49 protein-coding genes and 1 tRNA gene (2 of these 50 running past the window's edge) are annotated in these 57,671 nt (G+C 68.8%); 22 read left to right on the forward strand and 28 right to left on the reverse strand.

Annotated features, from left to right (window positions below; translation table 11 throughout):
* Both ABZ642_RS11240 and ABZ642_RS11245 read right to left on the reverse strand, forming a co-directional pair.
* Positions 1 to 455: the 5' portion of a hypothetical protein gene (locus tag ABZ642_RS11240; RefSeq protein WP_360480734.1), read on the reverse strand. The gene continues 880 nt to the left of window position 1, outside the view; only the first 455 of its 1,335 coding nucleotides appear in the window; it begins with the start codon at positions 453 to 455; its stop codon lies off the left edge, out of view.
* 190 nt (positions 456 to 645) lie between these two features.
* A complete protein-coding gene (locus tag ABZ642_RS11245) occupies positions 646 to 774 on the reverse strand; it encodes a DLW-39 family protein (protein WP_003999697.1) in 129 nt (42 codons plus the stop codon).
* 362 nt (positions 775 to 1,136) lie between these two features.
* Here ABZ642_RS11245 and ABZ642_RS11250 point away from each other — a divergent pair, with 362 nt between their 5' ends.
* The 3 genes from ABZ642_RS11250 (at position 1,137) to ABZ642_RS11260 (ending at position 3,242) form a co-directional block, all read left to right on the forward strand.
* Positions 1,137 to 1,484, forward strand: a complete 348-nt coding sequence (locus tag ABZ642_RS11250; RefSeq protein ID WP_360480736.1) for a DUF6344 domain-containing protein — start codon at positions 1,137 to 1,139, stop codon at positions 1,482 to 1,484.
* Positions 1,485 to 1,677: 193 nt separating this feature from the next.
* Complete coding sequence (locus ABZ642_RS11255) at positions 1,678 to 2,466, forward strand: GntR family transcriptional regulator (protein WP_360480739.1); 789 nt, start codon at positions 1,678 to 1,680, stop codon at positions 2,464 to 2,466.
* A gap of 8 nt (positions 2,467 to 2,474) precedes the next feature.
* Positions 2,475 to 3,242, forward strand: coding sequence for a glycosyltransferase family 2 protein (locus tag ABZ642_RS11260; protein WP_360480742.1), 768 nt, complete (start codon positions 2,475 to 2,477; stop codon positions 3,240 to 3,242).
* Between the two features lie 136 nt (positions 3,243 to 3,378).
* Here ABZ642_RS11260 and ABZ642_RS11265 read toward each other — a convergent pair whose 3' ends face one another.
* From ABZ642_RS11265 to ABZ642_RS11275, 3 genes are read right to left on the reverse strand one after another with little or no spacing between them, the layout of a single operon-like run.
* Complete coding sequence (locus ABZ642_RS11265; protein ID WP_360480745.1) at positions 3,379 to 4,395, reverse strand: FkbM family methyltransferase; 1,017 nt, start codon at positions 4,393 to 4,395, stop codon at positions 3,379 to 3,381.
* 3 nt (positions 4,396 to 4,398) lie between these two features.
* Complete coding sequence (locus tag ABZ642_RS11270) at positions 4,399 to 4,602, reverse strand: ferredoxin (protein ID WP_360480748.1); 204 nt, start codon at positions 4,600 to 4,602, stop codon at positions 4,399 to 4,401.
* Positions 4,603 to 4,641: 39 nt separating this feature from the next.
* Complete coding sequence (locus ABZ642_RS11275) at positions 4,642 to 5,853, reverse strand: amidohydrolase family protein (RefSeq protein WP_360480751.1); 1,212 nt, start codon at positions 5,851 to 5,853, stop codon at positions 4,642 to 4,644.
* Between the two features lie 183 nt (positions 5,854 to 6,036).
* On the opposite strand from ABZ642_RS11275, the gene ABZ642_RS11280 reads away from it, so the two are divergent.
* The 3 genes from ABZ642_RS11280 to ABZ642_RS11290 all read left to right on the forward strand — a co-directional run bounded on the left by ABZ642_RS11280 (position 6,037) and on the right by ABZ642_RS11290 (position 11,614).
* The gene (locus ABZ642_RS11280) at positions 6,037 to 6,486 is read left to right on the forward strand and encodes a DoxX family protein (RefSeq protein WP_360480754.1); all 450 of its coding nucleotides are present in this window, start codon (positions 6,037 to 6,039) and stop codon (positions 6,484 to 6,486) included.
* A gap of 170 nt (positions 6,487 to 6,656) precedes the next feature.
* Positions 6,657 to 7,133, forward strand: a complete 477-nt coding sequence (locus tag ABZ642_RS11285) for a hypothetical protein (protein WP_360480757.1) — start codon at positions 6,657 to 6,659, stop codon at positions 7,131 to 7,133.
* 443 nt (positions 7,134 to 7,576) lie between these two features.
* The gene (locus ABZ642_RS11290; RefSeq protein WP_360481308.1) at positions 7,577 to 11,614 is read left to right on the forward strand and encodes a hypothetical protein; all 4,038 of its coding nucleotides are present in this window, start codon (positions 7,577 to 7,579) and stop codon (positions 11,612 to 11,614) included.
* Between the two features lie 247 nt (positions 11,615 to 11,861).
* Here ABZ642_RS11290 and ABZ642_RS11295 read toward each other — a convergent pair.
* The 9 genes from ABZ642_RS11295 to dnaA all read right to left on the reverse strand — a co-directional run bounded on the left by ABZ642_RS11295 (position 11,862) and on the right by dnaA (position 24,721).
* Positions 11,862 to 11,938 (reverse strand) — tRNA-Ile (locus ABZ642_RS11295).
* A gap of 111 nt (positions 11,939 to 12,049) precedes the next feature.
* Positions 12,050 to 12,832 carry a DUF3566 domain-containing protein gene (locus ABZ642_RS11300; protein WP_360480760.1) on the reverse strand — a complete coding sequence of 261 codons (783 nt, stop codon included), beginning with the start codon at positions 12,830 to 12,832 and terminating at the stop codon, positions 12,050 to 12,052.
* 18 nt (positions 12,833 to 12,850) lie between these two features.
* The gene (gene gyrA, locus ABZ642_RS11305) at positions 12,851 to 15,454 is read right to left on the reverse strand and encodes a DNA gyrase subunit A (RefSeq protein ID WP_360480762.1); all 2,604 of its coding nucleotides are present in this window, start codon (positions 15,452 to 15,454) and stop codon (positions 12,851 to 12,853) included.
* Positions 15,455 to 15,496: 42 nt separating this feature from the next.
* Complete coding sequence (gene gyrB / locus ABZ642_RS11310) at positions 15,497 to 17,560, reverse strand: DNA topoisomerase (ATP-hydrolyzing) subunit B (RefSeq protein WP_360480765.1); 2,064 nt, start codon at positions 17,558 to 17,560, stop codon at positions 15,497 to 15,499.
* A gap of 374 nt (positions 17,561 to 17,934) precedes the next feature.
* A complete protein-coding gene (locus tag ABZ642_RS11315; RefSeq protein ID WP_360480768.1) occupies positions 17,935 to 18,462 on the reverse strand; it encodes a DciA family protein in 528 nt (175 codons plus the stop codon).
* Complete coding sequence (gene recF, locus ABZ642_RS11320) at positions 18,459 to 19,580, reverse strand: DNA replication/repair protein RecF (RefSeq protein ID WP_360480771.1); 1,122 nt, start codon at positions 19,578 to 19,580, stop codon at positions 18,459 to 18,461. Before recF ends, ABZ642_RS11315 begins: the two co-directional genes overlap by 4 nt.
* Positions 19,581 to 19,620: 40 nt before the next feature.
* Positions 19,621 to 20,496 (reverse strand): phosphogluconate dehydrogenase (NAD(+)-dependent, decarboxylating), encoded by an 876-nt coding sequence (gene gnd, locus ABZ642_RS11325; protein ID WP_360480774.1) that lies wholly within the window; start codon positions 20,494 to 20,496, stop codon positions 19,621 to 19,623.
* Positions 20,497 to 20,673: 177 nt separating this feature from the next.
* A complete protein-coding gene (dnaN, locus tag ABZ642_RS11330; protein WP_351695869.1) occupies positions 20,674 to 21,804 on the reverse strand; it encodes a DNA polymerase III subunit beta in 1,131 nt (376 codons plus the stop codon).
* A 976-nt stretch (positions 21,805 to 22,780) separates the two neighbouring features.
* The gene (gene dnaA, locus ABZ642_RS11335) at positions 22,781 to 24,721 is read right to left on the reverse strand and encodes a chromosomal replication initiator protein DnaA (protein ID WP_360480777.1); all 1,941 of its coding nucleotides are present in this window, start codon (positions 24,719 to 24,721) and stop codon (positions 22,781 to 22,783) included.
* Positions 24,722 to 25,094: 373 nt separating this feature from the next.
* Between dnaA and rpmH the strand changes: the two genes are divergently transcribed.
* The 9 genes from rpmH (at position 25,095) to ABZ642_RS11380 (ending at position 32,054) form a co-directional block, all read left to right on the forward strand.
* A complete protein-coding gene (gene rpmH / locus ABZ642_RS11340; RefSeq protein WP_360480780.1) occupies positions 25,095 to 25,232 on the forward strand; it encodes a 50S ribosomal protein L34 in 138 nt (45 codons plus the stop codon).
* A gap of 21 nt (positions 25,233 to 25,253) precedes the next feature.
* Positions 25,254 to 25,625 (forward strand): ribonuclease P protein component, encoded by a 372-nt coding sequence (gene rnpA, locus ABZ642_RS11345; RefSeq protein WP_360480783.1) that lies wholly within the window; start codon positions 25,254 to 25,256, stop codon positions 25,623 to 25,625.
* The gene (gene yidD / locus ABZ642_RS11350) at positions 25,622 to 25,987 is read left to right on the forward strand and encodes a membrane protein insertion efficiency factor YidD (protein WP_351316546.1); all 366 of its coding nucleotides are present in this window, start codon (positions 25,622 to 25,624) and stop codon (positions 25,985 to 25,987) included. The genes rnpA and yidD overlap by 4 nt, the downstream gene beginning before the upstream one ends.
* Positions 25,988 to 25,990: 3 nt before the next feature.
* Positions 25,991 to 27,289 (forward strand): membrane protein insertase YidC, encoded by a 1,299-nt coding sequence (gene yidC, locus ABZ642_RS11355; RefSeq protein ID WP_360480786.1) that lies wholly within the window; start codon positions 25,991 to 25,993, stop codon positions 27,287 to 27,289.
* A gap of 15 nt (positions 27,290 to 27,304) precedes the next feature.
* On the forward strand, positions 27,305 to 27,814 hold the full coding sequence (locus ABZ642_RS11360; RefSeq protein ID WP_360480789.1) for a R3H domain-containing nucleic acid-binding protein: 510 nt from the start codon (positions 27,305 to 27,307) through the stop codon (positions 27,812 to 27,814).
* Between the two features lie 118 nt (positions 27,815 to 27,932).
* Positions 27,933 to 28,649 (forward strand): 16S rRNA (guanine(527)-N(7))-methyltransferase RsmG, encoded by a 717-nt coding sequence (gene rsmG, locus ABZ642_RS11365; RefSeq protein ID WP_360480792.1) that lies wholly within the window; start codon positions 27,933 to 27,935, stop codon positions 28,647 to 28,649.
* A gap of 298 nt (positions 28,650 to 28,947) precedes the next feature.
* Positions 28,948 to 30,021 carry a ParA family protein gene (locus ABZ642_RS11370; protein WP_360481311.1) on the forward strand — a complete coding sequence of 358 codons (1,074 nt, stop codon included), beginning with the start codon at positions 28,948 to 28,950 and terminating at the stop codon, positions 30,019 to 30,021.
* Entirely contained in the window at positions 30,018 to 31,130 is a 1,113-nt protein-coding gene (locus tag ABZ642_RS11375; RefSeq protein WP_360480794.1) for a ParB/RepB/Spo0J family partition protein, read from the forward strand. Before ABZ642_RS11370 ends, ABZ642_RS11375 begins: the two co-directional genes overlap by 4 nt.
* 306 nt (positions 31,131 to 31,436) lie before the next feature.
* Positions 31,437 to 32,054, forward strand: coding sequence for a GNAT family N-acetyltransferase (locus ABZ642_RS11380; protein ID WP_360480797.1), 618 nt, complete (start codon positions 31,437 to 31,439; stop codon positions 32,052 to 32,054).
* Between the two features lie 86 nt (positions 32,055 to 32,140).
* On the opposite strand, the gene trxA is transcribed toward ABZ642_RS11380, so the two are convergent.
* The 7 genes from trxA to ABZ642_RS11415 form a co-directional block, all read right to left on the reverse strand.
* Positions 32,141 to 32,473 carry a thioredoxin gene (trxA, locus tag ABZ642_RS11385; protein ID WP_351695853.1) on the reverse strand — a complete coding sequence of 111 codons (333 nt, stop codon included), beginning with the start codon at positions 32,471 to 32,473 and terminating at the stop codon, positions 32,141 to 32,143.
* 46 nt (positions 32,474 to 32,519) lie between these two features.
* Positions 32,520 to 33,488, reverse strand: coding sequence for a thioredoxin-disulfide reductase (trxB, locus tag ABZ642_RS11390; protein ID WP_360480801.1), 969 nt, complete (start codon positions 33,486 to 33,488; stop codon positions 32,520 to 32,522).
* A 205-nt stretch (positions 33,489 to 33,693) separates the two neighbouring features.
* Complete coding sequence (locus ABZ642_RS11395) at positions 33,694 to 34,596, reverse strand: hypothetical protein (RefSeq protein WP_360480804.1); 903 nt, start codon at positions 34,594 to 34,596, stop codon at positions 33,694 to 33,696.
* Positions 34,593 to 35,318: an RNA polymerase sigma factor SigM gene (gene sigM / locus ABZ642_RS11400; RefSeq protein ID WP_360480807.1), complete on the reverse strand. Its 726-nt coding sequence runs from the start codon at positions 35,316 to 35,318 to the stop codon at positions 34,593 to 34,595. The genes ABZ642_RS11395 and sigM overlap by 4 nt, the downstream gene beginning before the upstream one ends.
* Positions 35,319 to 35,337: 19 nt before the next feature.
* Positions 35,338 to 37,029, reverse strand: coding sequence for a serine/threonine protein kinase (locus tag ABZ642_RS11405; protein ID WP_360480809.1), 1,692 nt, complete (start codon positions 37,027 to 37,029; stop codon positions 35,338 to 35,340).
* A 119-nt stretch (positions 37,030 to 37,148) separates the two neighbouring features.
* Positions 37,149 to 39,491: a murein biosynthesis integral membrane protein MurJ gene (gene murJ / locus ABZ642_RS11410; RefSeq protein WP_360480812.1), complete on the reverse strand. Its 2,343-nt coding sequence runs from the start codon at positions 39,489 to 39,491 to the stop codon at positions 37,149 to 37,151.
* A gap of 46 nt (positions 39,492 to 39,537) precedes the next feature.
* Positions 39,538 to 41,964, reverse strand: coding sequence for a DUF6049 family protein (locus ABZ642_RS11415; RefSeq protein WP_360480815.1), 2,427 nt, complete (start codon positions 41,962 to 41,964; stop codon positions 39,538 to 39,540).
* A 288-nt stretch (positions 41,965 to 42,252) separates the two neighbouring features.
* Between ABZ642_RS11415 and ABZ642_RS11420 the strand changes: the two genes are divergently transcribed.
* Positions 42,253 to 43,698 (forward strand): CCA tRNA nucleotidyltransferase, encoded by a 1,446-nt coding sequence (locus ABZ642_RS11420; RefSeq protein ID WP_360480818.1) that lies wholly within the window; start codon positions 42,253 to 42,255, stop codon positions 43,696 to 43,698.
* Positions 43,699 to 43,840: 142 nt separating this feature from the next.
* Here ABZ642_RS11420 and ABZ642_RS11425 read toward each other — a convergent pair whose 3' ends face one another.
* From ABZ642_RS11425 to ABZ642_RS11435, 3 genes are all read right to left on the reverse strand, one after another.
* On the reverse strand, positions 43,841 to 45,103 hold the full coding sequence (locus ABZ642_RS11425; RefSeq protein ID WP_360480821.1) for an MFS transporter: 1,263 nt from the start codon (positions 45,101 to 45,103) through the stop codon (positions 43,841 to 43,843).
* A 95-nt stretch (positions 45,104 to 45,198) separates the two neighbouring features.
* Positions 45,199 to 46,281: an inositol-3-phosphate synthase gene (locus ABZ642_RS11430; RefSeq protein ID WP_360480823.1), complete on the reverse strand. Its 1,083-nt coding sequence runs from the start codon at positions 46,279 to 46,281 to the stop codon at positions 45,199 to 45,201.
* Between the two features lie 43 nt (positions 46,282 to 46,324).
* Positions 46,325 to 47,008, reverse strand: coding sequence for a helix-turn-helix transcriptional regulator (locus ABZ642_RS11435; protein ID WP_360480826.1), 684 nt, complete (start codon positions 47,006 to 47,008; stop codon positions 46,325 to 46,327).
* A gap of 363 nt (positions 47,009 to 47,371) precedes the next feature.
* On the opposite strand from ABZ642_RS11435, the gene ABZ642_RS11440 reads away from it, so the two are divergent.
* Together ABZ642_RS11440 and ABZ642_RS11445 are read left to right on the forward strand one after the other, a co-directional pair.
* A complete protein-coding gene (locus ABZ642_RS11440; RefSeq protein WP_360480829.1) occupies positions 47,372 to 50,011 on the forward strand; it encodes a transglycosylase domain-containing protein in 2,640 nt (879 codons plus the stop codon).
* 131 nt (positions 50,012 to 50,142) lie between these two features.
* Positions 50,143 to 51,642 (forward strand): glycosyltransferase 87 family protein, encoded by a 1,500-nt coding sequence (locus ABZ642_RS11445; RefSeq protein WP_360480832.1) that lies wholly within the window; start codon positions 50,143 to 50,145, stop codon positions 51,640 to 51,642.
* Positions 51,643 to 51,717: 75 nt separating this feature from the next.
* Here ABZ642_RS11445 and ABZ642_RS11450 read toward each other — a convergent pair whose 3' ends face one another.
* From ABZ642_RS11450 to ABZ642_RS11460, 3 genes are all read right to left on the reverse strand, one after another.
* On the reverse strand, positions 51,718 to 52,749 hold the full coding sequence (locus ABZ642_RS11450; protein ID WP_360480834.1) for an alanine racemase: 1,032 nt from the start codon (positions 52,747 to 52,749) through the stop codon (positions 51,718 to 51,720).
* Between the two features lie 66 nt (positions 52,750 to 52,815).
* Entirely contained in the window at positions 52,816 to 53,937 is a 1,122-nt protein-coding gene (femX, locus tag ABZ642_RS11455; RefSeq protein ID WP_360480837.1) for a peptidoglycan bridge formation glycyltransferase FemX, read from the reverse strand.
* A 165-nt stretch (positions 53,938 to 54,102) separates the two neighbouring features.
* Entirely contained in the window at positions 54,103 to 54,405 is a 303-nt protein-coding gene (locus ABZ642_RS11460; protein ID WP_360480840.1) for a hypothetical protein, read from the reverse strand.
* Between the two features lie 266 nt (positions 54,406 to 54,671).
* Here ABZ642_RS11460 and rpsF point away from each other — a divergent pair, with 266 nt between their 5' ends.
* The 4 genes from rpsF (at position 54,672) to rplI (ending at position 56,380) form a co-directional block, all read left to right on the forward strand.
* Positions 54,672 to 54,962, forward strand: a complete 291-nt coding sequence (gene rpsF, locus ABZ642_RS11465; RefSeq protein WP_005482942.1) for a 30S ribosomal protein S6 — start codon at positions 54,672 to 54,674, stop codon at positions 54,960 to 54,962.
* A 74-nt stretch (positions 54,963 to 55,036) separates the two neighbouring features.
* Positions 55,037 to 55,630 carry a single-stranded DNA-binding protein gene (locus ABZ642_RS11470; protein ID WP_360480843.1) on the forward strand — a complete coding sequence of 198 codons (594 nt, stop codon included), beginning with the start codon at positions 55,037 to 55,039 and terminating at the stop codon, positions 55,628 to 55,630.
* A 48-nt stretch (positions 55,631 to 55,678) separates the two neighbouring features.
* Positions 55,679 to 55,915 carry a 30S ribosomal protein S18 gene (gene rpsR, locus ABZ642_RS11475; RefSeq protein ID WP_006381652.1) on the forward strand — a complete coding sequence of 79 codons (237 nt, stop codon included), beginning with the start codon at positions 55,679 to 55,681 and terminating at the stop codon, positions 55,913 to 55,915.
* A gap of 18 nt (positions 55,916 to 55,933) precedes the next feature.
* On the forward strand, positions 55,934 to 56,380 hold the full coding sequence (gene rplI / locus ABZ642_RS11480; protein ID WP_351695817.1) for a 50S ribosomal protein L9: 447 nt from the start codon (positions 55,934 to 55,936) through the stop codon (positions 56,378 to 56,380).
* A 154-nt stretch (positions 56,381 to 56,534) separates the two neighbouring features.
* Here rplI and ABZ642_RS11485 read toward each other — a convergent pair whose 3' ends face one another.
* A protein-coding gene (locus ABZ642_RS11485; RefSeq protein WP_360480846.1) for an MATE family efflux transporter crosses the window boundary here: on the reverse strand, positions 56,535 to 57,671 show its 3' portion. It continues 201 nt past the right edge of the window; only the last 1,137 of its 1,338 coding nucleotides appear in the window; its start codon lies beyond the right edge, outside the window; its stop codon occupies positions 56,535 to 56,537.

Consider the following 57,671-nt stretch of genomic DNA (forward strand, 5'->3'; position numbering starts at 1 on the left):
GTGTCCCGCCGTCCCAGCGCCGTGACCGGCCGGGGGCTGAGTCCTGCGCCGAAGCGGGCGCCGTCGTAGCCGCAGGAGACACCGTTGGCGTCCTCGATCGAGACCCCGATGCCGTCGCTCGCGGAGACGGTGGCGTCGGCCGGTGGGACGGCGGTGACCGGGACGTAGGCCGTGGTGCCGGCCGCGAGTTCCAGACGGAAGTACAGCTTGCCCTTCTCCGGCAGGGTGCTGCGGTAGGTCGTGCCGGGCTCCAGCGGTACGGCGGCCGCGGTACCCGTCGCTCCGCTGATCGTGCGGGCGTCCGGAACGAAGGCGTAGCCCCTGCCGTCGTCCGCCGCAACCGGAGAGGCCGTCAGCATGGTCGGCAGCAGTGCCGTCAGCAGGGCTGCCAGTGCGAGGGCGGCCGTCCTGCCGATGCCCCGCCGTCCCGCCGCCGTACGCCACCGCCGTATCACGCGCGCCCCCAGCCGTCGCTCGTCAGCCGTCGAAGTCCCGGACCGGCCCCATACTGCCGTGCACGCCCCCGCGCCACCCGGCAATTCGTATGACCGTCTGAAACGCCCCTCTCGCACCCCAGGGCCCCCTGACAACGCAAAACCCCGACCGCGAGGCGGTCGGGGTCTCAGTGTCGTTCGTTGTCGGTACTCACGAACCCGTGGGCACGGAGTCAGTCGCCTCCGTCCACAGATCCTGCTCGGCGCGATCCGCCTGGATCTGGCGGTACACGAGGAGCCCGCCGATGGCGGCCAGTGCGACCAGGAGAAGCTTCTTCACCGCGCGACCTCGTCTCTTCCTTGACGTAGGGGACCTCTGGCGCCCGACTATACACACCGACCGATATCGATCGGTGACCTGGCATCCGGCCCCAACTCCGGCTCGCCACAAGGTGTTGCACGTCGCGTTGCGCGAGGCCGGGCCGTTCTGATCGGAGGGTGATCACACCTCCACGGACGGTTACTTTGCTCCCTCTCGCCCGCCTTTGAAGGCCTTTCTTCTGATTTTTCGGCCCTCTTGCGTCCGTCCGGGTGGTGTTCATCGGAACATCGCCGCGCCACAGGTTGACGTCCCCCACTTCGCGATCCCCATACACATCATGAGGAAAGTACGCAAATCGCCCAACCCGAAAGTGAGGGGCCATGGCTCGGAACGCCAAGGTCATGAAGTTGTGGACCGCCATCGTCACCGCCTTCCTCGCGCTGTGCACGGCGCTCGGACTCGTCTCCGCCACCCCCGCCGCCGCGGTACCGCAGACCGAGACCCCGCGCAACAACAGCAGCGGCGACGACCACAGCCCGGCCGGCCGGGTGATGATCCCGGCACAGACCCACTGGCTCTGGGCCCAAGCCCGGTCCCTGCCCCCCACGATGAAGCAGCGCATCCGGGCCGAGGCCCACGGAAAGACCCCCGGCTGCCGCCAGCGGCCCCTGGACACGACGGAGTCGGACGACCCGGCCGAACCCCCCGCGGCGAACCTCGACTGCTGATCCTTACCTAGACGGCTCAGACGCAACGGCGCAAGGGCGACTTGCGTACGTACCAGCGCCTACTGCGACACAGACCCGCGACCGGGACCCGGCCGCGGGTCTTCGCATGTCCGGCCCCGGTCGGAACATGTCCGGCCGCGTCGGCGGGGCACTCGACTCTTCAACTCCTCTTAAGGAGTCGTAGGCTGAAGCCGTGCCCAAGGCATACGAGGAGATCGCCGACGACCTCCGCCGCTCCATCAGGAACGGCGAGCTCAAGCCCGGTGCGCGGCTGCCCTCCGAGGCGGAGCTGGCCCGGCACTACGGCCGGAGCGTACCCACGATCCAGAACGCGCTGCGGCTGCTGAGCGCGGAGGGTCTGATCGACAAGCGGCACGGCAGCGGCACCTTCGTGCGCAGGCCCCGCACCCGGGCGATCCGTGACAACACCCGGCACCAGTGGGAGAAGGACCGCGCCAGGATGCCGGAGGCCACCCGGGCCGCGACCGGCGCGACCGAGCACGAGACCGGCCTGGTCCTCGACGACCTGGTCTTCTTCGCCCGGTACCGCGAGCTGATCGCGCCCAGCGACCTCGCCGACGCGTTCGGGGTGCCCGAGGGCACGGTCCTCCTGGAACGCACCTACCGGACCCGGTACTCGGCCGAGACCGCGCCCTTCAGCCTGGTGAGCTCCTATCTCGTCCGGGACATGATCGCGGCGAACCCGGCGCTCCTGGACGAGACCAGGGAGCCCTGGCCGGGCGGCACCCAGAACCAGCTGCACACCGTCGGCATCGAGGTCGCCCGTGTCCAGGAACGCTTCACCGCCCGGCCGCCGACGCCGGAGGAGGCCCGGGAGCTGGACCTGCCGGCCGGTACCTCGGTGATCCTGCTGCGCAAGACGTCGTACGACATCCGCGACCGCATCGTGGACATCTCCGTCGTCACGCTTCCGGGCGACCGCACGGAACTGCTCTTCACCACACACCTGGAAAGGTGGTGAGCGCCGCCGTGAGCCGGTGCGTCACCGTCGTCACCGCGGTCCACGCGCCGTCGGCCCGCTTTCTGCCGGAGGCGTACAAGTCGCTGTGCGAGCAGTGGCTGCCGGACGGCTGGGAGTGGCAGTGGCTGGTCCAGGAGGACGGCTACGGCGACGAGGTCCGCCGGTACGTCCCGGACGACGCCCGGGTGTCGTTCCGGCAGGGCCGCACCGGCGGTCCCGGGGTCGCCCGCACCATCGCCCTGGCGCGGGCGGAGGGGCCGTACGTCAAGATCCTCGACGCCGACGACCAGCTCACGCCGGGCGCGCTGGCCCGCGATCTGGCCGTCCTCGAGGCCCACCCGGCGGTCGGCTGGGCCACCTCACGCGTTCTCGACCTGCTGCCCGACGGCTCCACGGCCGGCTTCCCCGGCGACCCGGCGGAGGGGCCGATCGAGCGCGGAGCCGTGCTCGACTTCTGGACGGCGAACGGCTTCCTCGCCCAGGTCCACCCGGCGAGCCTGTTCGTCCGTCGCGAGCTGCTGCTCGCCCTGGGCGGCTGGATGGCGCTGCCCGCCTCCGAGGACACCGGGCTGCTGCTCGCGCTGAACGCGGTGAGCCGGGGCTGGTTCACGGCGGAGGCCGGGCTGCTCTACCGCAAGTGGGCGGGCCAGGTCACCGGCCGGCCCGCGCACACCGACCCGGCCGAACGACAGGCCAGGATGGCGGTCGTGGCGGCCCGGGCACGGGCGCTGGCGGAGTTCGACTGGCGGTACCCGACCACGGCGGCGGCCGACTGAGAACACCAGCGCCCGGCGGCCGACGGGAAGGTATATGTGCGCCCCCAGCCGGAAGGCACACGTGCACGCCCTCCAGCCGGAAGGCACACGAGTCCGGCCCCCGGCTGGAAGGCGCCCGTGCGCGACCCCTGCCCGGCTAGAGCGTCGCCGCGTCGATCCGTGAGAAGACCAGGTCGCTCTCCTCGGTCAGCGGTCGGTCCCAGCGGATCGGGGCCACCGGGTCGCCGTACAGCGCCCTGGGGTAGCTGTCGGCCGCGTAGCTGTTGGCGAGCCGGTAGACGTGGTACCCGGCGTCGGTCATGGTGCGCAGCAGGTCGTCCGCCGAGTCGCCCAGCTGGGCCATGCGGTCGGGGGTGACCTCGACGGTGATCTCGGCGTCCGGGCGCAGTTTCTCCAGCAGCGGCGCCAGCCCGCGCACCACCGCGCCCTCGGCGCCCTCCACGTCGATCTTGATGACCCGCGCGGTCTCGATCTCCTCCGGCCGCAGCAGCTCGGGCAGCGGCACGGCCTCGATGTCGAAGCTCGACTCGGCCGGACCGTCCCACGGAACGATGCTGTTGGCGCCCATGTTGCGGGAGCTGGCGAGCACGAAGGTCAGGGTGCGGTGGGCGTCGGAGACGGCGGCGTTGACCGCCCGGATGTTCCGGCAGCCGTTGAGCGCGCTCTGCTGTTCGAGGCGGTGATGGAAGGCGGGGGAGGCCTCGACGGCGACCACCCGGCCCTGTTCCCCGACCAGTTGGGAGGCGAGGACGCTGAAGACGCCGATGTTGGCGCCGACGTCGACGAAGCAGTCCCCCGGCGCCAGCCTGCCGCGCAGCCAGTGGGTCATGTGCGGCTCCCACACCCCGAAGAGGTAGAGGTAGCGCTGGATGAGGTCCTGTGTGTCGACCGCGAACCGGGCGCCGGAGCGCGTCTCGACGACCCGCCGGCGCGGGTGGTCGCGCAGGTAGGGGTTGAGCGCGCGGGCTGCGAGCGTCTTGCCCCAGGGCCCCGGGAAGTCACGGACGTAGCCACGGCCGAGGGTGGCCAGGAGTTCGGCGAGTCCACCGAGTCCGGTGGGTCCGCCGAGTCGGCCGAGTCCGGCCGGACCGGCGGGACCGCTGAGTTCGGCGGATTCGGTGGATTCGGTGGGTTCCGTGCCGGGGGTGCTCATCCGCTAGTCAGTGACCCTTTTGCCGTTGATCCGGATCGCCTGGGAGGGGCAGCGCTCGGCGATGTCCCGGATCAGTTCGTCGTCCCCGGACTCCTCCCGTCCGGGCAGGACGAAACCGTACCCGTCCTCGAAGCCGAACACGGCGGGTGCCCGGAAGGCACACTCACCCGACCCATAACAGACATCGGCGTCGACGGAGACCTTCATGGGAAGTCCCCTGCCCACCGGACGCCCCGCCGAACCGGGCTACGTGAAAGGCAGCTCCAGCATCCGGATCGCGTTCCCGCGCAGCAGCTTGTAGGCCACCTCCGGCGCCAGCCCGCCCACGTGTTCCTGGGCGACCCGCTTGGTGTCCGGCCAGGTCGAGTCGACGTGCGGGTAGTCCGTCTCGAAGGTCGCGTTGTCCACGCCGACCGTCTCGATCGCCTCGATGCCGTGCCGGTCGCGGAAGAAGCAGCAGAAGATCTGCCGGTAGTAGTACGTCGACGGGGGCTCCGGGATCAGGTCCTTGACCCCGCCCCAGGCGCGGTGCTCCTCCCAGACGTCGTCGGCGCGTTCCAGGGCGTACGGGATCCAGCCCATCTGGCCCTCGCTGTACGCCAGTTTGAGCCGGGGGAACCGCACCAGGACCCCGGAGAAGAGGAAGTCCATCATCGAGGCCATGGCGTTGTTGAAGCTCAGCGACGCCTGTACGGCGGGCGGGGCGTCGGGGGAGGCCGCGGGCATCTGGGAGCTGCTGCCGATGTGCATGTTGACGACCGTCCCGGTCTCCTCGCAGACCGCGAAGAACGGGTCCCAGTAGCCGGTGTGGATGGACGGCAGACCCAGATACGTGGGGATCTCGCTGAAGGTGACCGCGCGGACGCCCCGCCCGGCGTTGCGCCGGATCTCGGCGACGGCCAGGTCGATGTCCCACAGCGGGATCAGGCACAGCGGGATCAGGCGGCCGCCGCTGTCACCGCACCACTCCTCGACCATCCAGTCGTTGTAGGCGCGGACGCAGGCCAGCGCGACCTCCTTGTCGTCGGCCTCGGCGAAGGTCTGCCCGCAGAAGCGGGGGAAGGTGGGGAAACAGAGGGAGGCCTCCACATGGTTCATGTCCATGTCGTCCAGGCGGGCCTTGGGGTCCCAGCAGCCGCGCCGCATCTGTTCCCGGGTGATGCCGTCGAGCGTCATCTCGTCCCGGGAGAAGCCGACGGCCGCGATGATCCGCTTGTACGGGAAGAGCAGGCCCTCGTACTCCCACCAGTCGGTGATCTGGCCCTCGGGGTCGGTGGTGAAGCGGTACTTGCCGCCGACGTAGGCGAGTTCGCCGATGCCGGCGGTGAAGGGCTTGGGGCCCTTGTCGCGGTACTTGCCCGGCAGCCACCTCTCGAAGAGGTGCGCGGGCTCGATCACGTGGTCGTCCACGCTGACGACCCTGGGCAGATCCTGGGTGCCGGTCGCGTTCTCTGCCATGCCTACCCCCTGCTGCCTGCTTGGATGCCCGATTAACTGACGACCCATCAGATTTCGGTTCGGCTTTCAGGCTAGGCCCCGGAGCCGGTGCCAGCAAGGGCCGCCGGACCTCTTGCGACTCGCGCCGCCTTCCGCTCAACTGACGGATCGTCAGATGAATGACGGATCCGGGGAGGGTGCGGGATGCGATCAGCCTTGCTGAGCGGTGCCGAGTGGTTCGCGGTGCTCCGCATCGGGCTCGGTCTGTGGTGGCTGGAGAGCTGGCGGCACAAGGACAAGAAGCAGTGGTTCGGCGGCGGGGGCATCCAGTGGGCGGCCGGTGTCGCGGAGAAGCACCGCTGGCCGGTGGTCCGACGGGGCTTCGACGTCGTCGTCGCGCCACGTCCCCGGCTGATGGCCTACGTGGTGGCGTACGCGGAGCTGGCCCTCGGCCTCGGCCTGGCCTTCGGCTTCCTCACACCGATCGCCCTGGTGGCCGGGTTCCTGCTCAACCTGATCTACCTGACCCTCATGATCCACGACTGGGCGGAACAGGGACAGAACCTGATGATGGCCCTGATCTCCGCGGTCGGCCTCTTCGCCATGTGCTGGCAGACCTGGTCCCTGGACGCGGCGCTGGGACTGTTCACCTGACCCGACGGCGCGTGAGCGCCCCCAAGGGGCGGGGGGAACTGCGGGCGCGGCCGCGACGAGCCCGCAGCCGACCGACACACACGGCGCGCCCGGCGAGGCCCTTGCCACGTCCATTGCCTCTTCGCGGCCGGCATGGCAGCCTGCGCGCGCCCGGCAGCAAGGAGGCGAAGATGACCGGTCCCTCGGCGGAGTCGCGTCCCTCGGCGGAGTTGCTCAGAAAGCTGCACTCCGCGCGTGCGCACCGTGCGTACGCGCGTGCACAGGCCGTCTGCCGTCACGCGGGCGTCGCCCCCGACGCGGCGCAGACCGTACCGACGAGCCCGGTCGGCCGGGCCGCGAACGCGCTCCGGCTGTCGGCCCAGTCCCTTGCCGCCCTCGCGGACACCGCACCCGACCCGGCGGCGGACGCCCGCTGCGCCCGCAACGCCGCCGCCACCGCGGCGCTCGCCGCACAGGTGGCCGGGACACTGGACGACCGCCCAGAGGCAGCCGCGGCCCTGAGCGCCGCCCTCACCGCGTCCCGGGCGGCAGCCGTGGCGGCCGCCGGTACCGCGGCGGGCCAGGACATGGCGCTGAACACGGCGGCCGACGAAGCGGAGGAGAAGGCGGTCGAGGCGGCGCGTACGGCGGGCTGGATACGGCGCTGAGGATGCGCGGGCGCCTCAAGTCCGGGGCACGGCGGCTCACGGCGACGCGGCGCCGAAGAGACCTGGGCGTGTCGCTCCAGGTGTCACGGAATCCCGCGATGAACGGTGCCCCCGTGCCGTTCGGCTCCGGTCCCTCCCCACGTGGGGACCGGTGCCGAACGGCACGAGTGGCCTCGGGCCCCGCAGGGCCCGCTCGGTCGGAGAGAGCAGTTGCCGTCGTCGCGCCACTCCGGCGGGTAATCGCCGGTGGAACCTGACCGAGAACATGCGGTGCCGTGCGCTGTCTCTCCGGACGCTGAGCTGGTCGGCCCGTCGGGCGCTGCCCGACCACCGCCTTGCTGCAGCGAAATCCTGCCAGTTGAGGTGCACTTCTGAGGAGGCCAGGACGTCCGGTCCAGGGCTTCGCCGCAGGTCAGCCATATAAAGTGAGTTTTCCGGTCCGGATGTCCAGCAGCGGGGCAAGTAAGGGGTGGAGAGCCTTGGGTCCCGACGCAGGGGCACGCACAGCCTTCGCGGAACGTCTCGCGTTGCTGTACAAGGAGGCCGGCAATCCTCCGCTCAAACGCGTCGCCGAGGCGGTCGACCGGCTGCATCGTGTCGACGAGCGGGGTCGGCCCGTGCGGGTCTCCGCCCAGCGGATCAGCGACTGGCGGCGGGCGAAGAACGTACCCGCGCAGTTCGTCGCCCTCTCCGCCGTACTCCAGGTCCTCATCCCCCAGGCCCGGCGTTCCCAGCCGACGCCGGTCTCCTCCGGCCTGTACGACCTGCCCCAGTGGCAGAAGCTGTGGGAGCGGGCCGTGGCCGACCCGGTCGGCGAACTGTCCGTGCCGGAGGCGGCGGAGGAGTCGGACGCACCACCGCCGGTCGACAGTGTCTGCCCGTACCGGGGCCTGGCCTCCTACCGTCGTGAGGACGCCCGGTGGTTCTTCGGCCGCGAGCGCAGCACCGACGCTCTGGTCGCCCAGCTCCGGTCGGCAAAGGCGGGCGGCGGTCTGGTCATGCTGGTCGGCGCCTCGGGGGCGGGAAAGTCCTCGCTGCTGAACGCCGGCGTGGTCACCGCACTGCAGAACGGCGCCCTGGCCGAGGAGGAGGACCGCCCGCACGAGGTCCTGCAGCTCATCCCGGGAGCGGACCCCGTCAAGGAACTGACCCGCCGCATACCCGAGCTGGCCGGTCTGACTGACCTGGACGATCCAGGGGCCGTACGGGAAGCGGTCACGGCCTGGGCCGGGCGCGAGGCTGGGGATGTTTCACGTGAAACATGGCCCTCCGGACCCGATCCGGTACGTCCGGTCGTGATCGTGGACCAGTTCGAGGAGACCTTCACCCTCTGCACCGACGAGGCGGAGCGGCGCACCTTCGTCCAGGTTTTGCACACGGTCAGCACCTCCGCCGCCCCCGACAGACCTGCCCCTGCCCTGGTCGTCCTCGGCATCCGCGCCGACTTCTACGAGCAGTGCCTGGCCTACCCCGAGCTGGCCGACGCGCTCCAGCACCGGCACATGGTGCTCGGCCCGCTGACCACCGCCGAGCTGCGCGAGGCCGTGACCGCCCCCGCCAAGGCGGTGGGACTGGAACTGGAGCCCGGCCTCGCCGAGCTGATCGCCCGTGAGGTGAGCGCCGACGGCCCGCGGGGCGCCCATGACGCCGGCGTCCTCCCGCTGCTCTCGCACGCCCTGCTCGCCACCTGGCAGCGCCGGAAGGGGGGCCGTCTGACGCTGGCCGGCTACCGGGCGGCCGGCGGTATCCAGGGTGCTGTCGCCGCGACCGCCGAACGTGCCTGGTCCAGCCTGGACCCGGCCGCCCGCACCGCCGCCCGGCTGCTGCTGCTCCGTCTGGTCCGCCTGGGCGAGGACACCCAGGCCACCCGCAGGCGTGGCACCCGGCGCCAGCTGGCCTCCGAGTCCACCGACCCGAACAAGACGGAGGAGTCGCTCGAAGCGCTGGTCCGGGCCCGCCTGGTGACGCTGGACGCGGACACCGTGGAGATCACCCACGAAGCACTGCTGCACGCCTGGCCCCGGCTGCGTGAGTGGCTCGACGAGGACCGCAACGGCAATCTGCTGCGCCAGCGTCTGGAGGAGGACGGCCGGTCCTGGGACGAGTCCGACCACGACTCCGCACTGCTGTACCGGGGCTCGCGGCTGGAGCAGGCCCACACCTGGGCGAAGTCGGCCGGCGACACCTTCCTGACCCGCAGCGCGGTGGAGTTCCTGGCGGCCTCCGTGCGGCTGCGTCGGCGCACGGTGTGGATCAGCAGGGCCGCCGTGTCGGCGCTGGTCGTCCTGGCGGTGCTGGCCGCGGGCGCCGCGGTGATCGCCCGGCAGCAGCGGGACGACGCGATGTTCGAGCAGGTGGTCGCGGAGGCCGACCGGTTCCAGTACTCGGACCCGGCACTCTCCGCCCAGCTGGACCTGGTCGCACACGGTCTGCGCCCGGACGACGAGGGCGCCAACAACCGTCTGGTCTCGATCGTCAACGCACCGCTGGCCACCCCGCTCCTCGGCCACACCGGAGCCGTCTACCTCACCACCTTCAGCCCCGACGGCAAGACGCTGGCCACCGCCGCCTACGACCGCACGGTCCGCCTGTGGGACGTCAGCGACCCGACCCGACCCAAGGCGCTGGGCAAGCCGCTGTACGGCCACACGAGCTGGGTCTCCAGCGCGGTCTTCAGCCCGGACGGCAAAACCCTGGCCAGCGCCGGCGACGACGGCACCGTACGCCTGTGGAACGTCTCCGACCCGGCCCACCCGAAGTCCCTGGGCACCCCGCTGAGCGGTCACGACGGCACGATCTACCTGGTCGCCTTCAGCCCCGACGGCCGTACCCTGGCCAGCGCCGACGAGGACCACACCGTCCGTCTGTGGGACGTGCACAACACGCGCCACCCCACGTCGATCGGCACCCTGACCGGCCACACCGAAGCCGTACGCTCCCTCGCGTTCAGCCCCGACGGCCACACGCTCGCGACCGGCGGCGACGACAACGCGATCCTCCTGTACGACGTCTCCGACCCCCGGCGGCCCGAGCGCGTCGGGGCGCCGCTGACCGGGCACTCCGGGACCGTGCACTCCGTGGCCTTCAGCCCGGACGGCCACACCCTGGCGAGCGGCAGCACGGACGACACCGTACGGCTGTGGGACGTCACCGACCGGGCGCGCACCAAGGCCCTCGGCGCGCCGCTCACCGGGCACACAGGGCCCGTCTGGTCGGTGGCCTTCAGCCCCGACGGCTCGATGCTCGCCGCGGGCAGCGCGGACTCCACGGCCAGTGTGTGGAACGTCGGCAACCCGGCCTTCCCCTCCCAGGTGGGCGAGCCGCTCGCCGGCAGCAGCGGGGAGATGTACGCCGTCGGCTGGAGCCCCGACGGGCACACCCTCGCCACCGGCAGCGGTGACGGCAAGGTACGGCTGTGGTCGATCCCCGGATCGGACATGATCGGCGAGGCAGGGGCGTTCAGCCCGGACGGCCGCGTCCTGGCCACCGGTGGCGGCGACAGCCGGATGCGGCTGTGGAACATCACGGATCCGGCCCGGCCCACGGCGCTCGGCGAGCCGTTCCGGACCGGGTGGCGGGACCTGCGCTCGATGGTCTTCACCCGCGACGGCCGCACTCTCGTCATCATGACCGGCGAGAACAACGTCAACTGGGTGCAGCTGTGGAACATCTCCGACCCGGCCCACCCCAGCCAGTACGGTGCGCCCGTCCGGCTGAACACCCGGTACGCGGGCGCCGAGGCACTGGCGTTGAGCCCTGACGGGCGCACCGTGGCCGCCGACTACGACGACCGCACGGTCCAGCTCCTGGACATCACGGACCCGGCCCGCCCCAAGCAGCTCGGCGAGCCCCTCAAGGGCCACACCGGCTATGTCAACGCGCTGGTCTTCAGCCCGGACGGCAAGACCCTGGCGAGCGGCAGCGCGGACGGCACTGTGCGCCTCTGGGACGTCTCGGACCGGTCCCGTGCCAAGGCCCTGGGCGGCCCCCTCAAGGGCCATCTGGGCCCCATCAACACCCTCGCCTACAGCCCCGACGGGACGACTCTGGCCAGTGGCAGCGACGACGACACGGTCCGCCTCTGGAACGTCTCCGATCCGGCCCGCGCGACCCGGCTGGGCGCGGCCCTCACCGGTCACACCGAGGCGGTGGTGTCCCTGACCTTCAGCCGGAACGGCAGGACTCTGGCCAGCGGCGGCAACGACAACACGGTCCGCCTCTGGAACGTCTCGTCCCCGTCCTCCGCCCACCCCATCGGCCAGTCCATGAGCCCCAACGCCAAGACGGGCAACTTCCTCTCCTTCAGCCCGAAGAGCAACATGCTGGGCGTCTCCAGCGGCGCCGACACGGTCCGGCTGTGGAGCCTGGACGTCGACCGGGCGGTCAGCCGCATCTGCTCGGTCACCCGGCACGTACTGACCGCGGCGAAGTGGCAGGAGTACCTCCCCCGCCTCGCCTACGACCCGCCCTGCGACGACTGAACCGGCCCACCACACGACGGTCTTTGAGTGATCCCGATCACAACTGCTCACGACGGCTGAGAAGTTGACTCCCGTCGCGCAGGCCACCTTGTTAGGCTGGCCATAGCCCGGTCGCTGGTGCATCCCCCGTCGCCAGCGACCGGGCCTTTTCACACCCGGAGCCGCACGCGAAACTCCCCGGCCGCCGGCCATGAGCCCCCGCCAACGCCAAAGGCCCCCGATCCATCCGGACCGGGGGCCTTCGTGCTGGTGGGGCTAACAGGATTTGAACCTGTGGCCTCATCCTTATCAGGGATGCGCTCTAACCAACTGAGCTATAGCCCCGCCGCGCTCTGCGGTGTGTGTCCCGCGCGCTGACTCCTGAAGATTAGCGCACGACGGGGGCAGTCCCAAAATCGGTTGTCGGGGGACCTTCAGGAGAGGTTTGAACTCCGGTTACTCGTCCTCGGCCAAGGTCAGCTCGATGCCGCCGACGAAGCCCGCGGAGAGGTTGTAGATGAACGCGCCGAGGGTCGCCAGCGCCGTCGCGAGGACGACGTCGATGACCGCGATGATCGCCGTGAACGTCAGGACGTGCGGAAGGGACAGGAACGACTGGAGGTCGAAGCCGTTCGACTCGTTCGAACCGGTGGCCTCCGAGATCGTGCCGCCGACCGTCGAGAACACACCCATCGCGTCCAGGACCATCCACAGCACCGCCGACGCCACGATCGAGCAGATGCCCAACGCGATGGAGAGCAGGAAGCTGACCTTCATCACCGACCACGGATCGGCCTTGGCGACCCGCAGCCGGGCCTTGCGGGTGCGCGGTGCGGTGCGCGTACCGGCGCCGGTACGCGGCCGTCGTACCGCCCCTGTGGGCGCCTGGGCGGCCGGCGCCGCCGGGTAGGCCTGCGGCGGGTGGTAGGGCCCGGCGGGCTGCTCCGGACGCCGCTCCCCGGGCAGCGGGGAGGGGCTCGGCTGCTGCGCGGACGCCGGCTGGGCGCCCGCCGCGGCCTGGCCTCGGGTGTCGGTCACGGTTCCCCCCGGGGTTCCCTGCGCGTCCGGCGCGGACGTCTTCGTGGGCGCCTTGACCGCCTTCAGCTGGGTGGTGTGCGTGTCCATCGGCTGCGCACCGCCCTCGGTGGCCCCGCCGGACGCGGCGGAGCCACGGCCGCCGCCGTCCGCATCCGTACCCGTGGAGGTACCGGCCGATCCGGCGCCCGTGGCTCCGCTCACGATGACTCTCTCCTCGTGCTACTCGACCGAGGGCGCCTCACCCTCGTCCGTACCGCTGGTCTCGACACCCTCGACGGTCTCGGCGATGTCGTCCACGGTGTCCTCACCGTCGACTTCCTCCGCCTCGCTGCCGGCCTCGGCGTTACGTGCGATGCCGACCACGGCATCGCGCTTGCCCAGGTTGATCAGTTGGACGCCCATGGTGTCACGGCCCGTCTCCCTGACCCCGCTGACTCGCGTACGAATCACACCGCCGGACAGGGTGATGGCGAGGATCTCGTCGTTCTCCTCGACGATCAGCGCGCCGACGAGCGAACCGCGGTCCTCCACGATCTTGGCGGCCTTGATGCCGAGGCCGCCACGGCCCTGGACGCGGTACTCGTCGACACGGGTCCGCTTCGCGTACCCCCCGTCGGTGGCAGTGAACACGAACGTACCGGGTCGAACAACATTCATCGACAGAAGTTCATCGCTCTCACGGAAACTCATGCCCTTGACACCGGAGGTGGCCCGGCCCATGGGGCGCAGAGTGTCGTCGGAGGCGGTGAACCTGATCGACTGTGCCTTCTTGCTGATCAGAAGCAGATCGTCGTCCGCCGAGACCAGTTCGGCTCCGATCAGTTCGTCGTCGGAACCGTCCTCGCGCTCCCGCAGGTTGATCGCGATGACACCGCCGGAACGGGGCGAATCGTAATCCTTCAGAGGCGTCTTCTTGACCAGACCGGCCTTGGTGGCGAGCACCAGGTAGGGCGCCGCGTCGTAGTCGCGGATGGCGAGGATCTCGGCGATCGCCTCGTCCGGCTGGAAGGCCAGCAGGTTCGCCACGTGCTGACCGCGCGCGTCACGCCCCGCGTCCGGCAGCTCGTACGCCTTGGCCCGGTACACCCGGCCCTTGTTGGTGAAGAACAGCAGCCAGTGGTGCGTGGTCGAGACGAAGAAGTGGTCGACGATGTCGTCTTCCTTCAGCTTCGTACCGCGTACGCCCTTGCCGCCGCGCTTCTGCGCCCGGTAGTCGACGGTCTTGGTCCGCTTGACGTACCCGCCGCGCGAGACCGTGACGACGATGTCCTCCTCGGCGATCAGGTCCTCGATGGACATGTCACCGTCGTAGGGCACCAGCATGGTCTTGCGGTCGTCGCCGAACTTCTCCACGATCGCGGCCAGCTCGGCGCTGACGATGCCGCGCTGGCGGACCGGCGAGGCCAGGATGGCGTTGTACTCGGTGATCTTCGCCTGGAGCTCGTCGTGCTCCTGGATGATCTTCTGGCGCTCCAGGGCGGCCAGCCGGCGCAGCTGCATCTCCAGGATGGCGTTGGCCTGGATCTCGTCGATCTCCAGGAGCCCCATCAGGCCCGTACGCGCGATCTCGACCGTGTCACTGGCCCGGATCAGCGCGATGACCTCGTCGATCGCGTCCAGCGCCTTCAGCAGACCGCGCAGGATGTGCGCCCGCTCCTCGGCCTTGCGCAGCCGGAAGCGCGTACGGCGGACGATGACCTCGATCTGGTGCGTCACCCAGTGCCGGATGAACGCGTCCAGGGAGAGCGTGCGCGGCACGCCGTCGACCAGCGCCAGCATGTTCGCGCCGAAGTTGGTCTGCAGGTCGGTGTGCTTGTAGAGGTTGTTCAGGACGACCTTGGCGACCGCGTCCCGCTTCAGCACGATGACCAGTCGCTGACCGGTGCGCGAGGAGGTCTCGTCCCGGACGTCCGCGATGCCGCCGACCTTGCCGTCCTTCACCAGGTCGGCGATCTTCTGCGCGAGGTTGTCGGGGTTGGTCTGGTACGGCAGCTCGGTGACCACCAGGCACTGGCGGTTCTGGATCTCCTCGACCTCGACGACCGCGCGCATGGTGATCGAGCCGCGGCCCGTGCGGTAGGCCTCCTCGATGCCCTTGCGGCCGACGACCAGCGCACCGGTCGGGAAGTCGGGGCCCTTGATCCGCTCGATCAGCGCGTCCAGGAGCTCCTCGTGCGAGGCCTCCGGGTTCTCCAGGTACCACTGGGCACCGGCCGCGACCTCGCGCAGGTTGTGCGGCGGGATGTTGGTCGCCATCCCGACCGCGATGCCGGCGGAGCCGTTGATCAGCAGGTTCGGGAAACGGGCGGGCAGGACGGTCGGCTCCTGGGAGCGGCCGTCGTAGTTGTCCGTGAAGTCGACGGTCTCCTCGTCGATGTCGCGGACCATCTCCATCGACAGCGGCGCGAGCTTGCACTCGGTGTACCGCATGGCGGCCGCCGGGTCGTTGCCCGGGGAGCCGAAGTTGCCGTTGGAGTCGACGAGCGGCATGCGCATCGACCAGGGCTGGGCGAGGCGGACCAGGGCGTCGTAGATCGAACTGTCACCGTGGGGGTGGTAGTTGCCCATGACGTCGCCGACCACGCGCGCGCACTTGTAGAAGCCGCGCTCGGGGCGGTAGCCGCCGTCGTACATGGCGTACAGCACCCGGCGGTGGACGGGCTTGAGACCGTCCCGGACGTCCGGCAGCGCACGGGACACGATGACGGACATCGCGTAGTCCAGGTACGAGCGCTGCATCTCCGTCTCGAGCCCCACGGGCTCGACACGCATAGCGAGTTCGCCGCCCTCTTCAGGGGTGACGGGAGTGTTCTCGTCGGCCATTGCTGGTGAAGATCCTTCCCTGTGCGGTCAGCTGAGACCGACTCAGATGTCGAGGAAGCGGACGTCCTTGGCGTTGCGCTGGATGAACGCGCGGCGAGCCTCGACGTCCTCGCCCATCAGGACCGAGAACAGGTCGTCGGCCTGGGCGGCGTCGTCGAGCGTGACCTGGCCGAGGACGCGGTGTTCCTGGTCCATGGTCGTGATGCGCAGCTCCTCGGCGTTCATCTCGCCGAGACCCTTGAAGCGCTGGATCGAGTCCTCGCGGACGCGCTTGCCGCGCTGGCGGCCCATCTCCAGGAGCGCGTCGCGCTCACGGTCCGAGTAGGCGTACTCGGTGTCGTCCCGGCCCCACTTGATCTTGTACAGCGGCGGACGGGACAGGTACACGTGCCCGGCCTCGACCAGCGGCCGCATGAAGCGGAACAGGAAGGTCAGCAGCAGCGTGCTGATGTGCTGGCCGTCGACGTCGGCGTCCGCCATCAGGATGATCTTGTGATAGCGGAGCTTCTCGATGTCGAAGTCCTCGTGCACACCCGTACCGAACGCGGAGATCAGCGCCTGGATCTCCTGGTTCTGCAGGATCTTGTCGATCCGCGCCTTCTCGACGTTGAGGATCTTGCCCCGGATCGGGAGGATCGCCTGGTACTGCGGGTTACGGCCGGACTTGGCCGAGCCGCCGGCGGAGTCACCCTCGACGATGAAGATCTCGCACTTGGTCGGGTCGTTCGACTGGCAGTCGGACAGCTTGCCCGGCAGCGACGCCGACTCGAGCAGACCCTTGCGACGGGTGAGGTCACGGGCCTTGCGGGCCGCCACGCGCGCGGTGGCCGCCTGGATGCCCTTGCGGATGATGTCCGCCGCCTCGACCGGGTTGCGGTCCAGCCAGTCGTTCAGGTGCTCGTAGACCGCCTTCTGCACGAAGGTCTTGGCCTCCGTGTTGCCCAGCTTGGTCTTCGTCTGCCCCTCGAACTGCGGCTCGCTCAGCTTCACCGAGATGATCGCGGTCAGACCCTCACGGATGTCGTCACCGGTGAGGTTGTCGTCCTTCTCGCGGAGCAGCTTCTTGTCGCGCGCGTACTTGTTGATCAACGAGGTCAGCGCCGCACGGAAGCCCTCCTCGTGAGTGCCGCCCTCATGCGTGTGGATGATGTTGGCGAACGAGTACACGCCCTCGCTGTAGCCGCTGTTCCACTGCATGGCGACCTCGAGGGACAGGCTCTTGTCCCGGTCCTCGGCCTCCAGATCGATCACCGTCGGGTGCACCACGTCGCCCTTGCGGGAGTTGAGGTACTTCACGAAGTCGACGATGCCGCCCTCGTAGTGGTACGTGACGGTCTTGACCTCGGCCTTCTCGTCCGCACCCGCCTCGTCGGCGCCGGCGACGGCCTTCGCCGACTCGCGCTCGTCGGTGAGCCGGATCGTCAGGCCCTTGTTGAGGAAGGCCATCTCCTGGAAGCGCCGCGACAGCGTCTCGAAGGAGTACTCGGTGGTCTCGAAGATGTCCGGGTCCGCCCAGAACGTGACCGAGGTGCCGGTCTCGCCCGTCTCCTCGTGCTGCGCCAGCGGAGCCGTCGGGACGCCCAGCTTGTAGTCCTGCGTCCAGCGGTGACCGTCGGTCCTGATCTCGACGGACACCTTGGACGACAGCGCGTTCACGACGGACACACCCACACCGTGCAGACCGCCGGAGACGGCGTAACCGCCGCCGCCGAACTTGCCGCCCGCGTGCAGCACGGTCAGCACGACCTCGACGGCCGGCTTGCCCTCGGACGCCACGATGCCGACGGGGATACCGCGGCCGTTGTCCACGACACGCACGCCGCCGTCGGCCAGGATCGTCACGTCGATGGTGTCCGCGTGGCCTGCCAGAGCCTCGTCGACGGAGTTGTCCACGACCTCGTACACAAGGTGGTGCAGACCACGCTCACCGGTCGAGCCGATGTACATACCGGGTCGCTTGCGGACCGCGTCCAGCCCTTCGAGCACGGTGATGGCACTCGCGTCGTACGAGGCGGTGACCTCACCGTTCGCGCCGGCGTCGGTGGACGGGATGTTCTCGTTGGGGTTGCCGGAATCGGCCACGAAGCGCCCTTTCTGGCACAGCACGAGCCGGGCTCGTCGGCGGGTTGCCGGAGCGGCTGCGGCATGTTGCGTTGGTAAGCCTTGATCAGCGTTGCTCAGCTTTTCCCGGACGGTCCCCACGTTCGGGGCGGGATTGTCTCCCAGTCTACCGGTAGCGCCGACAGTGATGGGGGTTTGCCGGTACCTGAGTCCGCATGTGCCGCCCTGAACCGGCCGCCGCCGACTCCCGATATGCGGATGGGGGCTCCAAGAGGCTCACGGAGGCACTCAGCGCTTCCGGCTGTCAACCCTTGACTACTCCGGGGTCAGATCGCGATTCGCAACCGCGTGCGGTTGTACGACGATCAGCCGAGGGGGCCGTACGACGGCTCCACGCTCGGCTCATCGCGTGACGTAAGTCACCCGTAGGTGTCGCCGGGACCGGTGCTTCCGGGGGCGCGCAGCGGGCCGTAGCGCCGGGGCGGACCGCCGGGATTGAGCACCTTGATCATCCGTACGCTGCCGTGCCCCAGATCCTCGTTCAGCCGTGCGACCAGCGCCGGAGAGAGATGGCGCAGCTGGGTCGCCCAGGCCGTGGAGTCGCACTGCACGACCAGCACCCGCTCGTCCTCGTCGTACCGCTCCGGCACACAGTGCTTGGCGAGATCCTCGCCCACGATCTGCGGCCAGCGGCCCATCACCCCGCCGACCGCGGCCGGCGTCTCCCAGCCGCGCTCGGTGATCAACCGGTTGATCGCGGAGCCCAGCGCCATGGGGTCACGGCCGTCGGCGCGCGCGCCGGAGCGCAGCCCGCCGCGCCGCGCCTGCTTCCTCTGCTGCGCCGCGTCGCCACGCGCGCGTGCCGCCTCTTTCGCCGCCCTCAGCGCCACCCGCGCCAAATCGACACCGGAGGGTTCCTTCTCGGGCGCGGGTCCATCGGTGCTCATGCGCGCTCCACCGCCCCGTCCGCCACCGCGTACCGCACACCGGTGAGGAGATGCGGCACGTCGTCGTCCACAGCGGCGGTGACCAGCACCTGCTCCCCGGGCGCGACCAGCTCCGCCAGCCGCTCCCGGCGCCGCGCGTCCAGTTCGGCGAACACGTCGTCCAGCACCAGCACCGGCTCATTGCCCTCGGCACGCAGCAGGTCGTACGAGGCCAGGCGCAGCGCCAGCGCGTACGACCAGGACTCGCCGTGCGAGGCGTACCCCTTGGCGGGCAGCTGCCCCAGCTTGAGTACGAGATCGTCGCGGTGCGGGCCGACCAGCGTGACACCCCGCTCGATCTCCTGCTTGCGGGCGTCCGCCAGGGCCGCCATCAGTTGGCTGTACAGATCCTCACGGGTATGCGCCTCGCCGGGCGCCGACGGCTTGTACTCCAACGCGACCGGACCACCGCCCGGCGCCAGCTGCTCGTACGCCTTGTCGGCGAGCGGCTGGATCGCGGCGACCAGATCGAGCCGCTGGGCGAGCAGCTCGGCGCCCACGCGCGCGAGGTGCTGGTCCCACACGTCCAGCGTGGACAGATCCATCGAACGGCCGCCGTGCCGCCGGGCGAGGGCCGCGGACTTCAACAGGGTGTTCCGCTGCTTGAGGACGCGCTCGTAGTCGGAGCGCACACCGGCCATCCGCGGCGACCGCGCGGTGATCAGCTCGTCCAGGAAACGACGCCGCTCGCCCGGGTCCCCCTTCACCAGCGCGAGGTCCTCCGGCGCGAACAGCACCGTCCGTACGATCCCCAGCACATCCCGCGGCCTGACCTGCGAGGACCTGTTGATGCGGGCACGATTGGACTTGCCGGGGTTGAGCTCCAGCTCGACCAGCTGCTGCCGGTCGCCCTGCCGCACCTGCGCCCGGATGACCGCCCGCTCGGCGCCCATCCGGACCAGCGGCGCGTCCGAGGCGACCCGATGGCTGCCCAGAGTGGCGAGATAGCCGACGGCCTCGACGAGGTTGGTCTTGCCCTGGCCGTTCGGGCCGACGAAGGCGGTGACGCCCGGGTCGAGCGGAACCTCGACCCGGGCATAGGAGCGGAAGTCGGCCAGCGACAGATGCGTGACGTGCATAGGTGTTTCGCCGACCTCCCCGTGACCTGCTACTTCGTGTCTACTTCGCCTCTACGGCGTGGCCGCCGAACTGGTTGCGCAGCGCGGCGATCATCTTCATCTGCGGCGAGTCCTCCTGACGGGAGGCGAACCGCGCGAACAGCGAGGCGGTGATCGCGGGCAGCGGCACCGCGTTGTCTATCGCGGCCTCCACAGTCCACCGGCCCTCGCCGGAGTCCTGTGCATAACCCTTCAGCTGGTCCAGGTGCTCGTCCCCGTCGAGGGCGTTCACCGCGAGGTCGAGCAGCCAGGAACGGATGACCGTCCCTTCCTGCCAGGAGCGGAAGACCTCGCGCACGTCCGTGACGGAGTCGACCTTCTCCAGCAGCTCCCAGCCTTCAGCGTAGGCCTGCATCATCGCGTACTCGATGCCGTTGTGGACCATCTTCGCGAAGTGGCCCGCGCCCACCTTGCCGGCGTGCACCGCACCGAAGTCACCCTTCGGCTTGAGCGCGTCGAAGACCGGCCGCACCTTCTCGACGTGCTCGACAGCGCCGCCGTACATCAGCGCGTAGCCGTTCTCCAGGCCCCAGACACCGCCGGAGACACCGCAGTCGACGAAGCCGACGCCCTTGGCGGCCAGCTCCTCGGCGTGCCTCTCGTCGTCCGTCCAGCGGGAGTTGCCGCCGTCGACGACCACGTCACCGGGCTCCAGCAGTTCGGCCAGCTCGTCGATCGTGGACTGGGTCGGCGCCCCGGCCGGGACCATCACCCACACCACACGGGGCCCGCTGAGCTTGCCCACAAGCTCTTGCAGGCTGTGGACGTCGGCGAGGTCCGGGTTGCGGTCGTATCCGACGACGGTGTGGCCAGCGCGGCGGATCCGCTCGCGCATGTTGCCTCCCATCTTGCCGAGGCCGACGAGACCGAGCTCCATCAGTTGGTTCCTTAGGTTGCGGTGTGGCAGGAGAGGCACCTTCGTGCCGCGCCCGAGCCTAATCGCGACCCTTTGTGCACAGTTGTGGGCCCAGCCGCTCACCTGGGGAAACCCGCCCGTGCACAGCGCCCGCCACCCACAGGGAGGCGGCGGCACTGTGCACAGCTGTGGACAACGTCAGCCGCTCAGCCGCACCGGCATGATCAGGTACTTGTACGCCTCGTCCGCCTCCGCGTCGAGCGCCGGCTTCCCGCTCAGCAGCGCCGGCTTGGTGGACGTCGTGAACGACAGCTGGGCCACCGGAGAGTCGATCGCGCTCAGGCCGTCCAGCAGGAAGGTCGGGTTGAAGGCGATCGAGACGTCGTCGCCCTCCAGCTGCGCGTCGACCCTCTCCACAGCCTGTGCGTCGTCGCTGGAGCCGGCCTCCAGGATCAGCACGCCCTGCTCGAAGCTGAGCCGCACCGGGGTGTTCCGCTCGGCCACCAGGGCGACACGCTTGACGGCCTCCACGAAGGGGGCGGTCTCGATCACGGCGACGGAGTTGAACTCGGTCGGGAACAGCGAGCGGTACTTCGGCAGGTCGCCCTCGAGCAGCCGCGTGGTCGTCCGCCGGCCCGCGCCCTCGAAACCGATGAGCCCCTCGCCCGCACCCGAGCCGGACAGCGCCAGGATCACGCTGTCGCCGCTCGTGAGGGCCTTGGCGGTGTCCAGGAGCGTCTTGGCGGGCACCAGGGCCACCGCGGACGCCTCGGGGTTCTCCGGCTTCCACAGGAACTCACGGACCGCGAAGCGGTACCGGTCGGTGGAGGCCAGGGTGACCGTGTCGCCCTCGATCTCGATGCGCACACCGGTCAGCACCGGCAGCGTGTCGTCACGCCCGGCGGCGATGGCCACCTGGGAGACGGCGGAGGCGAAGACCTCGCCGGGGACCGTGCCCGTCGCGTTCGGCATCTGCGGCAGGGACGGGTACTCCTCCACCGGCAGCGTGTGCAGCGTGAACCGGGACGATCCACAGACCACCGTCGCGCGTACACCGTCTGTGGAAATCTCCACCGGCCGGTTGGGCAGGGCTCGGCAGATGTCGGCGAGCAGCCGGCCGGAGACCAGGACCGTGCCCTCCTCCTCGACCTCGGTCTCGACGCTGACCCGCGCGGAGACCTCGTAGTCGAAGCTGGACAGGCTCAGCTGGCCGTCCTCGGCCTTCAGCAGCAGGCCTGCGAGGACCGGCGCCGGCGGACGGGCCGGGAGGCTGCGTGCCGCCCAGGCCACTGCCTCCGCGAGTACGTCGCGTTCCACCCGGATCTTCACCGTAAGCCCGCCTCCTGCTGTTGCCGGGGCTTCTCGCCCTGCTGCGTCTTCGTCGTCTGACTCGGTGTCGTCGGTCCCTGGGAGGGGAAGAACACCGGGGACCAGTCTGACGCACCGCACTGACAGCTGGTGCCCCTCGAGGTCAAGTCGTGACGAGGCGCGGTCAAAGGCCGAAGAGCGAGTTGTGCACAGGGCCCTCTTCGAAACGGATTCCCAGCTCTCTCTAGTTGGGAGTAGTAGTAGGGGCTGTGGATACCGTGGATAACCCCGTTTTCCCAGCTCAGAGGCCAGATTTTGTCCACTGCCCCTGTGGGTGAAGCCGGTGGACAACCAGGTGTCTCTGTGGAGAACGGAAAGTTCTGCACACACCGTGCACAGCCTGAGGGGACTTCTCCCCAGCGCCGTCCCCAGCTTTACCCACCTTTCCCACAGGCCAACCTGGCAGCTTCGTGTGACGCCTTTCACTCGACACGGTGAGCAGGCGCGTCACGTTGCCGAACAGTGGACAGCCGTGTGGAGAAGTCAGGAATCGCTGGGGACAACCACCCCTCAGCCTGTGGGGTAGCGGTGGACAACTTCATGCACAGCCTGTGGATCACTTCCTCGTCCACAGTCTGTGGAGATCCGTCGTCCACGATTCCACAGCCACCTGAGCTGCCCCGATGCTCTTTCATCGGCCGGCCTGTGGACGACGTTCGGGACAACTTCACAGTCCCCAGGGTGTGGACGCAAGAAAGTCGGCAAATCTGTGGAGGACGCCCGTAACCGGGCCGGTAATCGAACAGCTGAGGGGCGCACCTTCGTGGCGCCGCTCGGTGGACGCGCCCCGTCAGAGGCGCGGAGAACTGCGTGAGCTGCCACGGACGAGCCCGTGAGCAACCACGGACGAAACCCGCGGGGACCCCTGCCGAACCACCCCAGGACGGCAAAAGGCGCCCCCGGGATCTCTCCCGAGGGCGCCCTGAACGCCGTAGGACTAGCCGTTCTTGATCCGGTTCGTCAGCTCCGTCACCTGGTTGTAGATCGACCGCCGCTCCGCCATCAACGCCCGGATCTTCCGGTCGGCGTGCATCACGGTCGTGTGGTCCCGGTTGCCGAACTGTGCCCCGATCTTCGGCAGTGACAGGTCCGTGAGCTCTCGGCACAGGTACATGGCGATCTGCCGCGCGGTGACCAGCTGGCGGCCGCGCGAGCTGCCGCATAGGTCCTCGACCGTGAGCCCGAAGTAGTCCGCGGTCGCCGCCATGATCGCCGTCGCGCTGATCTCCGGCGTCGCGTCCTGGCCGCCGGGGATCAGGTCCTTGAGGACGATCTCCGTCAGCCCCAGGTCCACCGGCTGCCGGTTGAGCGACGCGAACGCCGTCACCCGGATCAGCGCGCCCTCCAGCTCACGGATGTTGCGCGAGATCCGGGAGGCGATGAACTCCAGCACCTCCGGCGGTGCGTTGAGCTGCTCCTGGACCGCCTTCTTGCGGAGGATCGCGATGCGCGTCTCCAGTTCCGGCGGCTGGACATCGGTGGTCAGGCCCCACTCGAAACGGTTCCTCAGCCTGTCCTCCAGCGTCACCAGCTGCCTGGGCGGCCGGTCACTGGACAGCACGATCTGCTTGTTCGCGTTGTGGAGCGTGTTGAAGGTGTGGAAGAACTCCTCCTGCGTCGACTCCTTGTCCGCGAGGAACTGGATGTCGTCGACGAGCAGGATGTCCATCTCGCGGTACCGCTTGCGGAAGCTGTCGCCCTTGCCGTCGCGGATCGAGTTGATGAACTCGTTGGTGAACTCCTCCGAGCTCACGTAGCGCACGCGCGTGCCGGGGTAGAGGCTCCGCGCGTAGTGCCCGATCGCATGCAGCAGGTGCGTCTTGCCGAGCCCCGACTCCCCGTAGATGAAAAGGGGGTTGTAGGCCTTGGCGGGCGCCTCGGCGACGGCGACCGCGGCCGCGTGCGCGAAGCGGTTGGACGCGCCGATGACGAAGGTGTCGAAGAGGTACTTGGGGTTGAGGCGGGCGGTCGGTTCGCCGGGACCCGACGCCGGTGCGGGCTTGGCGCCCAGCGGTCCGGGCGCGCCGGGGGCGGACGGCAGGTCTGGGCGTCCCGGACCGCCCCGGCGGCCCTGGCCCGGCCCGCCCGGCGGCTCGGACCGCTCGCGGCGGCCGGAGTCCCGCTGGTCGTAGTCGCCACGGTCGTAGTCGGACCGTTCGTATTCGGGACGGTCGTACTCGGGGCGCTGCGGTTCGTACTCCGTGCGCTGCTGCTCGTACGACGGCCGGTCCATCGGCTGCTGGGGCCGGTACTCCTGGGAGTAGGAGTCGCCGTAACCGTCCGAGCGGTAGGAGTCCTGCGGCGGCGAGGCGTAGGGGTCGCGCTCGGGGAAGCCGAGCCGCGGCTGCTGCCAGCCGTACTCGTCCTGCCCCGGGCGTGGCCAGGCGCCGGGTTCGGGGCGCTGGTACTCGGAGGGGTAGGCCGGACGGGCGGTGGGAAGCTGATCGGCGCGCGACGGCGGCAGCTGGTCGCGGCCGCCCTGCTCGGGCGGATGGTCGGCGCGGTGCCGGCCGTATCCGCCCTCGTACTGCGGCGAGGGGAGCTCGGGCTCCTCGTAGCGCTGGGGCTGCACGGGGGGCGCCGGCGGGGTCGGGGGTTCGCCCGCGGACTCGTCCACGGTGATCGCGATCCGGATCGGGCGCCCGCACTCACGGCTCAGCGTCTCGCTGACGATGGGGGCGAGACGGCCCTCCAGTACGTTCTTCGCGAATTCGTTCGGTACGGCGAGCAGGGCGGTGTCCGCGACCAGCGCAAGCGGCTGGCAGCGCCGGATCCAGTGTTCGTCCTTGCCCTCCACACCCTGACCGCGGCCCTCACCGAGGAGCTGCTCCAGTACTCGTGGCCACACTGCGGCAAGATCGGCAGGTACGTCAGCCACAGGGCACGCTCTCTCACAGGTCCCACGAACGTGTGGTTCGGGGACGGGTTGGGATGAATATCGGGTCGGGCGGGGATAAAGGAACGAATCGGAGTTCAGCCACGGTAGTCAGCGTGGCGGGTGCGGTTCAAGTTGTTGTCCCCAGCCTGTGGATAGTGTCTCTCGGTCACTGCTGGTTTGACCGAATGGCGTAGCCCCGCGTACCGTAACCAGGTCGAGTTGTCGATGGCTGCTGCCGCCTGCCTCCGATGGGCACAGATCGCTGAAGGTGATCGGGAAGCGGTGCACTCGGGCGTGATGCGAGCTACTCGTGGGCGCACGGTGACAGCCAGGACGGCACCCGCCACACCGATTTGATTTCTGGAGCCCCCGAGTGAGCAAGCGCACCTTCCAGCCGAACAACCGTCGTCGCGCCAAGACCCACGGCTTCCGCCTGCGGATGCGCACCCGTGCCGGCCGCGCGATTCTGTCGAACCGCCGCAGCAAGGGTCGCGCCAGCCTGTCCGCCTGATCCTGATCAGGTCATGACGTCGTGCTGCCTACCGAGCATCGGCTGAGGCGGCGCGAGGACTTCGCGACCGCGGTACGACGAGGTCGCCGGGCCGGCCGCCCGTTCCTCGTCGTCCACCTTCGTAGCGGTGCCACGGACCCGCACGCGCCTGGGGAGAGCGCTCCCTCGACGCGTGCGGGTTTCGTCGTGAGCAAAGCAGTGGGTGGCGCGGTCGTGCGCAACAAAGTCAAGCGCAGACTGCGTCACCTGATGCGTGACCGAGTCGCCCTGTTCCCCCCCGGTAGCCTGGTAGTCGTACGAGCGCTGCCCGGAGCGGGCGACGCCGACCATGAACAGCTGGCCCGAGACCTGGACGCCGCCATCGAGCGGCTACTGGGAGGGGGCGCGCGATGAAGTACCCACTGCTGGCTCTGATCAAGCTGTACCAGTGGACGATCAGTCCATTGCTGGGGCCGGTGTGCAAGTACTACCCGTCGTGCTCTCACTACGGCTACACAGCCATTGACCGGCACGGTGCGATCAAGGGGACGGCACTCACTGCCTGGCGCATCCTGCGGTGCAATCCGTGGTCGCTCGGCGGTGTGGATCATGTTCCTCCGCGTAAGCGACCGCGGTGGCACGAAATGCTGCGTGACGCCTGGCGTGCACGCAAGGGCGGGCCCTCCGCCGCCGAACCGGCCACCGAGGAGAAGCTTGCTCCCGAGCTTCCTTCGAGCCCGGCCGCAGAGACTTCGTCCCATGCCCAAGGAGCATGATTAGTGGACACGATTGCCAGCCTCTTCAGCTTCATCACGACACCCGTTTCATGGGTCATCGTCCAGTTCCACTCGGTGTACGGGAAGGTCTTCGGTCCCGACACGGGGTGGGCCTGGGGCTTGTCCATCGTGTCTCTGGTGATCCTGATCCGCATCTGCCTGATCCCGCTCTTCGTGAAGCAGATCAAGGCGACCCGGGCCATGCAGACGCTGCAGCCCGAGATGAAGAAGATCCAGGAGCGCTACAAGAACGACAAGCAGCGTCAGTCCGAAGAGATGATGAAGCTGTACAAGGAGTCGGGTACCAACCCGCTCTCCTCGTGCCTTCCCATCCTCGCGCAGTCGCCGTTCTTCTTCGCCCTGTACCACGTGCTCAACGGCATCGCGACGGGCTCGACGATCGGCGTCATCAACGACTCGCTGCTCGCCAGCGCTCGTAAGGCGCACATCTTCGGTGCTCCGCTCGCCGCGAAGTTCACGGACGGGTCGTCGAAGGTGGAGGCGCTCGGCGCCTCCCTGACCGACGTCCGGGTCGTCACCGCGATCATGATCGTCCTGATGTCCGCGTCGCAGTTCTACACGCAGCGCCAGCTGATGACGAAGAACGTCGACACCACGGTGAAGACGCCGTTCATGCAGCAGCAGAAGATGCTGATGTACGTCTTCCCGGTCATGTTCGCCGTCTTCGGCATCAACTTCCCGGTCGGTGTCCTTGTCTACTGGCTGACCACGAACGTGTGGACCATGGGCCAGCAGATGTACGTCATCCGCAACAACCCGACCCCGGGTTCCAAGGCCCAGGCCGCCTACCTGGAGCGCCTGACCAAGCACGTCACGCACCACGGCAAGGCCAGCAAGCGCAGCGAGCGCACCATCATCAAGGCGATCGTCGCCAAGGGCCGGGACCGTAACGAGTTCGAGCGCAAGTTCATCAACGGGCTGACCAAGGCGGGCCTCGTGGCCCAGACCGACGGCGCCGTGGTGAAGGGCGAGGCTCAGGCCGCCGCGGAGTCCGAGGACGGCGTGGCTACCACCGCTGCCGCCAAGCGCCAGCAGCCCAAGCGCCAGACCAAGGCCCAGCGCCAGTCCGGCAGCGCGAAGGCGACCGGTGAGTCGACGGTCGGTGCCGAGAAGGAGGACTCCTCGGAGCCGACGACCTCGCTGGAGAAATCCGACGAGCCGCAGGACGCCAAGCCGGCCGCCCAGCAGCCCCCGAAGGGCGGTTCCAACGGCCGCAGCAGGGCCCAGTCCGGGCAGCGCAAGGGCGGTCCGCAGCGCCCCAAGTCCCCGTCCAAGAAGTAAGAAGGAGCCCATCCCGTGACGGAAGGCACCACCTCCGCTGCCGAGGGTGCAGACACCCTGACCCGCCTGGAGCAGGAGGGCGAGATCGCGGCGGACTACCTCGAGGGTCTGCTGGACATCGCCGACCTCGACGGCGACATCGACATGGATGTCGAGGCCGACCGCGCCTCCGTGTCGATCATCAGCGACGCGGGCGGCCGCGACCTGCAGAAGCTGGTCGGCCGTGACGGCGAGGTGCTGGAGGCGCTCCAGGAGCTGACCCGCCTGGCCGTGCACCGGGAGACCGGTGACCGCAGTCGGCTGATGCTCGACATCGGGGGCTACCGCGCCCAGAAGCGTGCCGAGCTCTCCGAGCTGGGCGCCAAGGCCGCGGCCGAGGTGAAGAGCACGGGCGAGCCCGTCAAGCTCAAGCCGATGAGCCCGTTCGAGCGCAAGGTCGTGCACGACGCGGTCAAGTCCGCCGGGCTGCGTAGCGAGTCGGAGGGCGAGGAGCCGCAGCGGTTCGTCGTCGTGCTGCCCGCCTGACCGGTTTCCCCGTTTTACCGGCCCCGTCTGTTGAGCAGGCGGGGCCGAACTTTGTCAGCCTGGTAGTTCTTGGTGGTCGGTGCGTGGAGCGCCGGCGCTGTACGGAAGGACGGTCCCCGTGACGGAGGCTGCGGAGCTCCCCCCGGCGCCTGAGCAGGCGCGGGAAGTGTTCGGCGAGCGCTTCGCCGATGCGGTCCGCTATGCGGAGCTGCTCGCCGAGGCAGGCGTGCAGCGTGGTCTGATCGGCCCACGGGAGGTGCCCCGCCTGTGGGAGCGGCACCTGCTGAACTGCGCGGTGCTCTCCGAGGCCGTCCCCGAAGGGGTGACGGTGTGCGATGTCGGCTCCGGAGCCGGTCTGCCGGGTATTCCGCTGGCGCTGGTCCGGGAGGACCTCAACATCACGCTGCTGGAGCCGTTGCTGCGGCGCACCAACTTCCTGACCGAGGTCGTGGAACTGCTCGGCCTGAACCATGTGACCGTCGTGCGCGGCCGCGCCGAGGAGGTCATGGGCAAGCTGTCTCCGGTGCATGTGGTGACGGCGCGTGCCGTGGCCCCGCTGGATCGGCTGGCCACCTGGGGCATTCCGCTGCTGCGTCCCTACGGGGAAATGCTGGCCCTCAAGGGGGACACGGCGGAGGAGGAGCTGAAGGCAGCGGCCACGGCCCTGACCAAGCTCGGTGCGGTGTCCACGTCCATCCTGCATGTGGGTGAGGGTGTGGTGGATCCGCTGTCCACGGTCGTGCGGGTGGAGGTCGGGGAGAGCCCGGGCGGTGTGCGCTTCGCTGCGAAGCGAGCGAAGGCCGCTCGTACCGGTCGGACGCGTAGGCGCCGCTGATCCGTCCTGACGACCAGACGTACTCCACACAAGCTGCCAAACCTACGCATGACGGAGTGTCGCGGCTTTTCGGTGCTGCTGGCTGTGCATCGTGTTTCACGTGAAACGTCGCTCACTGTTGCACGGCATTATCGGCCGGGGCCGCGCCGCGGCCGAACCGCGCGACCGAAAGCCCCTTGGTTCCCTCAGAGAGGGGGCCTCCGGTGACGCTCCGTCCTCCCTGCGGGGCACGGAGTTGTCCACAGAGGTGGATTTCTCCACAGAACACCAGGCCTCACTGGTTCACGACCCCGAAGGCATGGGAGGCTCTGTTCATTGCGAGCCTGAAGTCGAGGAGAGTGAATCCTTGCGGTCCGACGCCAACATCGCGGGACCGATGACCGATCCGGTCCCCGGTCCCCGTACCGAGTCGATGGGGGCGGATGTTTCACGTGAAACACCGCCTCCTATGGACGACACTCCCATCGGTCGTGCTGCCCAACTCGCGGTGGAGGCTCTGGGCCGCGCGGGCGAAGGTCTGCCACGTCCGGAGCAGACCCGAGTCATGGTGGTAGCCAACCAGAAGGGCGGTGTGGGCAAGACGACGACGACCGTCAACCTTGCCGCATCGCTGGCCCTGCACGGTGCCCGCGTTCTGGTGATCGACCTCGACCCACAGGGCAATGCCTCCACTGCGCTGGGTATTGACCACCACGCCGAAGTTCCGTCCATCTACGACGTGTTGGTCGAGAGCAAGCCACTGGCCGAGGTTGTCCAGCCGGTGGTGGACGTCGAAGGCCTTTTCTGTGCCCCCGCCACGATCGATCTCGCCGGTGCGGAGATCGAGCTGGTGTCCCTGGTGGCACGGGAGAGTCGGCTCGAGCGGGCGATCCAGGCGTACGAACAGCCGTTGGACTACATCCTCATCGACTGCCCGCCCTCGCTCGGCCTGCTGACGGTCAACGCGCTGGTCGCGGGCGCCGAGGTGCTCATCCCGATCCAGTGCGAGTACTACGCCCTGGAGGGCCTCGGTCAGCTGCTGCGCAATGTCGACCTGGTGCGGGGGCACCTCAACCCCGCCCTGCACGTGTCGACCATCCTGCTCACCATGTACGACGGCCGGACGCGTCTCGCTTCCCAGGTCGCGGACGAGGTGCGCAGCCACTTCGGCGACGAGGTGCTGCGGACGAGCATTCCCCGCTCGGTCCGTATCTCCGAGGCGCCGAGTTACGGGCAGACGGTACTGACCTACGATCCTGGATCGAGCGGTGCCCTCTCCTATCTTGAGGCGGCCCGTGAAATCGCGCTGAAGGGCCTCGGTGTCAGCTACGACCCGACGCAGGCCCACATCGGCGCCCAGAGCAATCCGAGCATGGTGGAGGGCATCCAGTGAGCGAGCGACGGAGGGGGCTGGGTCGTGGTCTCGGCGCACTGATCCCAGCTGCCCCGACCGAGAAGAACCCGGCCCAGGCGGCGGTGGGCGGCACGGGATCTCCGTCCTCCGCAGCGGTCCCGGTGCTGACGACCGACCGTGGGGTCGCCGCCGCCAAGGTGACGACGTTGCCGGCTGTTTCACATGAAACCGAGGAGCCGTCGGTCTTCGGCGTGGCTCCGGAGACGCCGGCATCTCCGGTGGGCGCCCACTTCGCGGAGATCCCCCTCGACGACATCACGCCGAACCCGCGCCAGCCTCGTGAGGTCTTCGACGAGGACGCTCTGCAGGAGCTGGTCACCTCCATCCAGGAAGTCGGCCTTCTCCAGCCCGTCGTCGTACGCCAGCTGGGTCCCTCGCGCTACGAGCTCATCATGGGCGAGCGCCGCTGGCGGGCCTGCCGTGAGGCCGGTCTGGATGCGATCCCGGCGATCGTCCGGGCGACGGACGACGAGAAGCTTCTCCTGGACGCGCTGCTGGAGAACCTCCACCGCGCCCAGCTGAACCCGCTGGAAGAGGCCGCCGCCTACGACCAGCTGCTGAAGGACTTCAACTGCACCCACGACCAGCTGGCCGACCGCATCGGGCGCTCCCGCCCGCAGGTCTCCAACACCCTGCGGCTGCTGAAGCTCTCGCCGGCCGTCCAGCGCAGGGTCGCCGCCGGAGTCCTGTCGGCCGGACACGCCCGGGCGCTGCTCTCCGTCGATGACTCGGAGGAGCAGGACCGGCTGGCCCACCGGATCGTGGCCGAGGGGCTTTCGGTTCGGGCTGTCGAGGAGATCGTGACCCTCATGGGCTCGCGGCCGCAGGCGGCGACCCGTGCCAAGGGACCGCGTGCGGGCACCCGGGTGTCCCCGGCGCTGACTGACCTCGCCACCCGGCTCTCGGACCGGTTCGAGACGCGGGTGAAGGTCGACCTGGGACAGAAGAAGGGCAAGATCACCGTCGAGTTCGCCTCGATGGACGACCTTGAGCGGATCCTCGGCACGCTCGCCCCGGGCGAGGGGCCGGTTCTCCACCAGGGGATCCACGACGGCGACTCCGCGGATCCTGAGGAGTCCGAGGACTGACCCTGTCATTGGAGAGCGGATCGTGTCCGATGTGTACCGGAACACGATCCGCTCTTTGCTTTCAGGCGGTATCGATGGAATCGCTGTGTGGATACCATGCGTTCGGGTACGGCGGATCCACCTGACAGCTGGCAGCACCTCTGAATGGGAGGCGGGAGCCATGCGATCGATGAGCCGCACCGGACTGGTGAGCGCGGTCCTGGGACTGGGCGCGACCGTCGGATTCGTCGGCAGTCTGCTCAGAGAACGTAGCGCTCTGACAGCCGCCCGCGACGCTGCGGGCGAAGGAAGCGAGGAACAGCCTTCATGGGGCGTCGGCTCGTACCGCTCACGCTGGACAACCTCCAGGACCTTCCCAAGCGCTGTCGCTCGTGTGTCTTCTGGGAGCTGGATCCCGTCAGCGGCGAAGCAGCGATAAAGGCGGGTACACCCGCGGTGGAGAAGGAGGCCTGGATCTCCGCCGTCCTGCTCGACTGGGGATCCTGCGGCCGGGTGGTCTATGTCGACGATGTGCCCGTGGGCTTTGTGCTCTACGCACCGCCCGCTTACGTTCCGCGCTCCACGGCCTTTCCCACGAGCCCTGTCTCACCGGACGCCGTCCAGCTCATGACCGGCTACATCATGCCCGGCTATCAGGGACAGGGGCTCGGACGCGTGATGGTGCAGACGGTCGCCAAGGATCTGCTGCGCCGGGGCTTCAAGGCGATCGAGGCGTTCGGTGACGCTCGCTACAAGGAGCCGGCCTGTCTGCTGCCCGCCGACCATCTGCTGGCCGTGGGCTTCAAGACGGTGCGGCAGCACCCCACGCGTCCGCGGATGCGGCTGGAGCTGCGGACGACGCTCTCCTGGAAGGAAGACGTGGAGCTGGCGCTCGACCGGCTCCTGGGGGCCGTACAGAAGGAACCAGCGCTGCGGCCGCTCTGAGGGTGCCCCGTGGTTGATCGAAGCGAGTCCTCAAAGCGAATGGGCCAGCCCCGAGGGGTTGGCCCATTCGTGTTTCACGTGAAACGTCACTCGGCGATGTAGTCGTCGAGGTCACGCAGGAGCGCGGCCTTCGGCTTGGCACCGACGATCGTCTTGGCGACCTCGCCGCCCTGGTACACGTTCAGGGTGGGGATCGACATGACGCCGTACTTGGCGGCCGTCGTCGGGTTCTCGTCGATGTTCAGCTTGACGATCTCGATCTTCTCGCCGTGCTCGGCGGCGATGGCCTCAAGAGACGGGGCGATCTGGCGGCACGGGCCGCACCACTCGGCCCAGAAGTCCACCAGGACGGGCTTGTCGCTCTTGAGGACGACCTCCTCGAAGTCGGCGTCGGTCACATGCTTCAGAGTGCCGGCCACGGCGGGCTCCTTTACTCGTTCGTGCGGTGGGGCGAAAGGGGGATGATCAGACGGTGGTCTTCTCGGGCTCTGCCTTCTCCTCGTCCGCGAGGGCGGCGAGGAAACGCTCGGCGTCGAGAGCAGCGGAGCAGCCGGTACCGGCCGCGGTGATCGCCTGGCGGTAGGTGTGGTCCACCACATCACCGGCGGCGAACACACCCGTCAGGTTGGTGTGCGTCGAGGGCGAGGCGACCTTCAGGTAGCCCTCCTCGTCCAGGTCCAGCTGACCCTTGAACAGCTCGGTGCGCGGGTCATGGCCGATCGCGATGAACAGGCCGGTCACTGGCAGGTCCGAGAGCTCACCGGTCTTGACGTTGCGCAGCTTCAGACCGGCCAGCTTCTGCTCGCCCTGGACCTCGGCGATCTCGCTGTCCCAGGCGAACTTGATCTTCGGGTCGGCGAAGGCGCGCTCCTGCATCGCCTTGGAGGCGCGCAGGCTGTCCCGGCGGTGGACGATCGTCACGGACTTGGCGAACCGAGAGAGGAAGGTGGCCTCCTCCATCGCGGTGTCGCCGCCCCCGATCACGGCGATGTCCTGCTCCTTGAAGAAGAACCCGTCACAGGTGGCGCACCAGGAGACACCGCGACCGGAGAGGGCGTCCTCGTTCGGCAGGCCCAGCTTGCGGTGCTGGGAGCCGGTGGTGACGATGACGGCCTTCGCCTTGTGGACCGTGCCGGCGGTGTCGGTGACGGTCTTGATCTCACCGGTCAGGTCGACGGAGACGACGTCGTCCGGAATCAGCTCGGCACCGAAGCGCTCGGCCTGGGCACGCATGTTGTCCATGAGGTCGGGACCCATGATGCCGTCGCGGAAGCCCGGGAAGTTCTCCACCTCGGTGGTGTTCATCAGGGCACCGCCCGCGGTGACGGCACCCTCGAACACGAGGGGCTTCAGCGACGCGCGCGCGGTGTAGAGCGCCGCCGTGTAGCCGGCGGGCCCGGAGCCGATGATGATCACGTTACGGACGTCGCTCACGACTTGATTCCTCGTCTCTGGTCTACGTCATTCGACCGGTGGGAGTTCTTGTCAGAAGCTCTCACCCCACCCAACGGATCCTACGGGGCGCGCATTCCCGGTGTGTCCGGGCACACGGGCACCCCACACCGTACGGATTTCCACGCCGGGACGGACGATGCGTCCTCCGCTGCGAAGGATCGCTCCGAGGGCACTCCAGGGCCGTTCAGGGGCGTGCCAGAGACTCCGTCAGCAGAACCTCACCAGGGGAGGCCGATGGCCGGCTCTCGCACGTGGCGTCGATGATGAAGACCGTCACCCGGGTGGTGTCGGAGGCATCGGGGAGCACGACGAGGAAGGCGTCCTTCCCCGCGTACGTTCCCCTCTTCGCAGCGAGGACGTCGTCGCCGGTCTGGTTGATGCCCTGGCGGACGCACTGCGGCACCGTCACCGAGGGCTGGATCCGGGTGGTGTAGGGCGAGTCCGTCGAGCCGGGCGAAGTGGACTCGCTCTGGATCCCTAGATCCGGCTTCTTGGAGCCACGCAGGCCCGTCTTCGTACCGAGGAGGTTCGCCACCTCGGTCTGGAGAGTGCCCTTGGAGAAGCCCTCGGCGGAGGTGGTCGGCTTGCCTTGTGCGGTCGTCGGTCCATTGCCACCGAGTGAGTGGAGGAAGAACGAACCGGCACCCAGGACGGCCGCGGTGAGGACGGCTCCGAGTACGACGGTCCGCCGGCGCCGGCCGTATCCCTGCCCGCGGTCCTTGCGGCCGGGACCGGTCGACGCGTTCGACCGACCGGCGGGACGGTCCACCGGGGGCGACGGGAGGGGCGATGTTTCACGTGAAACATGCGTCTCGGGTGTCTCGGGTGCCGTGACGCTCAGGAGTGCCTCGGCGGCGAGGGCGGCGTCGATCCGGCCCGCGACGTCCGCAGGCATACGGGGCGGTTCCGGGAGCGCGCCCAGCAGGCCCCGGATCTCCTCCAGCGAAGCGTGGACGTCGGCACAGAGGTCGCACTCGTCCAGGTGCTGTCGTACTTCCGTGGTCCGGGCATCCGGGAGCAGGCCTTCGGTGAGGTCGGAGATCTCCGCGACGTCCGGGTGCCCGGTCGTGTCTGTCGTGGAAGTCACGCTCGCCCACCTCCGCCCTTCACTGCGGCTGAATCACTCGGCCCGGTCTTCTGTGAGCCCCCGTCCTGAGGCCTCGCTGCCGGTGGGACGGATGTCCCCTCCGCCCGGTTCCGTGCCGGGTCCGGCTCGTTCTCGTCGCCGGTTTTTTCCGGCCGCAGATGGGTGAGCAGGGGCAAGAGTCTCGCTCTGCCGCGGGCGCAGCGGCTCTTCACCGTTCCTGTGGGCACGTCGAGGATCTGAGCTGCCTCCGCGACCGGATAGCCCTGCATGTCGACCAGGACAAGGGCGGCGCGCTGATCATGCGGGAGCGTGCCGAGGGCTTCGAGCAGCTGGCGGTGCAGATCGTTGCGCTCGGCTGGAGCGGAGGCCGATTCATGCGGCTCGAGCAGCTGCTCCAGCCGCTCGGTGTCGTCGACGGGTGCGGTCTTCCGGGAGGCCGCCTTGCGGGCCCGGTCGAGGCAGGCGTTGACCGTGATCCGGTGCAGCCAGGTCGTGACGGCCGACTGGCCCCGGAAGGTGTGGGCGGCCCGGTAGGCGGAGACCAGGGCGTCCTGGACGGCGTCAGCGGCCTCCTCACGGTCCCCCAGGGTCCGCAGCGCGACCGCCCAGAGCCGGTCCCGGTGCCGCCGCACGATCTCACCGAAGGCATCGGGGTCGCCTTCCACATGGCGGGCGAGCAGGTCCTGATCGCTCACGCCGTCGTATCCGGCCCCCTCCGCCATCTATCCCTCCGCCCTGCGATCAGCTGGTCACCTTGATGTCTGCCACCCGTCCGCGATAGGTGCCTTCGTCCGTCAGCGGCAGCTTGGTCAGCCAGACCAGCAGATAGCGGGACTTGAGGGACTCGTTCGGCTTCAGGGTCACGCTCGTACCCGAGCCGTCGGCGACCTTCGTGTACGCGGCGAAGGACGTCGGCTCAGTGCTGGCGTTGCTGGATGCGGCGCGCAACTCGACGGACGTGTCTCCCACGAAGGTAACGGTCACCTGCCCAATCTGCTGGATCTTCCCGAGATCGAGGATGACGCCGAGGCCCGGCTTCAGGTTTCCGAAGGTGGCGCCCTTGTAGTAATCGGTCTGCCAATAGGTCGAGAGACTCTTGTCGTAGACCTTGCTTATGTCGGACGGCTTCTCGGACCCGTCCCCGAAGGGGTCAAAGTCTCGGGCCCCGGTGATGGCGATCGGCTCGCTGGCGGTCTTCGGCGCCTTCTTGTCGCCGTCGTCCGAGGTCTGTGTGTTGTTGGTGTCGCCGGACTTGTCGCTCTGGTCCATCAGGGCGTCCGCGAGCTGCCAGCTGCCCAGTCCCAGCGCGGCGATCAGCAGGGCGGAGACCGCCCACTTGAGGGCCTTGCCGGTACGGCTCTGGAGCGGGGGCGGCGGGGTCTGGAGGGCCTGCGTCACGCCGGGAGGCGTGGGGCGGCCGTAGGTGCCCTGCTGGTAGGTGGTGCGCTGGTACTCGGGAGGCGCCGTGAACGACGGCTCCGGCGGGCGGATGCGCGGCATCTCGCCGATCGCCTTCACCAGCTCCTCAGGCGTGGTGCACGCGGACTCGTGGCGGGAGGCGGTGGCGCCGTCGTTGACCAGGGCCCGCATGGCGAGCTCCGACAGGCCGCGGTGGACACCGGCCCGCACCTGGTCGGGGGCGATCAGACCGACGTCCTTGGGCAGTCCCGGCAGACCGTAGGCGTCGCTCGGGTACGGCCAGCGCTGGGTGAGTGCCGCATACAGCAGGGCGCCGATCGCCTCGGTGTCGGTGCGCTGCGGGGTGTCCGAACTGATACCGCGCAGCGCCGCGTTCACCGCCAGGCCGCGGATACGCCACTGACCCGTGGAGGCGCGCAGCACGGCGTTGGGGTTGAGCCGGAGATGGGCCAGCCCCTCACGGTGCGCGGCCGCCATCGCGGAGGCGATCTGACTGACCATCTGGTAGGCGTCGTGCGGCTCCAGCGGTCCGGCCGCGAGCAGCGCGGTCAGCTCGGTGGCGTCAGGCAGCCACTCGTGCACCACGTAGACGAGGTCGTTCTCCTCGACCGCGTCCAGGACCTGGACGAACCGGGGATCCCCGAGCAGCGCGGCGGAGCGGGCGGCGGCCAGCACGGCGCGGGTGCGCGCGTGGTCGGCCGGCAGGATGTGCACGCCGACGGCCCGCCGCAGTTTCTCGTCGACCGCACGCCAACTGCTGAATCCGTCCAGACGGGTGACGCACTCCTCGAGACGGTAGCGTCTGGCGAGTTTGTGACCGCTGTGCAGTTCGGGAGGTGAGGCCTTCTTCCCTGGGCTTGCAGCCGTGCCGCTCCCCTGTGCCTCTTCGCTGTCCGTGTCCCGCTCCGGGTTCTGGGCCACCCCGTCGGCCGTGGACTGGACCGCCTTGGCGGTCAGCGGCTTGTCACCGCTGTTGTCTGCCACGTCGACGGCAGCCGTGCTCCGTTCCGCCACCGTCGTTCCCTGCCTCCCCATCCGTTGCACGCTGTCCGACGCCGAAACCAATTGTGCCCACAGTCTGCCGCTATGCACGACACGCGGCGGCGGACGATGGTTGTGCGCGTACCCCTACCTCAGCGCCCCAGACGCCCGCGCACCATACCCACGAGGGAGTTGAGCTCCTCGATTCGCATGCGGCGCGCGGCGATGTAGAAGACGCCGAGCAGTACGACTCCGCCGGCCACCAGCGCGGCGAAGGAACCGATCACGCCTTGACCCAGAGTGTGGCCGATGCCGAAACAAGCCGCACCACTGAGCAGAGCGGCCGGTACGGACGCGATGCACAGCCGCGCGTAGGTACGGGTGACGCGGGTGCCGTCGAGGTCGCCGCCGAGCCGCTTGCGCAGCCGCTTCCAGGCGATACCCACGCCGATCGCGTAGGCGAGGCCGTAGGAGGCGGCCATGCCGGCCACCGCCCAGCGGGCCGGGAGCAGGACATAACAGGTGACCGAGGCGCCCGCGTTGACCGCGGCGACGATGACCGTGTTGTAGAAGGGGGTGCGGGTGTCCTCGTACGCGTAGAACGCGCGCAGGACGACGTACTGCACCGAGTACGGGATCAGGCCGAGGCCGAAGGCCATCAGCATGAACCCCATGTTGGTGGCCTCGCTGGTACCCGAGGAACCGAAGATCAGGGTGCACATCGGGATGCCGAGTGCCACGAAACCGAAGGCGATGGGCACGATCGCCACGGCGGTGGTCCGCAGGCCCTGGGAGATGTCGTCGCGGACGGCGCCGGTGTCGTCCTCGGCGGCCGAGCGGGAGATCCGTGGCAGCAGGGCCGCCATCAGGGAGACCGTGATGATGGCCTGGGGCAGGCCCCAGATCAGCTGGGCGTTGGCGTAGGCGGCGAAGCCGGTGCCGTCGACCGGGGAGTTCTTGCCGGCCGAGGTCGACAGCTGGGAGACGACGAGCGCGCCCGCCTGGTTGGCGAGGACGAACAGCACGGTCCACTTGGCGAGCGTGGCGGCCTTGCCGAGGCCGTGGCCCCTCCAGTCGAAGCGCAGCCGCATCCGGAAGCCGGTCTCGCGCAGGTAGGGGATCATCGCCAGGGCCTGGACCACGAGGCCGAGCAGCACGCCGAGGCCGAGCAGCCGCTGGCCTTCCGGCGGGATGGTGGTGACCTTCATGCCGGAATGCGCGGCGGTGCCGTACACCCAGATGAACAGGCCGAGGGTGACGATGATGACGATGTTGTTGAGGACCGGGGTCCACATCATCGCGCCGAACTTGCCCCGCGCGTTGAGGACCTGACCCATCACCACGTGGATGCCCATGAAGAAGATCGAGGGCAGGAAGTAACGGACGAAGGTGATGCCGACCTCGTTGGCCGCCGGGTCGCTGGCGACCGAGTCGGACAGCAGGCGGATCAGGAAGGGCGCGGCCGCCATCGTGGCCGCGGTGAGCAGGCCCAGCGCCACCATCACGAGGGTCAGCAGACGGTTGGCGAACGCCTCGCCGCCGTCATCGTCCTCTTTCATGGCCCGTACCAGCTGCGGCACGAAAACGGAGTTGAGGCCGCCGCCGACGGTCAGGATGTAGATCATCGTCGGCAGCTGGTAGGCGACCTGGAACGTGTCACCGAGGAGGCCCACTCCGAGTGCGGAGACGATCAGCGCGGAGCGGACGAAACCTGTGAGGCGGGAGACCATCGTGCCCGCCGCCATCACGGCACTGGACTTCAGCAGCCCGGAGGCCCGCCCGCCTTTCTTGGCCGCGGGGGCCGAGGGAGCCGCCGGAGCGGCGGGTACCGGCTCGGCGACAGGGGCCTGGGGTGCGGACGGGGCCTGCGGGAACTGGGATGCCGCGTAGTGAGGAGCCGCGTGCTGGTTCTGGGCTGCGGGAGCCTGCGGCGCCGACGGGTACTGGCCCGAGGGCGGCGGGTACTGGCCGACGCGGGGCGGGTACTGGCCCGCGGGACCCGGGACGGACCGGGGGTCCGTCTGCGGGTTGCCGCCGCCCTGCTGCTGGTCCCGGAACAGGTGCGCGAAGGCGTCCGGCTCGTGGCGCTCCTCACCGGAGTGCGTGACCAGATCGTCCACGCCCACGAACTGGGTGGTACGCGGATTGTCGCCGTAGGGCAGGTACTGGTTCGGGCCCTCCGGCTCCGGCGCCGGGGTCTGGGCCCACACATGCGGGTCGGGGGCGTACGGCGACTGGGTGGGCTGGCCGTACAGGGGCTGCTGCGGGTACATGCCGGGGGGCGGCGGGGGGTGCGCGGCGCGGTCGTAGAGCGCCTCGGCTACCGGGTCCTGGGCGGAGAGGTCCTGCGCCCGGTAGGGGTCCTGGTCGTAGGCGTCCTGGAGGTACATGTCAGCCGCGTGCTGCGGCGGGACCTGGCCGGCCTCCGGCGGCGGCTCGGGGTAGCCCGAACCGGCCGCGCCCTGGCCGCGTTCACCGTCGTACGGCGCGTTCATGGTTACCCCACCTCATCGTCCCGGGCCACACCGGCCACGACATCGCTCAACGGTCCACTCTCTCACCCGTTCCGGACGGGTCGGCGCTTTCCGGTGCGGTGTCCGGTGTCGGGTCACTCGGCTGCTCAGGGTCGTCTGCCCCGGAGCGGGCCCCGGACTCTTCCTGGAGACGATCCTCACGGGCGTCGGGGTTCCCCGGCCGGCCGGTGTCCTCGGAGCCCCGGACCTCCAGGGCCTCGGGGCCCTCCGGGGCCTGCGGAGCCTCGGGGGCGTCCTCGCCCGCGTCGTCGGGGCCGTCGCCTTCCTCGGCACGGCGGGCGGCCGCCCGCTTGCGCTGGGTGTACATCCGGAACCCGGCGAGCACCAGCAGCAGCACGCCGCCGCCGATGACCAGCATCACGGTGGGCGTGACCTCGGTGACCTTCACATCGAACTGGACCGGGGCGCCATACTCCTGGCCGTCCTCGGTGTAGAGCTGGGCGATGACCTCCACCCGGCCGTTGGCGTTGGCCGACGTGGAGAACTTCACGGACTGGGTGTGGCCGCCGGAGACCTCGACCGGCTGTTCGTAGTAGGCCTTGCCGCCGATCTCCAGTCGGGTCGGCATCGTCGAGGTGAGCCGCAGGACGAGGTGGTCGACGCCCTGGACCAGGTTGTTCTGGACGGTCACCGGGATGGTGGCGCTGCGGCCGGAGAGCTTGGTCTCGGACTTGTCGATCAGCTTGACCTGACCGGTGAGGCTGTCGAGCCAGGACTCCACGCTGGTGCGGAAACTGTCGGCCTCGCTGCCGCGGCCCCGCCACGACGTGGACATCTCACGGTTTATGGCCCGCCCGAAGGGGGTCACTACCCGGGACTGGTTGGTGAGGACCACCTGGAAGTTGTCGAGCTTGTCCTGGGTGCGGGCGATCTGCTCGAAGGCCGTCCGGGGCAGCTCCTGCTTGCGCAGCGAGGAGGGGTAGGCGGACGACGAGGGGATCTTCGTGGTCGCGCCGGGGTCGGGCTTGTCCTTGGCCGCTGCCGCGAGGTCCTGGGACCGCGACCAGTTGCTGTCCTGCAACGTGGTGATCGCCGTCGCCATTGCCTGGACCTGGCTCGCCGACGGCATTCGCTGCGGGGCGATGACGATGCTGCGCTGTTTGTCGGTCTGGGTGTTCAGCGCCAGGCTCTGGGCCAGGAACTGCTGTACCGCGAGGGTGACCGAGTCGGCCTTCGTCAGATCGCCCTGGAACGCCGTGGACAGTCGTGCGTCCGCGACCACCGCCGTCGTCCCGCCACCGATCGGACGTGCCGCCGAGGGCGTGTAGGGCAGCCCGCCCGTCTCCTGGAGGCTGTCACTGCGGGCGATCACCTTGTCGGCACCCGCAGAGGTGGCGACTTTGATGATCGACGGGTCGACGGCACCGTTCACAGGCCATGCGAAGTCCGTGCTCGGTGTGACATGGAGCACAGTCTCCACTGTGGTGGCGGCGACGTCGGTGGCGTCCTTGAGGTGACTCAGCGATCCGGTGACGCTGGTGCCGTTGTGAGCGAGGGAGGCCAGGTCCGGGTCGGCGAAGGGAAGGGCCACGACCTCCTTGTCCGCCACCGCGTTCTGCAGATCGGCCAGGAACTGCTTGGCCACCGCCTGGTGGGTGCCTGCCGTGGTGGTGTCCCCGGCGCCCTGGATCCGGTAGCTGCGGGTCATCGCGTCCACGGAGGCCAGCAGGTCCGGGTCGATCACCCAGGTGACGTCCAGGTCCTTGCCGAGCGACAGCATCTGCGCCAGCCGGCCGCCGGGCGAGATCTCCTTGGCGAGGTCGTCATTGAGGAAGACCGGCGTCTGCAGTTCGCCCGCGCCCGTCTTCGCCGTCACATGGACGGTGGAGATCAGCGGCCACAGGTACGTGGTCTTGGTCTGTGTGTCGGCCTCGGAGGACTGCCAGGGCAGGAACGTCCGCTGGATGCCGAGTACCTGGTCCCACGGCTGCGCGGCCGTCTGGCCGGACAGCGAGACACCGAACGGGTACACGCCGTCCTGGCCGAGGTCGAGCTTGTCGACCGGCACGGAGATGCTGAAGTGCTCGGCGACGCCCGGGGCGAGCGAGTCGAAGTCCTCGGTGTACTTGCCGCCGACCGCGGTGCCGAGGCTCGACTGGAGGTCGTCGGGGTGCCTGGCCGCGGAGTCGATCGCGGAGCGTGTGTTGAGCTGAGAACCCACGCGCAGGTCCACCTGGGCGTCTGTGACGGCCTGCTTGCCGTTGTTGGTCACCGTGCCGGAGACCGTCAGCGTGTCCCCGTCGCTGGGGGCGCTGGGGCTGAGCGAGTCCAAGGCGACGGACACCGTGTCGGAATCGGCCGCCTGCGCCGGCACCGCGGCGGGCAACTGCACCAGTGCGGCCAGCAGGGGCGCACCCGCGAGCAGTGCCCCGGTGCGCCGCAGCCAGCGACGGGCAGGTGAGGGCGTCCCCTGGAAGTCTGCCGCCTCGGCCACGCGCTCGTCCGTCCCTCGTCATCGTCAGTGGTCGTCGGAATGTGCGTCCACGCATGGTAACGATGCGCGCTGAGCGGAAGTGCCGCGGTCTGCTCCACAAGATCGGGGGAGGAGACCGGCCCGTCCCCTATATCCAGTATCGTCGGGAGACTCATGTAAGCGCCGAGCGCTGCCCTTGTGCGGGTATGGAGTGAGCTGTCCCACGCCTCATGTATGGAGGCTCTGTGTGGGGTGCTGCCGGAATATGGAGGCGCTTCGGGCCGCCCGGGCCACGTACCCTTTTCTGTTGTGCCGAACGCCAATGAAGACACTCCTTCCTCTGCCCTGAGCCAGGCGCAGCAGCGCGCGGTGAGCGAGCTGCTGCGGGTGGCGCCCGTCGCCGACGACCTCGCACGCCGATTCCAGGAGGCCGGGTTCTCGCTTGCCCTGGTCGGCGGCTCGGTCCGGGACGCACTGCTGGGCCGGCTCGGCAACGACCTGGACTTCACCACCGACGCCCGCCCCGAGGACGTACTGAAGATCGTCCGGCCCTGGGCGGACGCCCTCTGGGAGGTCGGTATCGCTTTCGGCACGGTCGGCGCGCAGAAAGACGGCTACCAGATCGAAGTGACCACCTACCGCTCCGAGGCGTACGACCGGACCTCGCGCAAGCCCGAGGTGTCGTACGGCGACTCCATCGAGGAGGACCTCGTCCGGCGTGACTTCACGGTCAATGCCATGGCGGTGGCGCTGCCGGAGAAGGAGTTCATCGACCCGCACGGCGGGCTGGTCGACCTGGCGGCTCGTGTGCTGCGGACCCCGGGTACGCCCGAGGACTCCTTCTCGGACGACCCGCTGCGGATGATGCGTGCCGCACGCTTCGCGGCCCAGCTCGACTTCGAGGTGGCACCTGAGGTCGTTGCCGCGATGAAGGACATGGCCGGGCGTCTGGAGATCGTCTCGGCCGAGCGGGTCCGGGACGAGCTGAACAAGCTGATCCTCTCCGCTCATCCCCGCAAGGGACTGACGCTGCTCGTCGACACCGGTCTCGCAGACCATGTCCTGCCCGAGCTCCCCGCCCTGCGTCTGGAGAGTGATGAGCACCACCGGCACAAGGACGTCTACGACCACACGCTGATCGTCCTGGAGCAGGCCATGGCGCTGGAGGAGAACGGTCCCGACCTCACTCTCCGCCTCGCCGCGCTGCTGCACGACATCGGCAAGCCGCGCACCCGCCGTTTCGAGAATGACGGCCGCGTCTCGTTCCATCACCACGAGGTGGTCGGCGCGAAGATGACCAAGAAGCGCATGACGGCCTTGAAGTACTCCAACGAACTGGTGAAGGACGTCTCACACCTGGTCGAACTCCACCTGCGCTTCCATGGCTATGGCGCTGGGGAGTGGACGGATTCGGCGGTGCGCCGCTATGTCCGTGACGCGGGCCCCCTGCTCGACCGTCTCCACAAGCTGACCCGTTCCGACTGCACCACCCGTAACAAGCGGAAGGCAGTGGCGCTCTCCCGTGCCTACGACGGCCTGGAGGAGCGCATCGCCGAGCTTCAGGAGCGGGAGGAGCTTGACGCCATCCGTCCGGACCTCGATGGCAACCAGATCATGGAGATCCTGGGAATCCGGCCGGGGCCGGAGGTCGGCAAGGCCTACAAGCACATGCTGGAGCTCCGGCTGGAGAACGGGCCGATGGAGCGCGACGAGGCGGTGGCCGCGCTCAAGGAGTGGTGGGCCGATCAGGGCTGAGCGCATGGAACGGGTCATGTTTCACGTGAAACATGACCCGGCCGCGATCGAAGAGGGGCGATGTTTCACGTGAAACATCGCCCCTCGCGGTGTCGGAATCGTTGCCGTAGGCCGGAGGGATTCCCTGACTCTGCCGGGACCCTCAGTGGCGCTCGAAGCGCGCCATGCCCACCGCGACCCCCGCGTAGATGAGGGCGACGGTGATGACGAGGGTGGCGGAGCGGCCGTCCGGCGGGAGCATCAGGGCCGCGACGCCGGCGGCGCCCACGAAAGCCACGTTGAAGAGCACGTCGTACACGGAGAAGATCCGGCCGCGGAAGCCGTCGTCGACGGAGGACTGGACGATGGTGTCGGTGGCGATCTTCGCGCCCTGGGTGATCAGCCCCAGGACGAAGGCGGCGACGAGCATGGGGACGGTCGTGAACGGAAGACCCAGAGCGGGCTCCAGTACGGCGGCGGACGCGGCGCACACCACGATCCAGCGCCCGGGGCCGAGTCGTCCCACGGTCCACGGCGTCACCACGGCCGCCGCGAAGAAACCCGCGCCGGAGATCCCCAACGCCAGCCCCAGCAGCCCGAGCCCGTCGTCAGGGTCGGAGGAGAGGGCGTAGCGGCACAGCATCAGCACCAGGACGAGCAGGGCGCCGTAGCAGAAGCGCATCACTGTCATGGAGAGCAGCGCCCAGGCCGCCTCGCGCCGCCGGGGCGCGGCGAGGTGCCGTATCGCCTCCAGGAGGTCGCGTGCGGTGGTGATCACGGCCGTTCCCAGGCTTGGTTGTGCCGGATGCCGGTCGGGGCCGAGGAGCCCGGGGGCCATCGTCATCGAGGTGAGGGCTGCGGACAGGTACAGCGTTGCGCCCAGCAGTACCACCGCGGCATCGGAGTCCGAGGCCAGCAGCCGTACGGCGAAGGCGAGGCCTCCGCCGACGGTCGCGGCGAGGGTTCCCGCGGTCGGGGACAGTGAGTTGGCCAGCACCAGACGTTCGGTGTCGACGACGCGCGGGAGGGCGGCGGACAGCCCCGAAAGGACGAAGCGGTTGACGGCCGTGACGCACAGGGCGGAGACGTAGAAGAGCCAGTCGGGGACATGGGCGGCCATCAGGACGGCGGTGACCGCAGCCAGCAGTGCGCGCAGCAGGTTGCCGTAGAGGAAGACCTGGCGGCGGCGCCAGCGGTCCAGCAGGACGCCGGCGAAGGGGCCCACGAGGGAGTACGGGAGGAGCAGGACGGCCATGGCCGAGGCGATTGCGGCCGGTGAGGTCTGTTTCTCCGGCGAGAAGACGACATAGGCGGCGAGCGCGACCTGGTAGACGCCGTCCGCGCCCTGGGAGAGCAGACGGACGGCGAGCAGGCGGCGGAAGTCCCGCAGGCGCAGCAGGACACGCAGGTCGCGGACGACGGGCATGGGGCACAGCCTCACACACGGGGAGAGTCCCCGGGTCGGGGGACCCGGGGACTCTCACAGCCCTGGCAGGAGCGTTCTTTTGCGAGCGACGGACGTCAGCGCTCGACGTCGCCGCGGATGAACTTCTCGACGTTCTCGCGGGCCTGGTCGTCGAAGTACTGGACCGGCGGGGACTTCATGAAGTAGCTCGACGCGGAGAGGATCGGGCCGCCGATACCGCGGTCCTTGGCGATCTTCGCAGCGCGCAGGGCGTCGATGATGACACCCGCGGAGTTCGGGGAGTCCCAGACCTCGAGCTTGTACTCCAGGTTCAGCGGGACGTCACCGAAGGCACGGCCCTCGAGGCGGACGTAGGCCCACTTGCGGTCGTCGAGCCAGGCGACGTAGTCGGACGGGCCGATGTGGACGTTCTTCTCGCCGAGGTCCCGGTCGGGGATCTGGGAGGTGACGGCCTGCGTCTTGGAGATCTTCTTGGACTCCAGGCGCTCGCGCTCGAGCATGTTCTTGAAGTCCATGTTGCCGCCGACGTTCAGCTGCATCGTGCGGTCCAGGACGACACCCCGGTCCTCGAACAGCTTGGCCATCACGCGGTGCGTGATGGTGGCGCCGACCTGCGACTTGATGTCGTCGCCGACGATCGGGACGCCCGCCTCGGTGAACTTGTCCGCCCACTCCTTGGTGCCGGCGATGAAGACCGGGAGGGCGTTGACGAAGGCGACCTTGGCGTCGATGGCGCACTGGGCGTAGAACTTCGCCGCGCTCTCGGAACCGACGGGCAGGTAGCAGACGAGGACGTCGACCTGCTTGTCCTTGAGGATCTTGACGACGTCGACCGGCTCGGCCTCGGACTCCTCGATGGTCTCGCGGTAGTACTTGCCGAGACCGTCGAGGGTGTGGCCGCGCTGGACGGTGACACCGGTGTTGGGCACGTCGCAGATCTTGATGGTGTTGTTCTCGGAGGCGCCGATGGCGTCCGCCAGGTCGAGGCCGACCTTCTTGGCATCCACGTCGAACGCGGCGACGAACTCGATGTCCTTGACGTGGTAGTCGCCGAACTGGACGTGCATCAGCCCGGGGACCTTCGACGCCGGGTCGGCGTCCTTGTAGTACTCGACTCCCTGCACCAGCGACGCGGCGCAGTTGCCCACACCGACGACGGCTACGCGAACCGAACCCATTCCGGTTGCTCCCTGTGTGTACGAGTGAGGCCCTGAACGGGTCTCACGTGGCGGTGTCGTCGGGCGAATCCGGCCGGAGGATGCCCCCGGACCGGGGCAGGACGCCCGGCGCTCCATTGGTGGTGTTCTCCTGAGCGGACTCTCCGGAAGCGGAACCCTTCAGGTCCCGTCCGGCCCGCTCGCTCTCGATGAGCTCGTTCAGCCAGCGCACTTCGCGCTCCACGGACTCCATCCCGTGGCGCTGGAGCTCAAGCGTGTAGTCGTCGAGGCGCTCCCTGGTGCGCGCCAGCGAGGCGCGCATCTTCTCCAGGCGCTCCTCCAGCCGGCTGCGCCGGCCTTCCAGCACGCGCATCCGCACATCGCGCGAGGTCTGCCCGAAGAAGGCGAACCGTGCCGCGAAGTGCTCGTCCTCGTAGGCGTCGGGGCCGGTCTGGGAAAGGAGCTCCTCGAAATGCTCCTTACCTTCGGCCGTCAACCGGTAGACGATCTTGGCGCGGCGGCCGGCGAGCGGCGCGGCGAGGGCGTCCTCGGTGGTGTTTCCCGGTTCCTCGATCAACCAGCCGTTGGCGACCAGCGTCTTGAGGCAGGGGTAGAGCGTCCCGTAGCTGAACGCCCGGAAGACGCCCAGTGATGTGTTGAGCCGTTTCCGCAGCTCATAGCCGTGCATCGGGGATTCGCGGAGCAGACCGAGTACGGCGAACTCAAGGATGCCGGACCGTCGGCTCATGGTCGCCCCCTCTCGTCTCTGACGCGCTTATCTCGCTCTGATGTATCGACTCGATACATCCCGACGATAGATCGGCGATCCCGGTGCGACAAGAGGAACGACGGTGAACGGGATCACATCACCGATTCGCAGGAGGCAACTTGCCTGATTTGGGGTGAACTTCGGGCCTCGGCGGGTTTTGGTGGTGCGTAGTCTGTGCGGCATGCACACCACCGGGAACCAAGTGACGCCTGGGGGGCGTCCCTGTCCCCGGTGCAGTACGGGTGAATGCAGGACCGACCACATCCGTACTTCGGGGGGACCGGAAACCAGCCGCCGTTTCCAGGCGCGCACGGGTGCGCCTGCCCGAGGAGTAATCGTTCGATGAGCGAGCACCGTCGCAAACCGCCGCAGCCGCAGGGAGGCGGACGTGCCGCGGCCCGACGCGGCCAGTCCGACCCGTCCGCCGGCCGCCGTGCGGCCCCGCGAGGCGCCACCGGGTCTCCTTCCGACTCCTATGGGTCCCGTTCCTACGGGTCGGACTCCCAGGACTCGGGGGGTGAAGAGCGCCCCTACAGCGGCCGAGCCGAGGCACGCCGGGCGGCGCAGAGAAACACCGGAGGCCGCCGCAGAACGGCCGACAACGGAAGTCGCGGTCCGGGTGGTCCTGCCGGGCCGGGGCGTGGCAGAGGCCGGGCGTCGACGGCGCCCGGCAAGAAGCGCATTATCGACTACCCCAGGGCGAACAGGTTCGGCTGGCGCCGCTGGGTCCCCTCCTGGAAGCTCGTCTCCGGCCTGTGCATCACCTTCTTCGGGAGCCTGGTGGCGCTGGTCGGTGTCGGTTACGCCATGGTGGGCGTCCCGAACGAGAACACCGCGGCCAAGTCCCAGAACAACGTCTACTACTGGGCCGACGGCAAGCAGATGGTCGCGACGGGCACCGGCATCAACCGGCAGAACGTCGGCATCGCCCAGATCCCCGAGGCGATGCAGTACGCGGTGATCTCGGCGGAGAACAAGAGCTTCTACACGGACCCGGGCGTCGACTTCAAGGGCATCGCCCGTGCCCTCGTCAACATGGCCCAGGGCGGTGAGACGCAGGGTGGTTCGACGATCACCCAGCAGTTCGTCAAGAACACCTACCTCAGCCAGGACCAGACGATCACCCGTAAGTTCAAGGAGATGTTCATCTCCGTCAAGGTGGGCACCAAGTTCACCAAGCCGGAGATCCTCCAGGGCTACCTGAACACCTCGTACTTCGGCCGTGGCGCGTACGGCATCCAGGCCGCCGCCCAGACCTACTACGGCGTGGACGCGAAGGACCTCACCGCGAGCCAGTGCGGGGTCCTGGCGGCCCTCCTCAAGGGTGCGACGTACTACGACCCCGCGGGCAACACGGACATCGATCCCGCGGCAAACAGGGACGCCAACTACAAGCGCTCCCACGACCGCTGGGCCTGGATCCTCGAGGAGATGCACAAAGACAAGCACCTCACCGATGCCCAGTACCAGGAGGCCATCAAGAAGTACCCGTTGCCCCAGGGCCGCAAGGCGACCAAGGGGATGACCGGCCAGATCAGCTACCTCGCCGACACGGCCAAGAAGTACGTTCTCTCGCACTCCCACGTCACAGAGGCGCAGTTCGACAAGGGCGGCTTCCAGATCTACACGACCTTCCAGAAGAACAAGGTCAACGCGCTGAGCGCGGCCGTGGAGAAGGTCCAGAAGGCGCGTCTGGATCCGAAGAACCGGGAGAAGGACAAGTACGTCCAGTTCGGTGCGGCGTCGGTGGTGCCCAAGGACGGCGCGATCGTCGCCCTGTACGGCGGTGCCGGCTACGAGAACAACCACTTCACCAACAACGCCGACACCTCGGGTGTCCCCGTCGGTTCGACGTGGAAGCCGTTCGTCCTGGCAGCGGCCATGCAGTACGGCACGTACAAGACCTCTCCCGAGGGGGTCTCGCCACTGAGCAAGTACAACGGCAACGACCATCTCAAGGTGAGAAACGAGGACGGCACCTACGTCCTGAACAAGGACGGCTCGACGTTCTTCCAGAACAACGAGAGTGACCACGCCTGGGGCTACATCAGCCTGCGCAAGGCGATGGAGCAGTCGATCAACACACCGTTCGTGCAGCTCGGCTGGGACGTCGGGATGTCCCACGTGAGGGATGTCGCAAGCCGCTCCGGCATCCTGGACGGCAGCTTCGCGACCCTCAACCCGTCCTTCGCCCTCGGCACCTCGACCCCGAGTGCGATCCGCATGGCCGACGCCTACGCGACCTTCGCCGCCTCCGGCAAGCACGCGGACCCGTACTCGGTGACCGAGGTCAAGCAGGACGGGCAGCCCGTGAACGGTTTCAGCAAGCCGAAGGTGACCAGCGCGATCCCCGACGACATCGCGAACAACGTCACGGACACGCTGGAGAACGTCATCCAGAACGGTACGGGTACCAATGCCAAGGCCCTGGGCCGTACGGCGGCGGGCAAGACCGGTACCACCGACAGCAACAAGTCGGCCTGGTTCGTCGGCTACACCCAGCAGCTGGCGACCTCGGTGGCGATGTTCCGTGAGAACCCGAAGGACGCCGAGCTGCTCTCCATGAACGGCACCGCCGGCGTGGAGTCCATCCACGGTGGTGACATCCCGACCTCGGTGTGGACCGAGTACATGCAGTCCGCGCTGAAGGGCAAGAACGACCCGGGCTTCCCGGACGCCACCAAGGTCGGCGAGATCGCCGACGAGGCGGGCGCTCCGTCCCCGACGCCGACCCCGAGCATCACGCCGAGCGAGACGCCCAGCGAGACCCCGAGCGCCACGCCCAGCGAGACGGCCACCTCGCCTTCACCGACCGTGAGCGAGAGCTGCCGATTCGCCTGGAACTGCTCGACCGACGGTGGTAATACCGGTGGCAGCACCTCGGGTACCACGTCCTCGCCATCGGCTACGGAGTCGACCGGCGAAGGCGACACCAGAGGCAATGCCAACGGCGGAGGAAACCTCTTCGGCGGGACCGGCTAACCGCGAGGTCTGACCGGTAGGTGACCATTTCGCCCGCCGAAGTCTGTTTCACGTGAAACATGGGCCGCCGCATCCGACGAGGTGCGGCGGCCCTCGGCGTATTCCTAGAGAGGTACGGCAGGATGGGCCCCATGCCCAGTGCAGAGACGACGCCCGCGGGCGTGCGCGAGCCGGAGCCGGTGCGGCCGACCAGGGAAGACCCGGTCGCCGCGGCCGGTAGTGAGCTGATCGGTGGCCCCATCGGGCGGCGTGCGCTGCTCGGGACGTCCTGGTGGACGCCGCTACGGGTCGTGGTCCTCGTGGCGATCGGCATGTTCGCCCTGGGCCTGATCCAGAAGGCGCCGTGCTACAACGGCGGCTGGTTCTTCGGCGCGAGTACCCAGTACACCCACGCCTGCTATTCGGACATCCCGCACCTCTACCAGGGGCGGGGCTTCGCCGATGGTCTGGTGCCGTACTTCGACAAGCTCCCCGGTGACATGGACTACCTCGAATATCCGGTGCTGACCGGTGTGTTCATGGAGGTGGCCGCATGGCTCACGCCGGGCAGCGGCAGCATCCAGCTCCAGGAGCAGGTGTACTGGTTCGTCAATGCCGGGATGCTGATGATCTGCGCCGCCGTCATCGCGGTGTGTGTGGTCCGCACGCACCGCCGGCGTCCCTGGGACGGCCTGCTGGTCGCCCTGGCGCCCGCCTTCGCGCTGACCGCCACCATCAACTGGGACCTCCTGGCGGTCGCTCTGACGGCCGCGGCGATGCTGATGTGGTCCCGGAGTCGTCCCCTCGCCTTCGGTGTCCTCCTGGGGCTTGCCACGGCCGCCAAGCTGTATCCCGTGTTCCTGCTGGGGCCGCTGTTTCTGCTGTGCTGGCGCGCGGGCAAATGGCGGGACTTCTTCACCGCAGCGGGGGGAGCCGTCGTCGCCTGGCTCGTCGTGAACCTGCCGGTGATGATCTTCGCCTTCGACGGCTGGTCGAAGTTCTACACGTTCAGCCAGGAACGAGGCGTCGACTTCGGCTCCTTCTGGCTGATCTGGGCGCAGAACACGACCACCCCGCCCAGCACGGGCTTCGTGAACAACGCGGCGATGGTACTGGTGGTGCTCTGCTTCCTGGGTATCGCCGCCCTGGCCCTGACCGCTCCGCGCCGGCCGCGCTTCGCCCAGCTGGCCTTCCTGGTGGTGGCGGCCTTCATCCTCACCAACAAGGTCTACTCCCCGCAGTACGTCTTGTGGCTGGTGCCGCTGGCCGTGCTCGCCCGGCCCAAGTGGCGGGACTTCCTGATCTGGCAGGCGTGCGAGGTGGCGTACTTCCTGGGGATCTGGATGTACCTCGCGTACACGACCAGCGGTGACGCCCACAAGGGTCTGCCGACCCACGGCTACCACTGGGCCATCGCCGTGCACCTGCTCGGCACGCTCTACCTCTGCGCGATGGTCGTACGCGACATCCTCATGCCCGAGCGTGACGTGGTGCGGCGCTCCGGTGACGACGACCCCTCGGGCGGGGTGCTGGACGGCGCGGAGGACGTCTTCGTGCTCGGCGCGGCCGCCCGTCCCCCGCGTCATGCCGCACAGTTCGAAGGGCCGCAGGTGGAGTGGGGCAGCCGAGCCTCTGAGGACAGTTCGCTCTGAGCGAACAGCCCAGGCAGAAGGAAAGGGCCGTACACGGAACCCCGTGTACGGCCCTTCCGGCGTTCTGAGAACCCGTCAGCGATCCACGATGCGGTCGAACTGGGTGGTGGTGTGCCGCAGATGGGCCACCAGCTCCTCGCCCACCCTCGGCTCCGGAGCGTCCGTCGGCACGAACAGGATCGACACCTGCATGTGCGGCGGCTCCGCGAACCAGCGCTGCTTGCCGCCCCAGACGAACGGCGAAAGGTTCCGGTTCACCGTGGCCAGGCCGGCCCGTGCGACGCCCTTGGCACGCGGCATGACGCCGTGCAGGGCCTTCGGGGCCTCCAGGCCCACCCCGTGCGACGTGCCGCCCGCCACGACCACCAGATAGCCGTCCGAGGCCGCCTTCTGCTGCCGGTAGCCGAACCGGTCGCCCTTGGCGACGCGGGTGACGTCCAGGACCGCCCCGCGGTACTCGGTGGCGTCGTGGTCCCCCAGCCACAGCCGGGTGCCGATCCGGGCCCGGAACCGGGTCTGCGGGAACTGCTGCTGGAGCCGGGCGAGTTCGTCGGCCTTGAGGTGGCTGACGAACATCGTGTGCAGCGGCAGCCGGGCCGCGCGCAGCCGGTCCATCCACCCGATGACCTCCTCGACGGCGTCCGAGCCGTCGGTGCGGTCCAGCGGCAGATGGATGGCGAAGCCCTCCAGCCGGACGTTCTCTATGGCCGAGTGCAGCTGCGGCAGGTCCTGCTCGCTGATGCCGTGCCGCTTCATCGTGGACATCACCTCGATGACCACGCGCGCGCCCACCAGGCCGTACACGCCGTCGATCGACGACACCGAGCGGATGACCCGGTCGGGCAGCGGAACGGGCTCCTCGCCGCGCCGGTACGGCGTCAGCACCAGCAGGTCGCCACCGAACCAGTCCTTGATGCGCGCGGCCTCGTACGTCGTACCGACGGCGAGGACGTCCGAGCCCAGACGGGTGGCCTCCTCCGCCAGGCGTTCGTGCCCGAAGCCGTAGCCGTTGCCCTTGCAGACCGGGACGAGGCCCGGGAACTGCTCCTGCACGTGCTTGTGGTGCGCCCGCCAGCGCGCGGTGTCGACGTAGAGGGTGAGCGCCATGGCCGGACCTGGGACCTTTCTGGATGGCTGGGGTGTATCAGGGCTATAGAAGCACGGAGCGTGACGTCAGCGGCGCGACATGTAGATGTCGAGCGCCTTGTGGAGCAGCTTGTTCAGCGGGAAGTCCCATTCGCCGAGGTACTCGGCGGCCTGGCCGCCGGTGCCCACCTTGAACTGGATGAGGCCGAAGAGGTGATCCGTCTCGTCCAGCGAGTCCGAGATGCCACGCAGGTCGTAGACGGTGGCGCCGAGCGCATAGGCGTCGCGCAGCATCCGCCACTGCATGGCGTTGGACGGGCGCACCTCGCGGCCGATGTTGTCGGAGGCGCCGTAGGAGTACCAGACGTGCCCGCCGACGATCAGCATGGTCGCCGCGGACAGGTTCACCCCGTTGTGCTGGGCGAAGTAGAGCCGCATCCGGTTGGGGTCCTCGGTGTTGAGGGCCGTCCACATGCGCTGGAAGTACGACAGCGGGCGCGGCCGGAAGTGGTCGCGCACGGCCGTGATCTCGTACAGCCGCTGCCACTCCGCCAGGTCCTGGTAGCCGCCCTGGACGACCTCGACGCCGGCCTTCTCGGCCTTCTTGATGTTGCGCCGCCACAGCTGGTTGAAGTTCTTGTGGACCTCTTCCAGGGAACGGTTCGCCAGCGGCACCTGGTAGACGTAGCGCGGCTGCACGTCACCGAAGCCGGCGCCGCCGTCCTCGCCCTGCTGCCAGCCCATCCGGCGCAGCTTGTCGGCCACCTCGAAGGCACGCGGCTCGATGAAGTCGGCCTCGATGTCGCGCAGGCGCTTCACGTCCGGGTTCTGGATGCCGGCCTTGATGGAGTTGGCCTCCCAGCGCCGGATGATCACCGGCGGGCCCATCTTCACGGAGAACGCGCCCTGCTGCTTGAGGTGGGCCAGCATCGGCTGGATCCACTCGTCGAGATTCGGCGCGAACCAATTGATGACCGGGCCCTCGGGGAGGTACGCGAGGTAGCGCTTGATCTTGGGCAGCTGGCGGTACAGCACCAGGCCCGCGCCGACCATCTCGCCGGTGCGGTCGTCGAACCAGCCCAGGTTCTCCGAACGCCACTCCGCCTTGACATCTGCCCAGGCCGGGACCTGCATGTGGCTAGCCGCCGGCAGGCTCTGGATGTAGGCCAGATGCTGTTCGCGGCTGATGGTCCTCAGGGTCAGACTCATGTCGGGGCGCTCCTCGGGCTGGTGTGTCCCCATGGGTACAGGGGCTCCGGCTCTCGCGCCGAAGCCTACTGCGCCTCGCTCGCGGCCCGACTGGGCGTACACCACCTACGCCCCGGCTCCGGTGCGGCCGGGGCGTTGCGCGGTGGTACGGAGGGGTTCGGAGGCCTATCCGAACAGGCCGCCGTTCGCCATACCGATGAAGAAGCCGATGCCCGCGGCACCGAGACCCAGGATCGTACCGAAGCGCTCGCGCGTGGTGATCGAGACCCACTGCCCGAACAGGCCGGTGAAGATGCCGATCAGACCGGTCCAGGCGCTGAGCAGGTGCAGGCTGTGGAAGAACGACGTGATGAAGGCGATCAGCCCGAGCGCCAGCGTCACGGCCATCAGGGAGTCCTGGAGCGGATGGGTCTTGCCGTCGGTGGCGAACAGGGAGCCGGCGGTGTTGGGTCGCAATGCCTGTGCCATAGGGCACCTCCTGCGGAAGGCGGCGCATCGTAGCGCCGTACACACCCGATGGGTACAGATTGAGGGGCCCGGCGGTCGGATTTCAACCGGAAGCAGGTGTGCGGGTACTCTGTACCCTCTGCACCGGTGTCTGCCCAGGCCCGCGGCTGGGGATCCCGAGGGAAGCCCCCCGCATGTCAGTGGCGGCCGATACCGTTGCGTACGCATCACAACCCTCCTGCCACGGAACGACCGTGGCCGCTGAGTCCAAAGGAGGTGGGTTCCACATGCGTCACTACGAGGTGATGGTCATCCTCGACCCCGATCTGGAGGAGCGCGCTGTCGCCCCCCTGATCGAGAACTTCCTCTCCGTCGTCCGTGAGGGCAACGGCAAGGTGGAGAAGGTCGACACCTGGGGCCGTCGTCGTCTCTCGTACGAGATCAAGAAGAAGCCTGAGGGCATCTACTCGGTCATCGACCTGCAGGCCGAGCCTGCGGTCGTGAAGGAGCTCGACCGCCAGATGAACCTGAACGAGTCGGTCCTCCGGACCAAGGTCCTCCGTCCCGAGACCCACTGAGCTCCCAGCTCAGCTGATCTCGGGTTTCGAGTAGCAGCAAGCAGCCAGCAGCAAACCCGCCGAGAGGTTCCCCCATGGCAGGCGAGACCGTCATCACGGTCGTCGGCAATCTTGTCGATGACCCCGAGCTGCGCTTCACCCCGTCCGGTGCGGCGGTCGCGAAGTTCCGCGTCGCGTCCACTCCCCGCACCTTCGACCGCCAGACGAACGAGTGGAAGGACGGCGAAAGCCTCTTTCTGACCTGCTCGGTCTGGCGTCAGGCGGCGGAGAACGTCGCCGAGTCGCTCCAGCGAGGCATGCGCGTCATCGTGCAGGGCCGGCTGAAGCAGCGGTCCTACGAGGACCGTGAGGGTGTCAAGCGCACGGTCTACGAGCTGGACGTCGAGGAAGTCGGCGCCAGCCTGCGGAGCGCCACGGCCAAGGTCACCAAGACCGCCGGTGGTGGCGGCCGCGGTGGCCAGGGCGGCGGTTTCGGCGGCGGTGGCGGCCAGGGTGGCGGCAGCTGGGGCGGCGGCTCCGGCGGCGGCCAGCAGGGCGGCGCTCCCAACGACGACCCCTGGGCCTCCGGCGCTCCCGCCGGCGGCGGCAACCAGGGTGGCGGCGGTTGGGGCGGCGGCTCCGGCGGCAGCGGCGGTGGCGGCGGCTACTCGGACGAGCCCCCCTTCTAAGGGCAACGGGCTCGCATCCCCACTTCTTGATCACACAGGAGAAACACCATGGCGAAGCCGCCTGTGCGCAAGCCTAAGAAGAAGGTCTGCGCGTTCTGCAAGGACAAGGTCCAGTACGTGGACTACAAGGACACGAACATGCTGCGGAAGTTCATTTCCGACCGCGGCAAGATCCGTGCCCGCCGCGTGACCGGCAACTGCACGCAGCACCAGCGTGACGTCGCCACGGCCGTCAAGAACAGCCGTGAGATGGCGCTGCTGCCCTACACGTCCACCGCGCGATAAGGGAAGGGTGACCGACACATGAAGATCATCCTCACCCACGAGGTCTCTGGCCTCGGTGCCGCCGGCGACGTCGTCGACGTCAAGGACGGCTACGCTCGCAACTACCTGATCCCGCGGAAGTTCGCTATCCGCTGGACCAAGGGTGGCGAGAAGGACGTCGAGCAGATCCGTCGTGCTCGCAAGATCCACGAGATCCAGACCATCGAGCAGGCCAACTCCGTGAAGGCCCAGCTCGAGGGTGTCAAGGTCCGTCTGGCCGTTCGCTCCGGCGACGCCGGTCGTCTCTTCGGTTCCGTCACCCCGGCCGACGTCGCCTCGGCGATCAAGGCTTCCGGTGGCCCCGAGGTCGACAAGCGCCGCATCGAGCTGGGCGCGCCGATCAAGACGCTGGGCGCCCACGAGACGTTCGTGCGTCTGCACCCCGAGGTTGCCGCCAAGGTCAACATCGAGGTTGTCGCGGCCTGACGCTGCGCTCGCATTGAGCAGTAGCTGAAGGGGGCCGTACCCGTCAGGGTGCGGCCCCCTTTGGTTTGCCATCGATGCGGTGGTTCGGCGGGTGTTTCACGTGAAACATGGCGGCTCACGGTGTTTCACGTGAAACACCCGGGGACGGCGGCGGTCAGCGCGTTGCGCCGGTCACGATCCAGCGGCCCGAGCGGGTACGCAGCCAAAGGGTCAGCATCCGTGTGGCCATCATCAGGGTCATGGCTCCCCAGAGCACTGTGAGCCCGCCGTCGAAGGCGGGGACCAGGAGCGCCACCGGGGTGAAGACTGCGAGGGTCACGACCATGGCCCCGGCGAGATACGACCCGTCTCCCGCGCCCATCAGAACGCCGTCGAGGACGAAGACCACGCCGGAGATCGGCTGGGAGAGCGCCACGATGAGCAGCGCGGGCAGTGCGATGTCCTTCACGGTCGGATCGCTGGTGAACAGCGGCAGGAAGAGCGGTCGGGCAGCCACCACCAGCAGGCCCAGGACGACCCCGGTGGCGACGCCCCACTGGACCATGCGCCTACAGGCCTCACGGGCGCCGACGGTGTCGCCCGCCCCGAGATAGCGGCCGATGATGGCCTGCCCGGCGATCGCTATCGCGTCCAGAGCGAAGGCCAGCAGGCTCCACAGCGACAGCACGATCTGGTGGGCGGCGATGTCGGCATCGCCCAGCCGGGCGGCCACGGCCGTGGCGATCATGAGGATGGCCCGCAACGAGAGCGTCCGGACGAGCAGAGGCGCACCGGCCTGTGCCGAGGCCCGTATCCCGGCGGCGTCCGGGCGAAGGGACGCTCCGTGCCTGCGGGCTCCCCGCACGACGACCGTCAGATAGACGGTCGCCATTCCGCACTGAGCGATGACGGTGCCCCAGGCAGAGCCTGCGATACCCAGTCCGGCGCCGTAGACGAGCCCGGCGTTCAGTCCGGCGTTGGCGACGAAGCCCGCGACGGCGACGTACAACGGGGTTCGGGTGTCCTGGAGGCCACGCAGGATGCCGGTGGCGGCGAGCACCATCAACATGGCCGGGATACCCAGCGAGGAGATCCTGAGGTAGGTCGTCGCGTAGGGTGCCGCGGTGGCCGAGGCTCCGAAGATGTCCACGATGCCGGGTGCCAGGGGCAGAGTGACGGCGATGACGCCGACACCGAGCAGCAGTGCCAGCCAGATACCGTCCATGCCCTGACGGATGGCAGCCTGGAGATCGCCGGCCCCGACCCTGCGGGCGACGGCCGCCGTGGTGGCGTAGGCCAGAAAGACGAAGAC

The sequence above is a fragment of the Streptomyces sp. NPDC007157 genome, assembly GCF_040634235.1.
Taxonomy (GTDB): Bacteria; Actinomycetota; Actinomycetes; order Streptomycetales; family Streptomycetaceae; genus Streptomyces.

Bases quoted from the DNA above. Each gene is read 5' to 3' on its own strand.
- rpsF (WP_005482942.1), top strand. From the start codon at position 54,672: ATGCGTCACTACGAGGTGATGGTCATCCTCGACCCCGATCTGGAGGAG.
- yidD (WP_351316546.1), top strand. From the start codon at position 25,622: ATGAAGTACCCACTGCTGGCTCTGATCAAGCTGTACCAGTGGACGATC.
- ABZ642_RS11430 (WP_360480823.1), bottom strand. From the start codon at position 46,281: ATGGGTTCGGTTCGCGTAGCCGTCGTCGGTGTGGGCAACTGCGCCGCG.
- femX (WP_360480837.1), bottom strand. From the start codon at position 53,937: ATGAGTCTGACCCTGAGGACCATCAGCCGCGAACAGCATCTGGCCTAC.
- ABZ642_RS11380 (WP_360480797.1), top strand. From the start codon at position 31,437: ATGGGGCGTCGGCTCGTACCGCTCACGCTGGACAACCTCCAGGACCTT.
- gyrA (WP_360480762.1), bottom strand. From the start codon at position 15,454: ATGGCCGACGAGAACACTCCCGTCACCCCTGAAGAGGGCGGCGAACTC.
- ABZ642_RS11290 (WP_360481308.1), top strand. From the start codon at position 7,577: ATGTCCAGCAGCGGGGCAAGTAAGGGGTGGAGAGCCTTGGGTCCCGAC.
- murJ (WP_360480812.1), bottom strand. From the start codon at position 39,491: ATGAACGCGCCGTACGACGGTGAACGCGGCCAGGGCGCGGCCGGTTCG.
- ABZ642_RS11285 (WP_360480757.1), top strand. From the start codon at position 6,657: ATGACCGGTCCCTCGGCGGAGTCGCGTCCCTCGGCGGAGTTGCTCAGA.
- rplI (WP_351695817.1), top strand. From the start codon at position 55,934: ATGAAGATCATCCTCACCCACGAGGTCTCTGGCCTCGGTGCCGCCGGC.
- ABZ642_RS11275 (WP_360480751.1), bottom strand. From the start codon at position 5,853: ATGGCAGAGAACGCGACCGGCACCCAGGATCTGCCCAGGGTCGTCAGC.
- gnd (WP_360480774.1), bottom strand. From the start codon at position 20,496: ATGGAGCTCGGTCTCGTCGGCCTCGGCAAGATGGGAGGCAACATGCGC.
- ABZ642_RS11450 (WP_360480834.1), bottom strand. From the start codon at position 52,749: ATGGCGCTCACCCTCTACGTCGACACCGCGCGCTGGCGGGCGCACCAC.
- ABZ642_RS11265 (WP_360480745.1), bottom strand. From the start codon at position 4,395: ATGAGCACCCCCGGCACGGAACCCACCGAATCCACCGAATCCGCCGAA.
- ABZ642_RS11370 (WP_360481311.1), top strand. From the start codon at position 28,948: ATGGGAGGCTCTGTTCATTGCGAGCCTGAAGTCGAGGAGAGTGAATCC.
- ABZ642_RS11445 (WP_360480832.1), top strand. From the start codon at position 50,143: ATGCCCAGTGCAGAGACGACGCCCGCGGGCGTGCGCGAGCCGGAGCCG.
- ABZ642_RS11425 (WP_360480821.1), bottom strand. From the start codon at position 45,103: ATGCCCGTCGTCCGCGACCTGCGTGTCCTGCTGCGCCTGCGGGACTTC.
- rpsR (WP_006381652.1), top strand. From the start codon at position 55,679: ATGGCGAAGCCGCCTGTGCGCAAGCCTAAGAAGAAGGTCTGCGCGTTC.
- ABZ642_RS11435 (WP_360480826.1), bottom strand. From the start codon at position 47,008: ATGAGCCGACGGTCCGGCATCCTTGAGTTCGCCGTACTCGGTCTGCTC.
- recF (WP_360480771.1), bottom strand. From the start codon at position 19,580: ATGCACGTCACGCATCTGTCGCTGGCCGACTTCCGCTCCTATGCCCGG.
- ABZ642_RS11250 (WP_360480736.1), top strand. From the start codon at position 1,137: ATGGCTCGGAACGCCAAGGTCATGAAGTTGTGGACCGCCATCGTCACC.
- ABZ642_RS11440 (WP_360480829.1), top strand. From the start codon at position 47,372: ATGAGCGAGCACCGTCGCAAACCGCCGCAGCCGCAGGGAGGCGGACGT.
- ABZ642_RS11270 (WP_360480748.1), bottom strand. From the start codon at position 4,602: ATGAAGGTCTCCGTCGACGCCGATGTCTGTTATGGGTCGGGTGAGTGT.
- sigM (WP_360480807.1), bottom strand. From the start codon at position 35,318: ATGGCGGAGGGGGCCGGATACGACGGCGTGAGCGATCAGGACCTGCTC.
- ABZ642_RS11280 (WP_360480754.1), top strand. From the start codon at position 6,037: ATGCGATCAGCCTTGCTGAGCGGTGCCGAGTGGTTCGCGGTGCTCCGC.
- ABZ642_RS11460 (WP_360480840.1), bottom strand. From the start codon at position 54,405: ATGGCACAGGCATTGCGACCCAACACCGCCGGCTCCCTGTTCGCCACC.
- ABZ642_RS11470 (WP_360480843.1), top strand. From the start codon at position 55,037: ATGGCAGGCGAGACCGTCATCACGGTCGTCGGCAATCTTGTCGATGAC.
- ABZ642_RS11315 (WP_360480768.1), bottom strand. From the start codon at position 18,462: ATGAGCACCGATGGACCCGCGCCCGAGAAGGAACCCTCCGGTGTCGAT.